Annotated in this window: 51 protein-coding genes (2 of these 51 running past the window's edge); 24 read left to right on the top strand and 27 right to left on the bottom strand. The window is 70.6% G+C overall.

The annotated features are described in order from the left end of the window. Nucleotides 1-1,121 carry the 5' portion of a glycine C-acetyltransferase gene (locus KNO15_RS10675; RefSeq protein WP_241703703.1) on the bottom strand. The gene continues 67 nt to the left of window position 1, outside the view, so only the first 1,121 of its 1,188 coding nucleotides appear in the window; its start codon is at nt 1,119-1,121; the stop codon falls past the left edge of the window. Further along, nucleotides 1,121-2,164, bottom strand: a complete 1,044-nt coding sequence (tdh, locus tag KNO15_RS10670; RefSeq protein WP_241703702.1) for an L-threonine 3-dehydrogenase — start codon at nt 2,162-2,164, stop codon at nt 1,121-1,123. The genes KNO15_RS10675 and tdh overlap by 1 nt, the downstream gene beginning before the upstream one ends. Before the next feature lie 111 nt (nt 2,165-2,275). On the opposite strand from tdh, the gene KNO15_RS10665 reads away from it, so the two are divergent. The 4 genes from KNO15_RS10665 to KNO15_RS10650 all read left to right on the top strand — a co-directional run bounded on the left by KNO15_RS10665 (nt 2,276) and on the right by KNO15_RS10650 (nt 8,338). Continuing rightward, nucleotides 2,276-2,947: a GAP family protein gene (locus KNO15_RS10665; RefSeq protein ID WP_241703701.1), complete on the top strand. Its 672-nt coding sequence runs from the start codon at nt 2,276-2,278 to the stop codon at nt 2,945-2,947. 174 nt (nt 2,948-3,121) lie between these two features. Further along, a complete protein-coding gene (locus KNO15_RS10660) occupies nt 3,122-4,810 on the top strand; it encodes a hypothetical protein (RefSeq protein ID WP_241703700.1) in 1,689 nt (562 codons plus the stop codon). Between the two features lie 109 nt (nt 4,811-4,919). Continuing rightward, entirely contained in the window at nt 4,920-5,660 is a 741-nt protein-coding gene (locus tag KNO15_RS10655) for a cysteine hydrolase family protein (protein WP_241703699.1), read from the top strand. A 188-nt stretch (nt 5,661-5,848) separates the two neighbouring features. After that, nucleotides 5,849-8,338 carry a LuxR C-terminal-related transcriptional regulator gene (locus tag KNO15_RS10650; protein ID WP_241703698.1) on the top strand — a complete coding sequence of 830 codons (2,490 nt, stop codon included), beginning with the start codon at nt 5,849-5,851 and terminating at the stop codon, nt 8,336-8,338. A 268-nt stretch (nt 8,339-8,606) separates the two neighbouring features. On the opposite strand, the gene KNO15_RS10645 is transcribed toward KNO15_RS10650, so the two are convergent. From KNO15_RS10645 to KNO15_RS10625, 5 genes are all read right to left on the bottom strand, one after another. Continuing rightward, nucleotides 8,607-9,020, bottom strand: a complete 414-nt coding sequence (locus KNO15_RS10645; protein WP_241703697.1) for a heat shock protein transcriptional repressor HspR — start codon at nt 9,018-9,020, stop codon at nt 8,607-8,609. A gap of 2 nt (nt 9,021-9,022) precedes the next feature. Next, on the bottom strand, nt 9,023-10,018 hold the full coding sequence (locus KNO15_RS10640; protein ID WP_241703696.1) for a DnaJ C-terminal domain-containing protein: 996 nt from the start codon (nt 10,016-10,018) through the stop codon (nt 9,023-9,025). A gap of 136 nt (nt 10,019-10,154) precedes the next feature. Continuing rightward, nucleotides 10,155-10,799, bottom strand: a complete 645-nt coding sequence (locus KNO15_RS10635) for a nucleotide exchange factor GrpE (RefSeq protein WP_241703695.1) — start codon at nt 10,797-10,799, stop codon at nt 10,155-10,157. A 2-nt stretch (nt 10,800-10,801) separates the two neighbouring features. After that, nucleotides 10,802-12,670 (bottom strand): molecular chaperone DnaK, encoded by a 1,869-nt coding sequence (dnaK, locus tag KNO15_RS10630; protein ID WP_241703694.1) that lies wholly within the window; start codon nt 12,668-12,670, stop codon nt 10,802-10,804. A 186-nt stretch (nt 12,671-12,856) separates the two neighbouring features. Beyond that, on the bottom strand, nt 12,857-14,437 hold the full coding sequence (locus KNO15_RS10625; protein WP_241703693.1) for an MFS transporter: 1,581 nt from the start codon (nt 14,435-14,437) through the stop codon (nt 12,857-12,859). Between the two features lie 84 nt (nt 14,438-14,521). On the opposite strand from KNO15_RS10625, the gene KNO15_RS10620 reads away from it, so the two are divergent. Together KNO15_RS10620 and KNO15_RS10615 are read left to right on the top strand one after the other, a co-directional pair. Continuing rightward, nucleotides 14,522-15,247 carry a GTP pyrophosphokinase gene (locus KNO15_RS10620; RefSeq protein ID WP_241703692.1) on the top strand — a complete coding sequence of 242 codons (726 nt, stop codon included), beginning with the start codon at nt 14,522-14,524 and terminating at the stop codon, nt 15,245-15,247. A gap of 64 nt (nt 15,248-15,311) precedes the next feature. Continuing rightward, nucleotides 15,312-15,884 (top strand): signal peptidase II, encoded by a 573-nt coding sequence (locus tag KNO15_RS10615; protein WP_241703691.1) that lies wholly within the window; start codon nt 15,312-15,314, stop codon nt 15,882-15,884. A gap of 84 nt (nt 15,885-15,968) precedes the next feature. Here KNO15_RS10615 and KNO15_RS10610 read toward each other — a convergent pair whose 3' ends face one another. Further along, nucleotides 15,969-16,733 (bottom strand): SDR family oxidoreductase, encoded by a 765-nt coding sequence (locus KNO15_RS10610; protein ID WP_241703690.1) that lies wholly within the window; start codon nt 16,731-16,733, stop codon nt 15,969-15,971. Further along, entirely contained in the window at nt 16,730-17,143 is a 414-nt protein-coding gene (locus tag KNO15_RS10605; protein WP_241703689.1) for a hypothetical protein, read from the bottom strand. Before KNO15_RS10605 ends, KNO15_RS10610 begins: the two co-directional genes overlap by 4 nt. 75 nt (nt 17,144-17,218) lie before the next feature. Here KNO15_RS10605 and sigJ point away from each other — a divergent pair, with 75 nt between their 5' ends. The 3 genes from sigJ to KNO15_RS10590 are packed head-to-tail and all read left to right on the top strand — an operon-like array spanning nt 17,219 to nt 20,301. After that, a complete protein-coding gene (gene sigJ / locus KNO15_RS10600) occupies nt 17,219-18,118 on the top strand; it encodes an RNA polymerase sigma factor SigJ (protein ID WP_241703688.1) in 900 nt (299 codons plus the stop codon). A gap of 34 nt (nt 18,119-18,152) precedes the next feature. Continuing rightward, nucleotides 18,153-18,785, top strand: a complete 633-nt coding sequence (locus KNO15_RS10595; RefSeq protein ID WP_241703687.1) for a DUF2461 domain-containing protein — start codon at nt 18,153-18,155, stop codon at nt 18,783-18,785. A 49-nt stretch (nt 18,786-18,834) separates the two neighbouring features. Further along, nucleotides 18,835-20,301 (top strand): MFS transporter, encoded by a 1,467-nt coding sequence (locus KNO15_RS10590; RefSeq protein ID WP_241703686.1) that lies wholly within the window; start codon nt 18,835-18,837, stop codon nt 20,299-20,301. 13 nt (nt 20,302-20,314) lie between these two features. On the opposite strand, the gene KNO15_RS10585 is transcribed toward KNO15_RS10590, so the two are convergent. Then, on the bottom strand, nt 20,315-21,100 hold the full coding sequence (locus KNO15_RS10585) for a MarR family transcriptional regulator (RefSeq protein ID WP_241703685.1): 786 nt from the start codon (nt 21,098-21,100) through the stop codon (nt 20,315-20,317). Nucleotides 21,101-21,155: 55 nt separating this feature from the next. Between KNO15_RS10585 and KNO15_RS10580 the strand changes: the two genes are divergently transcribed. Next, nucleotides 21,156-22,352: a hypothetical protein gene (locus KNO15_RS10580; RefSeq protein WP_241703684.1), complete on the top strand. Its 1,197-nt coding sequence runs from the start codon at nt 21,156-21,158 to the stop codon at nt 22,350-22,352. Between the two features lie 123 nt (nt 22,353-22,475). Then, the gene (gene idi / locus KNO15_RS10575) at nt 22,476-23,027 is read left to right on the top strand and encodes an isopentenyl-diphosphate Delta-isomerase (protein WP_241703683.1); all 552 of its coding nucleotides are present in this window, start codon (nt 22,476-22,478) and stop codon (nt 23,025-23,027) included. Between the two features lie 149 nt (nt 23,028-23,176). On the opposite strand, the gene KNO15_RS10570 is transcribed toward idi, so the two are convergent. Further along, nucleotides 23,177-23,704, bottom strand: a complete 528-nt coding sequence (locus tag KNO15_RS10570) for a hypothetical protein (protein ID WP_241703682.1) — start codon at nt 23,702-23,704, stop codon at nt 23,177-23,179. 22 nt (nt 23,705-23,726) lie between these two features. Continuing rightward, nucleotides 23,727-24,332, bottom strand: coding sequence for a dCTP deaminase (gene dcd / locus KNO15_RS10565; RefSeq protein WP_241703681.1), 606 nt, complete (start codon nt 24,330-24,332; stop codon nt 23,727-23,729). A gap of 77 nt (nt 24,333-24,409) precedes the next feature. Here dcd and KNO15_RS10560 point away from each other — a divergent pair, with 77 nt between their 5' ends. After that, on the top strand, nt 24,410-24,940 hold the full coding sequence (locus KNO15_RS10560; RefSeq protein ID WP_241703680.1) for a GNAT family N-acetyltransferase: 531 nt from the start codon (nt 24,410-24,412) through the stop codon (nt 24,938-24,940). 20 nt (nt 24,941-24,960) lie between these two features. Here the strand turns inward: KNO15_RS10560 and KNO15_RS10555 are convergent, their stop codons facing one another. After that, nucleotides 24,961-25,386 (bottom strand): hypothetical protein, encoded by a 426-nt coding sequence (locus KNO15_RS10555; RefSeq protein WP_241703679.1) that lies wholly within the window; start codon nt 25,384-25,386, stop codon nt 24,961-24,963. A gap of 388 nt (nt 25,387-25,774) precedes the next feature. Here KNO15_RS10555 and KNO15_RS22860 point away from each other — a divergent pair, with 388 nt between their 5' ends. From KNO15_RS22860 to KNO15_RS10535, 5 genes are all read left to right on the top strand, one after another. Next, the gene (locus tag KNO15_RS22860) at nt 25,775-26,269 is read left to right on the top strand and encodes a TetR/AcrR family transcriptional regulator (protein WP_308220437.1); all 495 of its coding nucleotides are present in this window, start codon (nt 25,775-25,777) and stop codon (nt 26,267-26,269) included. 110 nt (nt 26,270-26,379) lie between these two features. Next, complete coding sequence (locus KNO15_RS10545; RefSeq protein WP_241703677.1) at nt 26,380-26,727, top strand: hypothetical protein; 348 nt, start codon at nt 26,380-26,382, stop codon at nt 26,725-26,727. A 131-nt stretch (nt 26,728-26,858) separates the two neighbouring features. After that, nucleotides 26,859-26,981, top strand: a complete 123-nt coding sequence (locus tag KNO15_RS23125) for a hypothetical protein (protein ID WP_278046499.1) — start codon at nt 26,859-26,861, stop codon at nt 26,979-26,981. A gap of 98 nt (nt 26,982-27,079) precedes the next feature. Next, a complete protein-coding gene (locus tag KNO15_RS10540) occupies nt 27,080-27,952 on the top strand; it encodes a TolB family protein (protein WP_241703676.1) in 873 nt (290 codons plus the stop codon). A gap of 56 nt (nt 27,953-28,008) precedes the next feature. Beyond that, nucleotides 28,009-29,490: an outer membrane protein assembly factor BamB family protein gene (locus tag KNO15_RS10535; protein ID WP_241703675.1), complete on the top strand. Its 1,482-nt coding sequence runs from the start codon at nt 28,009-28,011 to the stop codon at nt 29,488-29,490. A gap of 9 nt (nt 29,491-29,499) precedes the next feature. Here the strand turns inward: KNO15_RS10535 and KNO15_RS10530 are convergent, their stop codons facing one another. The 6 genes from KNO15_RS10530 to KNO15_RS10505 form a co-directional block, all read right to left on the bottom strand. Further along, on the bottom strand, nt 29,500-31,212 hold the full coding sequence (locus KNO15_RS10530; protein WP_241703674.1) for a serine hydrolase domain-containing protein: 1,713 nt from the start codon (nt 31,210-31,212) through the stop codon (nt 29,500-29,502). Continuing rightward, complete coding sequence (gene lysA / locus KNO15_RS10525; protein WP_241703673.1) at nt 31,209-32,492, bottom strand: diaminopimelate decarboxylase; 1,284 nt, start codon at nt 32,490-32,492, stop codon at nt 31,209-31,211. Before lysA ends, KNO15_RS10530 begins: the two co-directional genes overlap by 4 nt. Nucleotides 32,493-32,510: 18 nt before the next feature. Continuing rightward, a complete protein-coding gene (locus KNO15_RS10520) occupies nt 32,511-33,974 on the bottom strand; it encodes a xylulokinase (protein ID WP_241703672.1) in 1,464 nt (487 codons plus the stop codon). 37 nt (nt 33,975-34,011) lie between these two features. Next, nucleotides 34,012-35,358 (bottom strand): aspartate aminotransferase family protein, encoded by a 1,347-nt coding sequence (locus tag KNO15_RS10515; RefSeq protein ID WP_241703671.1) that lies wholly within the window; start codon nt 35,356-35,358, stop codon nt 34,012-34,014. An 84-nt stretch (nt 35,359-35,442) separates the two neighbouring features. Beyond that, on the bottom strand, nt 35,443-36,930 hold the full coding sequence (locus tag KNO15_RS10510; RefSeq protein ID WP_241703670.1) for a leucyl aminopeptidase family protein: 1,488 nt from the start codon (nt 36,928-36,930) through the stop codon (nt 35,443-35,445). Beyond that, a complete protein-coding gene (locus KNO15_RS10505) occupies nt 36,930-38,573 on the bottom strand; it encodes an ABC transporter substrate-binding protein (RefSeq protein ID WP_241703669.1) in 1,644 nt (547 codons plus the stop codon). Before KNO15_RS10505 ends, KNO15_RS10510 begins: the two co-directional genes overlap by 1 nt. A 114-nt stretch (nt 38,574-38,687) precedes the next feature. Between KNO15_RS10505 and KNO15_RS10500 the strand changes: the two genes are divergently transcribed. The 3 genes from KNO15_RS10500 to KNO15_RS10490 are packed head-to-tail and all read left to right on the top strand — an operon-like array spanning nt 38,688 to nt 42,390. Then, nucleotides 38,688-39,644, top strand: coding sequence for an ABC transporter permease (locus KNO15_RS10500; protein ID WP_241703668.1), 957 nt, complete (start codon nt 38,688-38,690; stop codon nt 39,642-39,644). Nucleotides 39,645-39,658: 14 nt separating this feature from the next. Continuing rightward, complete coding sequence (locus KNO15_RS10495) at nt 39,659-40,618, top strand: ABC transporter permease (protein WP_241703667.1); 960 nt, start codon at nt 39,659-39,661, stop codon at nt 40,616-40,618. Beyond that, nucleotides 40,615-42,390 (top strand): dipeptide ABC transporter ATP-binding protein, encoded by a 1,776-nt coding sequence (locus tag KNO15_RS10490; RefSeq protein WP_241703666.1) that lies wholly within the window; start codon nt 40,615-40,617, stop codon nt 42,388-42,390. Before KNO15_RS10495 ends, KNO15_RS10490 begins: the two co-directional genes overlap by 4 nt. A gap of 13 nt (nt 42,391-42,403) precedes the next feature. Here the strand turns inward: KNO15_RS10490 and KNO15_RS23335 are convergent, their stop codons facing one another. Beyond that, a complete protein-coding gene (locus KNO15_RS23335) occupies nt 42,404-43,204 on the bottom strand; it encodes a GntR family transcriptional regulator (RefSeq protein ID WP_241703665.1) in 801 nt (266 codons plus the stop codon). Between the two features lie 113 nt (nt 43,205-43,317). On the opposite strand from KNO15_RS23335, the gene KNO15_RS10480 reads away from it, so the two are divergent. Beyond that, nucleotides 43,318-44,061: a glucosamine-6-phosphate deaminase gene (locus KNO15_RS10480; protein ID WP_241703664.1), complete on the top strand. Its 744-nt coding sequence runs from the start codon at nt 43,318-43,320 to the stop codon at nt 44,059-44,061. Nucleotides 44,062-44,065: 4 nt separating this feature from the next. On the opposite strand, the gene KNO15_RS10475 is transcribed toward KNO15_RS10480, so the two are convergent. Together KNO15_RS10475 and KNO15_RS10470 are read right to left on the bottom strand one after the other, a co-directional pair. Continuing rightward, complete coding sequence (locus KNO15_RS10475) at nt 44,066-44,659, bottom strand: cadmium resistance transporter (RefSeq protein ID WP_241703663.1); 594 nt, start codon at nt 44,657-44,659, stop codon at nt 44,066-44,068. Nucleotides 44,660-44,707: 48 nt separating this feature from the next. Next, a complete protein-coding gene (locus KNO15_RS10470; RefSeq protein WP_241703662.1) occupies nt 44,708-45,376 on the bottom strand; it encodes a cation diffusion facilitator family transporter in 669 nt (222 codons plus the stop codon). Nucleotides 45,377-45,486: 110 nt separating this feature from the next. Here KNO15_RS10470 and KNO15_RS10465 point away from each other — a divergent pair, with 110 nt between their 5' ends. The 3 genes from KNO15_RS10465 (at nt 45,487) to KNO15_RS10455 (ending at nt 47,946) form a co-directional block, all read left to right on the top strand. After that, the gene (locus tag KNO15_RS10465) at nt 45,487-45,864 is read left to right on the top strand and encodes a VOC family protein (protein WP_241703661.1); all 378 of its coding nucleotides are present in this window, start codon (nt 45,487-45,489) and stop codon (nt 45,862-45,864) included. A gap of 602 nt (nt 45,865-46,466) precedes the next feature. After that, nucleotides 46,467-46,673: a cold-shock protein gene (locus KNO15_RS10460; protein WP_055922908.1), complete on the top strand. Its 207-nt coding sequence runs from the start codon at nt 46,467-46,469 to the stop codon at nt 46,671-46,673. Nucleotides 46,674-46,851: 178 nt separating this feature from the next. After that, a complete protein-coding gene (locus KNO15_RS10455) occupies nt 46,852-47,946 on the top strand; it encodes a fatty acid desaturase family protein (protein ID WP_241703660.1) in 1,095 nt (364 codons plus the stop codon). Nucleotides 47,947-48,051: 105 nt separating this feature from the next. Here KNO15_RS10455 and KNO15_RS10450 read toward each other — a convergent pair whose 3' ends face one another. The 5 genes from KNO15_RS10450 to kdpB form a co-directional block, all read right to left on the bottom strand. Then, nucleotides 48,052-51,366: a lamin tail domain-containing protein gene (locus KNO15_RS10450; protein WP_241703659.1), complete on the bottom strand. Its 3,315-nt coding sequence runs from the start codon at nt 51,364-51,366 to the stop codon at nt 48,052-48,054. Nucleotides 51,367-51,461: 95 nt separating this feature from the next. Further along, nucleotides 51,462-52,184: a response regulator gene (locus KNO15_RS10445; protein ID WP_241703658.1), complete on the bottom strand. Its 723-nt coding sequence runs from the start codon at nt 52,182-52,184 to the stop codon at nt 51,462-51,464. Continuing rightward, nucleotides 52,181-54,742, bottom strand: a complete 2,562-nt coding sequence (locus KNO15_RS10440) for an ATP-binding protein (RefSeq protein ID WP_241703657.1) — start codon at nt 54,740-54,742, stop codon at nt 52,181-52,183. Before KNO15_RS10440 ends, KNO15_RS10445 begins: the two co-directional genes overlap by 4 nt. Before the next feature lie 12 nt (nt 54,743-54,754). Further along, entirely contained in the window at nt 54,755-55,378 is a 624-nt protein-coding gene (gene kdpC, locus KNO15_RS10435) for a potassium-transporting ATPase subunit KdpC (RefSeq protein ID WP_241703656.1), read from the bottom strand. A 21-nt stretch (nt 55,379-55,399) separates the two neighbouring features. Further along, nucleotides 55,400-57,076 carry the 3' portion of a potassium-transporting ATPase subunit KdpB gene (gene kdpB / locus KNO15_RS10430; protein WP_241703655.1) on the bottom strand. The gene runs 483 nt beyond the window's last position, so 1,677 of the gene's 2,160 nt are visible here — the last part of the coding sequence; its start codon lies off the right edge, out of view; its stop codon occupies nt 55,400-55,402.

The following is a 57,076-nucleotide window of genomic DNA, read 5'->3' as shown; positions in this document are numbered from 1 at the left end:
TGCGCCGCCGACAATTGCACCCGGATGCGCGCCTTGCCGCGCGGCACCACGGGGAACGAGAACGCGGTGACGTACACGCCGTGCTTCTGCATCTCGTCCGCGATGCGGGCGGTGAGCGCGGCGTCGCCGAACATCACCGGCACGATCGGGTGCTCGCCCGGCAGGAGGTCGAATCCGGCCTCCGTCATCAGCTCGCGGAACAGCACCGCGTTGCCCAGGAGTTGCGCGCGCAGTCCGTCGGACTGCTCCAGCAGGTCGAGCGCGGCCAGCGTGCCCGCGACGATCGACGGCGCGAGCGTGTTCGAGAACAGGTACGGCCGGGCGCGCTGACGCAGCAGGTCGACGATCTCCTGCCGCGACGACACGTAGCCGCCGGACGCGCCGCCGAGCGCCTTGCCGAAGGTGCCCGTGTAGATGTCGACGCGGTCGGCGACGCCGCAGAACTCCGGGGTTCCGCGACCGTGCTCGCCGACGAAGCCGACGGCGTGCGAGTCGTCCACGAAGACCAGGGCGCCGAACTCGTCCGCGAGGTCGCAGATCTCGCGGAGCGGCGCGATGTAACCGTCCATCGAGAACACACCGTCGGTCACGATCACCGTGTACCGGGCTCCCGCATCGCGCGCCGCCGTCAACTGGGCGCGCAGGTCCGCCACGTCGCGGTTCCTGTAGCGGTAGCGCTGCGCCTTCGACAACCGGATGCCGTCGATGATCGACGCGTGGTTGAGCTCGTCGGAGACGATCGCGTCCTCCGCAGAGAACAGGGTCTCGAAAACGCCGCCGTTGGCGTCGAAGCACGACGAGAACAGGATCGTCGCCTCGGTGCCGAGGAACGCGGACACCCGCCGCTCCAGCTCCAGGTGCTGTTCCTGCGTCCCGCAGATGAAGCGCACGCTCGCCATCCCGTAGCCCCACTCGTCGAGCGCGGACTTCGCCGCGTCGCGGAGGACGGGATGGTCGGCGAGGCCCAGGTAGTTGTTGGCGCAGAAGTTCAGCACTTCCGTACCGTCGGCGGTGATCAGCGCCGCCTGGGGACCGTGGATGCTGCGCTCGCGCTTGGTGAGCCCGGCCTCCTCGATCTCTGCCAGCTGCCCCGCCACGTGCTCGCGAAACGTCCCGTACATCAGAGCTCCGTCCAGTCGAGGATGACCTTGCCGCCGCCGGCCGCCGCGGCCGCTGCGAACCCCTTCTCCCAGTCTCGCGCGGGGAAGCGGTCGGACACGATAGAGGCGATGGAGTCGTGCAGGGGCTTGGAGGTCTGCAGCATCGCGCCCATCGCGTTCCAGGTCTCGAACATCTCACGGCCGTAGATGCCCTTGAGCGTGAGCATGTGCGTGACGACGATGCCCCAGTCGACCGAGATCTTCTCGGACGGCAGCCCGAGCATCGCGATGCGGCCGCCGTGGTTCATGTTCTCGATCATCGAGGGCAGCGCCGTCGGGGCGCCGCTCATCTCGAAGCCGACGTCGAAGCCCTCGCGCATTCCGAGCGCCCGCTGGGCCTCGCGGATGTCGTGCTTCGAGACGTCGACGGTGAAATCGGCCCCCATGCCCTTCGCCAGCTCGAGACGCCGCTCACTGACGTCGGTGCCGACGATGAAGCGTGCGCCGACGTGGCGGGCGACGGCGATCGCCATCAGGCCGATCGGGCCGCAGCCGGTGACGAGCACGTCCTCCCCGACCACCGGGAACGCCAACGCCGTGTGCACGGCGTTGCCGAGCGGGTCGAACAGTGCGCCGACCTCCGGCTCGATGCCGATGTGGTGCACCCACACGTTCGTCGCCGGGAGCACGAGGTACTCGGCGAAAGCCCCGTCGCGCTGCACGCCGACGCCCTTCGTGCGAATGCACATCTGGCGGCGGCCCGCCCGGCAGTTGCGGCAGGTGCCGCAGACGATGTGGCCCTCACCGGAGACCCTGTCGCCGACCTCGACGTCGTGCACCAGGTCGCCGACCTCCACGACCTCCCCGTAGAACTCGTGCCCGGGGACCAGCGGCGCGGCGACGGCGGAGGCCGCCCAGTCGTCCCAGCGCAGGATGTGCAGATCGGTTCCGCAGATGCCGGTGCGGAGCACCCGGATCTTCACGTCCTCCGGGCCGATCTGCGGCTCGGGAACGTCGACGAGGGCCAGCCCTGGGCCGGCCTCGCTCTTGTACAGGGCTCTCATGTTCGCCATCCTCGTGGGGTCGTGCGGTGCGCGTCGTCGCGTGGCATCCGTCGCCTTGTGGGCAGGAGGCCGCGCACCAGCCTACTTCCCGTCCGCGCTACATTTCATGTCGTGTGGTCGCAGCTGGGACAGGTCGTCGCGGAGTTCTTCCCGCTGGCGGTCGGGGTCGCGCTCAGCCCCCTTCCGCTCATCGCTGCGGTCATCATCTCGCTGGGATCCGGAGGCGGCGGACGGGCGGTCGCCCTGGTCGCCGGGCGGTTCCTCGGGGTCGTCGTCGTGGTGGGCGTGTTCGCCGCGCTGTCTGAGCTGTTCGCGGACGCGGGAGGGTCCGCGATCGTCCTGTCGGCGCTGAACGTGCTGCTCGGGCTGGCGATGATGGTGTTCGGCGTGCTCACCTGGGCGCGACGACCGCGCGGCGACGAGGCGGACAGCCCGCCGAAGTGGATGGCCTCGCTCACAGGCGTCTCGGGGCCGAGTGCTTTCGGGCTGGGCTTCACCCTCTCTGCGGCCAATGTGAAGGAGCTCGCCTTCGGCGCGGGTGCCGGCATCCTCATCGGCGGCACGCTGACCGAGGCGCCGCCGACCATCGCCGCCGTGGCGATCTTCGCGGCGATCGGCACCGTGACCGCCGCCGCCCCCGTTCTGGCTGTGCTCATCGGCGGCGAGCGCATCCGGCCGGCCCTCGACCGGCTGCACGCCGCCTTGATCCGGTCGAGCCGGACGATCACGGCCGTCGTGCTCGTCCTCTTCGGGGCGGTGCTGCTGAGCAGTTCGTTCGGGTGAGGTCCGTGACGGGCGGTGGCGGCCAGCCCAGCGGGTGAAGGCAGCGGCGAAATCCACCCCGCACTGGCGCGGAAACGCAAGCATTTCAGCTGCGCGGGTCCTACGCTGCGGCTGGGGATCCCGGCCCCGCCACCTCCAGAGCTGACCCGACCGCTGATGAAAGGCATCGACGCGATGGCCGACGAAACCCGATCCGACGAGAAGTTCACGAAGCGCGGACTCTCGAGACGCACGATCGTCGGTGCGACCGCGTGGGCGGTCCCCGCCATCGCGGCGGTCGTCGCCTCACCGGCGGCCGCAGTCTCTGTGCTGCCAGGAGGCCCTGTCTACATCCCGCCGGTCTTGACGGGCGTCGTCGGCGGCGGGTGGTCGATCGCCACCAAGTTCGACGCCGGCAAAGGACTGCCCAGCGGAACCCTGCGCTCCGCGACCGCGACCGCGACGGCCGTTCCGATCACCGTCTCGCCCGCGAAGGCCACCAACGTCACGATGACCATCTCCGGAACAGGCTTCTCGTTCTTCCGGGTGGGAGACAACGTCGGGTTCTCGGCCATCCAGAGCATGACGGTGACGACGGCGGCGAACGGCGTCGGCGTGGTCTACGTCGCGATCCCTCCCGCAGGGGTGGGGGCGTCCTCCGCCGTCATCACCGCAGTGGCGAACGGCTCGACCGCGACGGCGACGCTCGCCGCACGAACCGGCTACGCCTACACCGTCGGTGGTCGCAGCGCGCAGGGTCAGACCGCCAACGGCGCATCGCTGGGCAGCGTCTCGTACCCGACGCCGTGGGCACTCGACGAGCCGCTCGCCCAGATCGGGGTGGGGCGAAGCGTGGTCTTCGGCATCTCCGGCTCCGGCGTTCTGCGCGGCTCGGGCGTCAACACCTACGGCGAGATCGGGACCGGAGGCAACATCGCCTCCACACTGGCGCTGCAGGATTCCACGAAGGACGACGGTTCGCCCTTCACCGACGCCGCCCGGTTCGTCGCCTCGCAGAGCGGCGCCGACCAGGGACTCGTCATCGTGCAGGACACGGCGGGCGACTGGTGGGCGACCGGCCAGCAGGTGTCGAACTACCTCGCCATACCGGGTCACGTCACGACGAGCACTGTCATCAAGCGGTTCACGAGGATCGGCGGCGACCTTCCCGGCAAGCCGGTGTGGGTCTCGCTCAACCGCAACGACGCCGTGCTCATCTGGACCCTCGACGACGGCACCGTCTGGCTCACCGGCGACGCGACGAAGTTCGCCAAGTTCGCCAAGGGCCTGCCGGTCACCCGAGGTGAAGGCGTCGTCCAGCAACTGCTCTTCAAGGACGGCTCTCCGGTCACCGGGATCGCGAAAGCCGTCCAGGCCGATGACTGGACGCTCATGATGCTCGCCCACGACGGGCGGGTGCTCTTCTCAGGCTCGGCGACCGCGTCCTACACTCCGGGCGGCTACGTCGACGACGGCTACGTGCACGAGATCCAGCCCCCGCCCGGCACACCCGTGGAGATCTGGGCGCATCAGCCGAACAGCGCGTACGCCACGAGCTTCTACATCAAGAACACGGCCAACGAACTCTGGGCCGTCGGCGGCAACAACGACGGGACGCTCGGGAACGGGACGACCGTGGCGACCCAGAGCTGGACGCGCGTCCTCGTCGACGACGTCAAAGACATGGCCACCGGCGCCCAGCACCTCGTCGTGCTCGACAACTCCGGCGATGTCTGGTTCGCGGGGACGAACTTCGAGAACGCCTGGGGAATGGGCTCAGGCGGCCCGACCAAGGTCACCACGCCGGTCAAGATCACGACCCTCCCCCCGAACGCGAAGGCCATCGCGAGCACCTGGATGGACGCGACGATCGTCCGCTATTGAGCGGCGGCTGTGAGGGAACCGCGGTCGCAGGCTCCCTCGGCGACGGGGTCGTGGAACCGCTTCGTGCCGTCCTGATGCCCGACCGGGCGTGCAGCGCTAGAGTGCGGTCATGAAGCGCGCTCTCATCGTGATCGACGTGCAGAACGAGTACGTCACCGGCAACCTGAAGATCTGCCACCCCGACCTGATGACATCGATACCGAACATCGAAGTCGCGATGGACGCCGCGGCCGACAACGACGTGAAGCTGGTGATCGTGCAGCACATCGAGGATGAAGGCTCGCCGGTGTTCGCACGTGGCTCCGAAGGGGCCGCCCTCCACCCGTCGGTGGCCGATCGCACGCCCGACCTGCTGCTGACGAAGCAGGGCGTCTCGTCGTTCGCGGGCACCGAGCTGGAGCACTGGCTGCGCTCGGAGGGGATCGACACGGTCGCCATCGCCGGGTACATGACCCAGCACTGCTGCGCGGGCACGGCACGTGACGCGGCGGCCCTCGGCTTCACAGTCGAGTTCCTCTCCGACGCGACGGGAACCCTCGACCTCGTCAACGAGGCGGGATCGATCTCGGCGGACGCCCTGCACATCAGCGTGCTCGTCACGATGGACTCGGAGTTCGCGGCGGTCGCGACCACCGAGGAGTGGACGCTCGCGGTGGAGGCCGGCGACACCCTCCCGGTGTCCAACCTCTGGGACAGCACGGGTCACGCCCGCGTACCGGGCAAGCACGAGGAACTGCACAAGCTGATGCGCGACGTGCGCGCCGGCATCGACCGCGACATCGCAGCCAGCGAGGCGAGCCAGTTCGCGAACACGCTGTACGTGGGGCAGGGGGCCTCGAGCTCGCTCTGAGGTGCTGCCGTCTGCCGACCTCCGGCCCCGGGGCACCCGGCGGGGCGAGGTGAAGATCGTGGCGAACTCTCCGTCCACGCGACACCTCAACGACGGTTTTCAGGATTGTGCACTCCAGGCGCCTGGTATTACAGACGCATCGCACCGCGGCAAAGTCCGCCGCGGGGACGAGGAGCGAGGGGCTGAACGTGTTCGCATTCGGGGCCGAACTGGATCGCGCCGTGGCAGCGGCACGCACGCGACGGACCGTCAGCATCGTCGGCGTGCACGGCAGCGGACGCTCGGAGCTGCTCCAGAAGACCATCCGCATCCTCGAGGAGACGGGCACTCCCGTGGTCACCGTGGAGGCCGACCGCGCGTCGACGCAACCAGGTGCGGCCTTCCTCCGCTTCGCGCGCCAGCTCGGGGTGCGCCCGACGGGAGAGGTCGACCCGCTCGACCAGGTGGCACCCGCCCTCCGCCCCTCGACCGTCATCGCCATCGACGACACCCACCTCGTCGACCAACGATCGCTGCGGCTGCTGGCGGCACTCCGCAAACGCACCGGCGCCGCGTTCCTGCTGGCCGAGCTCCCCGGGATGGGCATGCACCATCCCGAGCGCACCATCGCGCCGGTCTGGCCGGAGACGGTGATCACGATGCGCGGCATCGGCATCGGGGCGACCAGCGAGCTGGTGACGGAAGAGCTGGGCGGCGAGACGGATCCCGCAGTGGTGTCGCGCATCTACGCCAAGACCGGTGGGCTTCCGCTGCTCAGTAAGGCCGTCGTGACGAGTGCGCGCGATCACGGCAGGATCGTCCAGCACAACGGCGTGTGGCGCCAGGCCACGGCCTCGTTCTGGAACGACGACTTGATCCCCCTGATCGATGGGATCCTGACGGACTACGAGCCGGAGGTCTGCGCCCTCGTGCGGTCCGTGGCTGAGCTCGGCGAGGTCGCGCTCGACATCGCGACGGAACGGTTCGACGCCCGGCTGACCCAGCTGGCCTGCGACTACGGGCTGATCCGCCTCACCCAGACCGGTCTCGGCGGCGCGCTTCAGGTGTGGCCGCGCATGTTCAGCGACCGCTATCAGCGCAGCACCATCCCGCTCTCCACCATCTGGAAACACGAGTCCGCTCTGGTGCCGACGGACCTGTCGCCGGAGGTCGAGGGGGCGTCGCTCGCCTCGCTCTCGCAGCTGTTCAGGGAACACGAGCGACGAACGGTCACCGCCACGTTCGCCGCCTGGGAAGCGGCGCCGAACCCGACGACCGCCGGCGCATACATCGTCGAGGCGCTCGGCGTCCCTCAGGAGCGCGAACGGATCGTGCGCGTGTTCGCAGAGACCGCGGTGGAGCTCGAGGACGCGTCGAGCACGTCGTTCGAGTTCGTGGTGCAGCAGGCGAACTGGCTGGCCTTCGAGGAGCAGCGGGAGACGGACTGCCGCGACCTCCTCGAGTCGTACGGCACGCTGCACCCCGAGTGGCGCGCCGCGGCGGGCGCGGCCGGCCGGGCGATCTCGCTCATGGTGGGCTCGGGCGTCGAGATCCCGAAGACCGAGCAAGACGACGAGCCGACGGGGTTCGTCCGGCTGGAACGCGCGGTCCGTGCACTCATCAGCGGCGATACCGAAGCAGCACGGGAGTTCGCCGACTGGACTCCCACCAAGCAGGTGTCGAAGGCGACATCGACGACGGTCACGGCGATGGCCGACCTCATCGACGGGCGGCTCGACGCCGCACTGGGCGCGGCCGAGCGGCTGATGAACCAGGGCGAGTACCACAAGCTCCGCGGCGCCTACATCTCCGGGTGCTACGTGGCCGCCCTGGCGAACTACGACCTCGGTCGGCGCACCGCCTACCAGGGCGTCCTCAACTCCGTGCTGCTGGTGGGGCGACCGCAGTACCTCTTCCAGGCCTTCTACGCGGCGCTCCTCCAACTCCACGCGCTCGATCAGGGTCGCGGCGGCTCGTCCTCGCTGCGCGGCGCCCTCCTACGCGAGTCGGAACGGCTGCAGTCGCGGCCGGGGCCATGCTTCGGGATGGGCGTCGACTTCGCGACGACCGTCGCCGTGGAGCGTCAGGCGCCCCTCCTGTTCGATCAGCACATCGCCGCCTCGGTCCGGCGGCGGCGCGAGCTCGGCTACCTCGTCGGCGCGGCCCAACAGGCGCTCTACGGGCTGCAGTATCATCTCGGCGCGAACACCGCGCACGAGTTCCAACGGGTCGTTCGCAGGCTCAAGACCCCCGGATTCGACCACGCGAGCGCCCTGATCGAGCTCCTGCAGAGCGACACGGTCGACGGTCTCACCCGCTGGGCCGACGGCGTCCGCAAGGCACCCTACAACGCGTCGACAGTGCGGCTGGTGCTCTCCGCCGCACGCTCGGAGACGGACGAGCACCGGCGGGAGACCCTCGAGAGGATCGGCCGCTCGCTGGGCAGCGACCGGGTCGTCGCGGAATGGCCGAACCACGCCGGGCTCGAGCCGGAGGGCGAGGCGCCCGGCCCGCTGCTGACGAACCGGGAGCACCAGATCGCGCTGCTGGCCGGGCGGCTGAGCAACACGGACATCGCCGAACGGCTCTCGCTGAGCCCGCGAACCGTCGAGAACCATCTCGCGCGCGCGATGCGCAAGGCCGGGGTGACCAACCGCCACGCGCTGTTCGAGGCCGCTGCCCACTCGTCCGGGCGCTGAACCCCGTCCGGTCCGCCGCACGCGTCTCCTGGGCCGCTACTCAGCTCCGGCTCGCATTCCCCCGGTCCCGCGGCGACTCGGCACCAAAGAAGGGGTGGCCACCACCAGATCCGCCGACAGCCGACCCCTACGACAGCAGGTGCATCGGAGACTACACATGTGGTGATCATCGCGTCGCCGACTGATCGCCGCACGTCGCGAGGGGCCCGTCACGATCGTCCTCCTCGGGGGTGGGACGACACGACGAGCCCCTCGCTCCTTTCGCGCCCTACTTCTCGAGCGGCCTCCAGACGACGATCTGGTTGCTGCGACGCACGCGGGTGCCGGCGCGCATCGGGACCACTTCGCCCGCCGAGCCGGCAGCGAAGACCCGGCGGCCGGGGCGGTTGAGCAGCTCGTCGGCGAGCGCCGACTCCAACTCGCGCACCCGATCGCTCAGCGCGTTGACGTGGTCTTCGAGCTCCAGGATGCGGCGGATGCCCTCCAGGCTCACGCCCTCGGAGCCGAGGCGCGCGATCTCCTGGAGCTTCTGCACGTCGCGCATCGAGTAGCGCCGCGACTTGCCCGCCGTGCGGCCGGGGCTCACAAGCCCTAAGCGGTCGTACTGGCGGAGGGTCTGCGGGTGCATCCCGGCCAGCTCGGCCGCGATCGAGATCACGAAGACCTGCGTGTTCTCGTCCATCGCTAGCCTCGGGCCTTGGCCAGGAGGTCCTCTCGCGGGTTCTCGTCCGGGAGCTTCTCGGCGAACGCCTCCAAGGCCTCCTTGGCCTCGGCGGAGAGGTGCGACGGCACCGCGACCTGCACGACGGCCAACAGGTCGCCGGTGCCCTTCGCGGTCTGCACTCCCCGGCCCTTCACCCGCAGCACGCGCCCGCTGGGAGTGCCGGGTGCGACGCGGAGCTTGACCGGTTCGCCGCCCAGCGTCGGGACTTCGATGGTCGCGCCCAGCGCGGCCTCGGCGAACGTGACCGGCACGGTGACGCGGAGGTTGAGGCCGTCGCGCTCGAACACCGGGTGCTTGCGCACCGTCACGGTGAGGACGATGTCGCCGGGCTCCCCGCCGTCCGGGCTGGGCTGGCCCTTGCCGCGCAGCTTGATCTTCTGGCCGTCGGCCACTCCCGCGGGGATCTTGACCTTGAACGGCTTGCCGTCCCCGGCCTGGAGGCTGATCGTCTCGCCCTTGGTGGCCGTGACGAAGTCGATGGTGGTGTGCGCGGTCACGTCGTTGCCGCGCGTCGGGCCGCCGTAGCCGCGGAAGCCGCCGCTGGTCGAACCGAACCGGCCGTTGCCGAACAGGCCGCCGAAGACGTCGTCGAAGCCGCCCTGGCCGCCGCCCTGCTGGAAGGTGTAGCGCTGGCCGCCTTGGGCGCCGCTGAACATCCCGCCGAACACGTCGTCGAAACCGCCCTGGCCGCCGGAGCCCGGAGCGGTGAACCGAGCACCGGAACCCATGGCGCGCACCTGGTCGTACTCTTTGCGCTGCTCGGGATCGCTCAGCACCGAGTGGGCCTCGCTGATCTCCTTGAACTTCGCCTCGGCGGCCGGGTCGCCCGGGTTCGAGTCGGGGTGGTACTTGCGGGCGAGCTTGCGGTAGGTCTTCTTGAGCTCCGCCTCGCTGACGTCCTTGGAGACGCCTAGGACCTTGTAGAAGTCCTTGTCGAACCAGTCCTGGCTTGCCACGGCGCCTCCTCTCCTGGCTGTGCTGTCGTGGGTCGTGCCGTCGTGGGCACTGCTGTCTGTGAAGTCTGCATCTTCTGTCGAGGCAGGAGCGGCGGGACACGCATCCCGCCGCTCCTGGCGCTCATCGTCCGGCCAGTCAGGCCGGGGTGGCGACGACCACCTTCGCGACACGCACCACGGTGGAGCCCAGCCGGTAGCCGGTCTCGACCACCTCGGCGACGGTGTCGGCCGTCACGCCGGGGGTGGGCTGCTGGAAGATCGCCTCGTGGATCTGCGGGTCGAAGGGGTCGCCCTTCTCGCCGTACTGGGTGAGGCCGAGCCGTTCGACCGACGAGCGCAGCTTGGTCGCGATGGTCGCGAACGCACTGCCCTCCGTCAGGTCGCCGTGCTTGTCCGCACGCTCCAGGTCGTCGAGCACCGGGATGAGGCCCTTGACGGCCTCTCCGATCGCGCGCTCGCGCTCGACCTCCCGGTTGGCCTCTGTGCGCTTGCGGTAGTTCGCGTACTCCGCGGTCACCCGCTGGAGGTCGGCGAGCCGCTCCGCCGCGAGCTGGTCGGCCGTGGTCTGGCCGGAGAGGATGTCGAGGTCGTCGTCGGACAGGACGCTCTGCTCCTCGCCGGGACCCACGTCGACCAGCTCCTCGTGCGCGAGGTCGTGCTCTTCGCCCTGCGGCTCGCGAACCTTGCCGGTCTCGGGGTCGATCCTGCGCTTGTCGCGGATGATCGGCTCCTCGCGCTCCGGTTCCTCCGAACCGTGCCCGTCGCGGTTCTGCTCGCCCATGGTTACTTCTTCTCCTCGTCCTCGACGACCTCGGCGTCGATGACGTCCTCATCGTCGGAGGAGGTTCCCTCACCCTGAGCGCCCGCCTCGCCGGCGTCGCCGGCCGGGGCCTCTGCCGCCTGCGCGGCCGAGTAGATGGCCTGGCCGATCTTCTGCTGGCTCTCGTTCAGCTTGTCGTACGCGGTCTTCACGGCCTCGTCGTCGTCGCCGGCGAGCGCGGTCTTCAGTGCGTCGATGTCGCCCTGGACCTCGTTCTTGACGTCCTCGGGGAGCTTGTCCTCGTTGTCCTTGATCAGCTTCTCGTTCGAGTAGACGAGCTGCTCGGCCTGGTTGCGGGTCTCGGCGGACTCGCGGCGCTTCTTGTCCTCCGCGGCGTGCTCCTCGGCCTCGCGCACCATGCGCTCGATGTCGTCCTTCGGCAGGCTGGAACCGCCGGTGATCGTCATCGACTGCTCCTTGCCGGTGCCCTTGTCCTTGGCGGACACGTGCACGATGCCGTTGGCGTCGATGTCGAAGGTGACCTCGATCTGCGGGATGCCGCGGGGGGCCGGGGCGATGCCGGTCAGTTCGAAGGTTCCGAGCGGCTTGTTGTCGCGGGTGAACTCGCGCTCGCCCTGGAAGACCTGGATCGCGACGGACGGCTGGTTGTCGTCGGCCGTGGTGAAGGTCTCGCTGCGCTTGGTGGGGATGGCCGTGTTGCGCTCGATGAGCTTGGTCATGATCCCGCCCTTGGTCTCGATGCCGAGGGACAGCGGGGTGACGTCGATCAGGAGGACGTCCTTGCGCTCGCCCTTGAGGACACCGGCCTGCAGGGCGGCGCCGACGGCGACGACCTCGTCCGGGTTCACGCCCTTGTTGGGCTCCTTGCCGCCGGTCTCCTGCTTCACGAGCTCGCTCACGGCGGGCATGCGGGTGGAACCACCCACGAGCACGACGTGCGCGATGTCGCCGACCTTGATGCCGGCCTCGCGGATGACGTCCTGGAACGGCTTCTTGGTGCGGTCGAGGAGGTCGCTGGTCATCTGCTCGAACTGCGCGCGGGTGAGCGTCTCGTCGAGGTTGGCCGGCCCGTTCTCGGTCAGCGACAGGTAGGGCAGCTGGATGCTGGTGCTCATCGAGGAGCTCAGCTCCTTCTTGGCCTGCTCCGCCGCCTCCTTGAGTCGCTGAAGGGCGATCTTGTCCTTGGACACGTCGACACCCGTCGAGTCCTTGAAACGCTTGATCAGCCAGTCGACGACGCGCTGGTCCCAGTCGTCTCCGCCGAGGCGGTTGTCGCCGGCGGTCGCGCGCACCTGGATGGTCGAGAAGTCGTCGTCCTTGCCCACCTCGAGGAGGGAGACGTCGAAGGTGCCGCCACCGAGGTCGAAGACGAGGATGAGCTCGTCCTCCTTGCCCTTGTCGAGGCCGTACGCGAGCGCGGCCGCGGTCGGCTCGTTGATGATGCGGAGCACATTGAGGCCCGCGATCTCGCCGGCCTCCTTGGTGGCCTGGCGCTCGGCGTCGTTGAAGTACGCCGGCACGGTGATGACGGCGTCGGTGACGGTGTCGCCGAGGTACTGCTCGGCGTCGCGCTTCAGCTTCTGGAGGATGCGGGCCGAGATCTCCTGGGCGGTGTACTTCTTGCCGTCGATCTCGGTGGTCCAGTCGGTGCCCATGTGGCGCTTGACGGACGAGATGGTGCGGTCGACGTTCGTGACCGCCTGGCGCTTCGCGGTCTCGCCGACGAGCACCTCGCCGTCCTTGGTGAACGCGACGACGGACGGGGTGGTGCGGAAGCCCTCCGCGTTCGCGATGACCGTCGGCTCGCCGCCCTCGAGCACCGAGACGACGGAGTTGGTGGTTCCGAGGTCGATTCCTACTGCACGTGACATGTGTGCTTTCTCTCCTTTGTTGCTGGCTTCGTTGGCCGTATTAAGTCTGGGGTCAAGAGTTGAGCCTTGACGGCTCAAGCTTGTCACCCCGGTGGGGAGACTGTCAAGCCGCAGATCTCAAAACTTGAGTACAGTTGACTCAACTTTGAGCGCGATGGGGATATTCCCTGATCAGGGCCGATCCGCTCACCCCAGCACCGGTGCATCGCTGTCGGAGGGGGCGGGGTCGGGGAGGCGACGCATCCGGAGGGCGTTGCCGGCGCCGAGCAGCGCGGAGATCAACGGCACGAGCAGGGCGACCTGCAGGGCGATCGGCCGGGCGTCCGTGTTGATGCGGACGACCTCGGCGCGCACCTCGGGCGTCTCGGTGGCGAGCTGCTTCTGCAGCTGAGAGTTCGACATCACCTGCGCGTCCTCCTCGAGCGCCGCTGCGACCTGCTGCTTGTCGGCCGCGGGAAGCACGGTGCTGGCGTTCGTCATCGAGGTGAACGTGAACGCCAGGGTGGCCAGCATGATCGCGCCGGCGAACGCGAGCCCGAAGGAGAGCCCGAACGATCCGGCCGCGGAGTTGACGCCGGCGGCCTCGCTCACCCGCTCGTCGCTGATCGGCGACAGCGTGTAGTTGTTCAGCTGCGAGACCAGCAGACCGAGCCCGGCCCCGGAGATGACCAACGGCACGGTGAGATACCAGCCGTTCGTCGCGATCGGCACGATCGGCAGCAGGATGACGATGCCGGCCGCGGCGAGCAGGAAGCCCCACAGGATGAGATTCGCAGGACGACCCTTCGCCCTCCGGCCCGCCAACAGGGCGATGACGAACATGCTCAGGGACAGCGGCGCGATCGACAGGCCGGCCTGCAGCGCGTTGTACTCCAGCACCATCTGCAGATAGATCGGGAGCACGATCATCGTGCCGCCCAGCGAGACCTGTTGCAGGAGCTGCCCGCTCACGCCGGTGCGGAAGAGCCTCGACGAGAACAACGCGGGGTCGAGGAGGGTCGGCTTGCCGCGCCGACTTCGCGCCCGCAACCAGAACACCAGCCCGGTGAGCGCGGCGACGCCGACGACGATGAGGAGCAGGACGTACTGTCCGCCCTCCTGCCAGACCAGGATGCCGGTGACGATGCCGCCCATCCCGACCACCGACAGCAGCGCGCCGAACAGATCGATCGCGCGGTCGCCCGTGTACGGGACGTCCTTGACCAGCCCGATGCCCGCCAGCACGACGGCGATGATCAGCGCCTCGAGCAGGAAGCCGACGCGCCACGACAGGAACGTCGTGATGAAGCCGCCGAGCAGGGGGCCGACCGCGGCGGCGATGGCGGCCGATGCGCCGACGAGGGCGTAGACGCGCTTCTGCTGGTCGCCTTCGAAATTGCCGTGGATGAGCGACTGCATCGCGGGCAGCAGCAGGGAGGCGCCGATCCCGCCGACGAGCGCCCAGAAGATGATGACGGCCGAGAGGTTCTGGGCGAGCGTCATGGCGACGGCACCGACGGCGTAACCGAGCAGGCCGAGGACGTACGCGAGCTTGCGGCCGATCAGGTCGCCCGTCTTTCCGCCGATCAGGATGAACGCGGCCGAGACCAGCGCCTCCAGCGCGATCGCCCCCTGCACGCCGCTCACGGTGGTGTGCAGGTCGTGGACGACCGCCGAGATCGACACGTTCATCAGCGATGTGTCGACGACGAGGACGAACATCGCCATCGCGAGCAGGATCGCGAGACGTGAGTTGAAAGGCGCGGTCGCGCCCTCTGCGCCGCTCATGCGCTCACGGTTGCACACGACCCGGGGGTTTGGCGACGGCGGATTCACACCGTCCGCACAACCCGTCTCGCTAGCGTCGATGGCATGGATCCGGACCCCGCCCCGCTTCTCTCCACCCGCGCGATCGAGGCGCTGCAGAGCATCGATCCTGCGACGCTGAGCGAGGTGCAGGCGTTCCGCGAGGACTTCGCGCGGTTCATCATGCCGTACAAGTTCGGCATCGACGAGATCTCCACCAAGGTGTCCATCCTCCGCGAGGAGTTCGCCGAGCTGCACGAGTACAACCCGATCGAGCACATCTCCAGCCGCCTCAAGTCGGCCGAGAGCATCGAGCAAAAGGTGATCCGCAAGAACTGCGAGCCGTCGTTCGACGCGATCCGGGAGGCCATCACCGACATCGCCGGCGTGCGGATCGTCTGCTCCTTCGTCTCCGATGTCTACCGCGTTTTCGAACTGTTGACAGCGCAGGAGGACGTGCGGGTGCTGCGCGTCAAGGACTACATCGCGCACCCCAAGCCGAACGGCTACAAGAGCCTCCACGTCATCATCGAGGTGCCGGTGTTCCTCAGCGGCGGCCCGGTCGCGGTGCCGGTCGAGATCCAGCTGCGCACGGTCGCGATGGACTTCTGGGCGAGCCTCGAGCACAAGATCTACTACAAGTACGACGGGGAGGTGCCCGACGCGCTGCTGCGCGATCTCACCGCCGCAGCGGGAACCGCCGGCCAACTCGACATCACCATGGAGGACATCCACCGCCAGGTGCGCGGTGACGGCGGCGGCGTGCACTACGCGTTGCCGATCTCGGTGTAGTCCGGTCGCGTCGCCGCCTCGCATCCGGCGCCGCCTCCCGCGCCGCGCATGGAAGGATGGCGGGGTGAGCGACAGCGACGAACCTCTGAGTGAGCCGACGGCCGCGGAGTCCGAGACCCGGCAGGACGACACCGCCGAGGCGTTCCGCACCCGCCGTTCGCGCGCGCTCGTGATCATCCTGGTCATCGCGCTTCTCGTCGTGCTCGCCGACCAGCTCACCAAGCTCTGGGCGACCTCGGCGTTGACGGAAGGCGAGTACCACTCGCTGATCGGCACGCTCCTCGGGCTGCAGCTGACGTACAACTCGGGCGCCGCATTCTCGTTCCTGGTCGACGCGACGTGGGTGTTCACGATCGTCGCCGCGCTCGCCGTGGTCGCGCTGCTCTGGTTCTCGCGACTGGTCGGCGCGCGGTCCTGGGCGATCGCGTTCGGGCTGCTGCTCGGAGGCGCGATCACGCACCTCGGCGACCGGCTGTTCCGTGCACCCTCCTTCGGGCAGGGGCACGTCGTCGACTTCATCGCCTATGCGAACTGGTTCATCGGCAACGTCGCCGACATCGCCATCTTCTTCGGCGCCCTCCTCGCGCTCGTGCTCGCGGTCGCGGGGGTGCCGCTGCGCGGCGGCCCGCGCCGCTGACGCGCGCCCCGCCATCGCTTCCTCACTTCTTCACGCGACACGCCGGTCGCGACCGGGAGAAAGTGAGGAAGCGATGGCTGCGCGTCAGGGGTGGGCGGCGGTTGCGAGCCACTCGTCGAAGGTGGCGGTTCCGAGCTGAGCATCGGGACCGGGCAGGAGGGTGCCGTCGCGCAGGGCGCGGCCCCAGCGGCCGGGCAGCGGCAGGGCGAGCACTCGGGCGGCACGGCCGGTCGCGGCCAGGTAGCGGCGCACCAGCGTCGGCATGTCCTCCACCCGCGGGCCGGCGAGGTCGCGGCTCACTCCGGAGGGATCCGCGGTCGCGAGCTCGGCCAGGCGCACACCGACCTCCGCGGCGGCGACCGGCTGCGACCGCATCGCGGGCACGAGGTGGATGCCACCGCCGCGGGCGGCGAGCTGCGCGGCGAACTCGTGGAACTGGGTGGCCCGCAGGAGCGTCCACCCGGTGCCGCTCGCCATCACGGCCCGCTCCTGCGCGGCCTTGCCGGCGTAGTAGGCCGCGGGTGCGGCCTCCGCACCGATGATCGACAACGCGACGTGGTGCGGAACACCGGCGGCGCGCTCCGCCGTGAGCAACGCCCGGGTGACGGTCTCGAAGAACGCGGTCGACTTCGCCGCGCTCGTCGTCATGACCGAGGTGACGTCGACGACCGCCGCACAGCCGTCGAGCGTCCGCGCAAGGCGTTCCGCCTCGCGGTCGTCCGTGCCTGCGGCCAGCAGATCGACGCCCGCCGACCTGCTCAGCACGACGGGTTCGTGGCCGGACGCCCTGACGGCGTCCACGGTCTTCACACCGACCACGCCGGTACCTCCGGCCACCGCGACCCTCATCGTGCCGCCTCCGCCGAGAGTGCCGTGCGCGGGTCGGGACGCCGGGACGGCAGCACGAGCAGCACCCCCAGCAGCGCACTCGAGCCCAGCGACAGCAGCGTTCCGACACGGTCGACGACCGACCCTTCGAGGTGCGGTGCGTGGAAGCCGCGCGGTGGAGCTTGGGGCAGCGCGAAGCGGTGCGTGACCCCTGCGCCGAGGGAGCCTGCGACCGCGGTCACCACGATCATCAAGGCGCCGACATCGCGGATCAGATGCTCGTCGTAGGCGCCGGCGGTGTCGATCCAGTGCAGACCGAGACCGGGGAAGGACCGAGAGAACGAGTCGGGGGCTGCGTACGCCCAGAGACCGACGTAGAGGCCCAGCGCGGCCGCGAGGCCGAGCAGGGTGCGACGGAGTGGTGTGTTCATACCCTCAGGACGACGCAGCCGCCCGAAGTGTGAGGCCGACTGCCAGGATGGATGGGAGACCGGCGAGGAGGGTGCATGGGCGACGAGCACGACGACGCGGCGATCGCCGAGCGCCCGCACCTGCTGGCGCTGGGCTACCGGATGCTCGGCACCGTCGCCGACGCCGAGGACGCGGTGCAGGAGACCTACACCCGGTGGTTCGGAATGCCGGAAGCCGAGCGCGCCGAGATCGTCTCACCGCGCGGCTGGCTCACCCGCACCGCCGGCAGGGTCTGCCTCGACATGCTCGGCTCGGCGCGCGCGCGACGCGAGCGCTACGTGGGCGAGTGGCTGCCCGAGCCGGTGCCGGCCTACGCGTTCCCCCGGGCGTCCGCCCTGGCCGACACGGCCTCCGACCCGCTCGACCACGCCACGCTCGACGACTCGATCAGCACCGCCCTGCTGCTCGTCCTCGAGACGATGACTCCGGCCGAGCGCGTGGTGTTCGTGCTCCACGACGTCTTCGGCATGTCCTTCCCCGAGGTGGCCGACACCGTGGGGCGGAGCCCGGCGGCCTGCCGTCAGCTCGCCTCCTCCGCGCGCCGCCGCGTCGAGGAGGAGCGCGGCCGGGCAGCCCCGCCCGCGGAGCACGACAGCGTGGTGCGCGCATTCGCCTCGGCCGCAGCGGGCGGCGACCTCGGCGCGCTCGTGGCGCTGCTCGACCCCGAGGTCGTGCTGGTCTCCGACGGCGGAGGACGCGTCAGCGCCGCGCGCCGGCCGGTCGTCGGCGCCGACAACGTCGCGCGATTCCTGCTCGGGCTCGCGGCCAAGTTCCCGGAGTCGACCGCCGAGCTCGCGCCGACCGGCGACGGGCTCGCCGTGCTCGTGCGACTCGGCGACCGACTCGACAGCGTCGCGACGGTCGCCGTGGGCGACGGCGTGATCACCGGCATCCGGATGGTGCGGAACCCGGACAAGCTCACGCTGTGGTCGTGATGCCGGCACCCGCCGGGCGACGTACGATCAGCCCATGGCTTTCACCGGGTTCGACGAGGACGCCATCGCGTTCTACCGCGAGCTGACCCTGAACAACGAACGCGGGTTCTGGCTCGCGAACCGCGACCGCTACGAGACCAGGGTCGCCGGTCCGATGCACGAGCTGGCCGAAGAACTCGAGCCGCGCTTCGGGCCGGCCCGGCTGTTCCGCCCCTACCGCGACGTGCGATTCTCGCCGGACAAGTCGCCGTACAAGCTGCACGCGGCGCTGACCTTCGAACGCGGGGGCTACGTGCAGGTCTCGGCCGAAGGCGTTGCCGGCGGCGCGGGCGCCTACCACCTCGACAAGGAGCAGCTCGACAGGTACCGACGGGCCGTCGACGCACCACGCACCGGCGCCGAGCTCGAGGCGGCGCTCGCCGCCCTGCGCGCGAAGGATGTCGGTATCGAGATCCCGGAGGCGCTGAAGACCTCCCCGCGCGGCTTCGACGCCGGACATCCGCGCGCCGAACTGCTGCGCTACAAGGGAATCATCACCTGGGCGGACTGGGGCGTCCCCGACTGGTTCGCGACCCCCGAGGCCGCCGAGCGGATCGCCGCATTCCTCGACGACAGCGCGCCGCTGACCGCCTGGCTGCGCGCGAATGTGACCGGCGCGCCGGAGTGACGCCACGGGCGTTCACCGGGAGTTCCCCGCCACGCCCTACGCTGTCCCCATGACCAGCGACAGACCGACCGATGCCGGATCGGGCGGCGACGGCGACGCCCTCGCGACGGCGGCGGCGCCGCTCTTCGCCGACAGCTCGACCGACCGGCGTATCCCGCGCAGCTGGGTGACCGCGTGGGCGCTGTGGGATGCCGGCGGCGCCGCCTTCAACGCGGTCATCACGACCTTCGTCTTCACCGTCTATCTGACGACCGACTACTTCGTCTCGCCCGCCCTTCTCGCCGCGCAGGACGCGGAGAAGGACACCTCAGGGCCGGCGCACGACGCGGTGGCCGGCGCGATCGCCGACCTCTCCAGCGGACTCGCGTGGGGCATCGGGATCGCCGGCATCGTCGTGGCCGTGCTCGCACCGGTACTCGGGCGACGCACCGACGGGTCCGGCCGCCGCAAGCTGTGGCTCGGGATCAACAGCGGGGTGGTGGTGGTCGTCACCGCCCTGATGTTCTTCGTCGTCGGAGCGCCGTCGTTCTTCCTCTTCGGTGTCGTGCTCGTCGGCGTCGGGACGGTCTTCTACGAGATCGCGGTCGTGAGCTACAACGCCATGCTCGTGCAGGTCTCGACTCCCAAGACCGTCGGTCGGGTCAGCGGACTCGGCTGGGCCAGCGGGTACTTCGGAGGCATCCTGCTGCTGGTCATCGTGCTGTTCCTGCTGGCCAAGCTGAACGGCGACGGCACGGGCGGCCTGCTGCGTGTGACGACCGAGCAGGGTCTCAACTATCGGCTGGTGGCCGTCATCGCGGCGATCTGGATGCTCGCCCTGTCGATCCCGGTGCTCGTGCGCGTCCCCGAGGCGCCGGCGAACCGGCGGCTCCCGCGCGTCGGCTTCATCGCCTCCTACCGGCTGTTGTTCGGCGATATCGCCGGGCTGTGGCGGGACAGCCGCAACACCGTCCTGTTCCTCATCTCGTCCGCGCTGTTCCGCGACGGCCTGATCGGAGTGTTCACGTTCGGCGGGATCCTCGCCAAGGGGACGTTCGGCTTCTCGCAGGAGGATGTGATCTACTTCGCGATCGCGGCCAACGTGGTCGCGGGCATCAGCACGATCCTGTCCGGAAGATTCGACGACCGGTTCGGCGCCAAGCCGGTGATCGTCACCGCGCTGGTCGGGCTCGTCATCGCCGGACTCGCCGTGTTCTTCCTGCACGACGCCGGCGCGATCGCCTTCTGGGTGTTCGGCCTCATCCTCTGCCTGTTCGTCGGCCCTGCCCAGTCGGCGAGCCGCACGTTCCTCGCCCGGGTCACTCCCGCCGGGCGCGAAGGCGAGGTGTTCGGCCTCTACGCGACCTGCGGACGAGCGGTGTCGTTCGTCGCTCCGCTGCTGTTCGCCACGTTCGTCGCCGTCGGCGGAGCGCAGTACTGGGGCATCCTCGGGATCGTGCTGGTGCTGCTGGTCGGCCTGTTGCTCCTGATTCCGGTGCGTGCGCCGCGGGAGGCACGGGAGGCGGCGGCGAAGTAGCGTCCCAGAGAGGTCAGCGCGGCCAGGCGCGTACGAACCGGTCGAAGAGCTCGGCGAAGGTGCGTGCCTCCTCCGGGGTGAAGGAGGCCAGCGCGGCCTCGACGGCCGACCGGCGGTGATCCTGCACCTCGCCGAGCTGGGACCGGCCGGCCGCCGTGAGCTGGAGGAGCGCGCGCCGGGCGTCAGCGGGATCGGGAACGCGGCGCACGAGGCCGCGCTCGACACCCTCCTGCACCAGCCGGCTCGCGCGCGGCTGATCGACACCGATGGCTGACGCGAGCGAGCTGACGGAGAGCTGACGGTCCTCCGCCTCGGCGGCAGCCAGCGCCTCCAGCATGCGGAAGCGCGCGATGCGGCCGAGGGATCCGTCGCGCCCGCGCCGACCCGGTCCCGGCCGGGCCGAGTCGCCGACGGGGCCGGGGAAGCCGCCCCACGGGCCGCGCGGTCCCCAGCCGTGGGTGCTGTCGTGGCCGTTCTCGCCGTGAGGGTGATCGCCACGGGTGCTCTCTCCTCGGCTGCTCTCGCCGTGGGCGTGATCGCCGTGCGAACGGTCGCCGTGGTTGTGGTCACCGTGGTTCTGGTCACCGTGGTTGTGGTCGCTGGGGCCGCGATCGCCGTGATGCCCGGGATAGGCGCCCTGTCCCCACGGGCCTTGGGCGCCCCAGGGACCTTGTCCGCCCGGAAAGCCCTGCGGTCTGCGGCGCGACTGGTCGCGGCGCACCGCCACCAGGGAGCGCTCGATCAGCGCCACGATGTCCGCTTGCGGCGAACCGCTCAGCTCTTGACGATCCTCACCCATGCATGTAACTATACATTTACTTGTAAGAGTACATAGAAAATGAAGGGGGTCTCCGATGACGAACATCGACGACTCGAACACCACGCCGCCGGGCTACTGGTTCGGCGAGCTGAACGGGCGCCTCCGCGACCAGATGCGCGACGAACTCCACGACCTCGACCTCGGGCGCCGCGGGTGGCGTATCCTGCACACGCTGGCCGACGGTCCCGCCACCGCGGAGGAACTGGCCACCGCACTGCCCCGCCACGGCCGACGCGGCCACACGGGCCGGCCCGACCGTGATGGACGGCGCGACGGGCCCGGCGCCGACCGGCGGGGCGCGGAGCGCGACGGGACCCGCGGCGCCGACTCGGACGCTGCGTCCGCGCGGCGCGAATGGCGCGGGCGCCCGGACTGGATGCGCCGCGAATGGGAGCGCCGCCAAGAGATGTACCGCGCGTGGATGGAGCACGACAGGGAGCACCCGCATCCCGACCCGCACGAGCATGAGCACGTGCATGAGCACGAGCACGAGCACGACGAGCAGGAGCACGAGCACCACCAGGACGAGCACGTGCATGAGCACCACCAGGACGAGCACGTGCGCGAGCACCACGAGCACGACCACGGCGCGGAGCACGACGGACACCACGACCACGACCACGGACACCACGACCACGACCACCACGACCACGGCCCGCACTCCGGCGGCCACGGCGCGCAGCAGGCGTTCGAGCGCGGCTTCGAGCGCGGCTTCGTCCGCGGTTTCGACCGCGGGACGCCGTTCGGCCCCGGACCGTTCCGACCGGGCGGGTTCGGACCGGGCGGATTCGGGCCGGGGTTCGGCCGGTTCGGGCACGGTCCGTTCGGCCAGGCGCACGGCTACAGTGACGGCTTCGCCTCCGCCCACCGCCACGGACACCCGCCCTTCGGGCGCCGCGGCGGTTGCGGCGACCACGTCCGCGCCGGCGTCGACCGCGTCCTCGCCGACTTCGTCGAGCGCGGCTGGGTCTGGTTCGACGGAGACGCGGCGACGCTGACCGATGAGGGACGCGCCGCCCACGACGCAGCCTTCGAACGGATTCGCGCGCTCCGCGCCTCCGTCTCCGAGGGCATCGACCCGGCCGACCTGGCCACGACCCTGGCCACTCTCGAGGCCATGGCCCGCAATCTCGGCTGGACGCCGCCCACCGAGGAGGCCGCGGATGACGACACGGGGAGCGGCGAAGGCTCGAGCGCCGAGACCCGGAGCGACGACCCGGCCACCGACTGAACACGTGGGGCGGCACCGCACCGGCGCCGCCCCGCGGTTCCCCCTGCGCGTCGTCGGTCCACCTGTCCCCGCATGGACTCGCGCACCGGCCAGCGGTAGGACAGCCGAGCCTAGGATGGTCACATGACGCCACCCCGCGAAGAGGTCGTGCTGCTCGCCGACGACGGCACCCCGGTCGGGACCGCGGACAAGGCGACCGTGCACACGGCGCACACGCCCCTCCACCTGGCGTTCTCGTGCCACCTCTTCGACGGGGAGGGCCGCGTCCTGGTGACGAGGCGAGCGCTCGGCAAGGCGACCTGGCCCGGCGTCTGGACGAACTCGTTCTGCGGGCACCCCGCCCCCGGCGAGACGATGGAGGACGCGATCGCCCGGCGCGCGGCCGACGAGCTCGGGACGAGCGTCGAGAACCTCGTCGTCGCGCTCCCCGACTTCCGGTATCGCGCGACCGACGCCGCGGGCATCGTCGAGTACGAGGTCTGCCCGGTCTACACGGCGACGATCGCCGGCGCGCTCGACCCGGTCGCTTCCGAGGTCGCCGAGTGGGAGTGGGTGGATCCGCGGGTGCTGCTGGCGGCGGTCGACGCAACGCCCTGGGCGTTCAGCCCCTGGCTGACACTGCAGCTTCCCGCTCTCTACGCGGACGACGCATCCGAAGCTTCAGGCCAGCTGTGAGTCGCGCTCATTATTTTCCACCTGTGTAATCAACTGTGGATAACTGGCACCGACGTATGCCGCGAACCGAATCCGTTCGCGCCCGAAGCAGCTAACCGGGGTAGCAGTTGCGCACCCGCACCCGCACCCGCAGATCCCGCCGAAGGGCGTCAGCCGGTGCGCGTCGCGTGGATGTGCTGCTCGAGCCACCAGGTGCGGCCCTCGTCGTTCGAGACCCAGCCGTCCCAGTCGAACGTGTCGTCGGTGATGTTCGAGAAGTTCCACCGGATCGGGCGACCATCGGTCTGCGTGCCGTCCTGGCGGATCCCATCACGTCGGTGCGGTGTCGCGACGAGAGTGCAGAAGTCACCGGCCGCCGCTCCGAACCAGCTCACCCGCCACGCGCCGAGCGTCGGGTCGTAGACGCGGACCGTCGAACCGCGCCCGTCGACGAGGCTCGGGTCTCCGGCGTCGCGAGCGACGAGCACGTCCTGCACCGCGCGACCGCCGAGCGTGTACGCGAACACCCATTCCGCGACGGACTCCCGCCACTCCCCCGTCGCCTCGTCGAGGAAGCGCCCGTCGGTGCGCCAGCTGCCGACCAGCCGGCCGAAGAGCTGCATCCGCTGCGGCCGCTCCGGCGTCGGTCCGGGCGAGATCAGGGCACGCGCGAAGAGAGAATCGGTCGACTCGCTCATGGGCAGCCCTCGGCTCTCGGGATCAGCTGGTCGGCCGACCGGCGTCGTTCGCCGAGACGTCGGTGCGGTGGAAGTTGAGGTAGGAGCGCGATGCCGTCGGCCCGCGCTGCCCCTGGTAGCGGGAGCTGTACTCGGCCGACCCGTACGGGCGCTCGGCCGGTGACGTCAGCCGGAAGAAGCACATCTGCCCGATCTTCATGCCCGGCCACAGCTTGATCGGCAGCGTCGCGACGTTGCTCAGTTCGAGAGTGACGTGGCCGGAGAAGCCGGGATCGATGAAGCCGGCCGTGGAGTGCGTGAGCAGCCCGAGCCTGCCGAGGGAGCTCTTGCCCTCGAGTCGCGCGGCGACGTCGTCCGGAAGGCTGACCAGCTCGAACGTCGACCCCAGGACGAACTCGCCCGGGTGCAGGATGAACGGCTGGTCGGGGTCGACCTCGACGAACCGGGTCAGCTCGGGCTGGTCCTCCGACGGGTCGATGAACGGGTACTTGTGGTTGTCGAACAGGCGGAAGAAGCGGTCCAACCGCACATCGATGCTCGACGGCTGCACCATCGCCGGCTCGTACGGCTCCAGCGCGATGCGCCCGGCACCCAGCTCGGCCTTGATATCACGATCGGAGAGAAGCACGCGCCCAGCCTATCGGGTGCGAAGCCGTGGCCGGCCGCGCCGCCGCAGCCGTCGGAGGCGTGACATAGCCTGGGGGAATGAGCACCACCGTCCGGGCGTCCACCGTCCGCATCCGACCGGCCGCCGACAGCGAGTACGCCGCGATCGGCGAGCTCACGTACGCGGCGTACTCGAACGACTACACCGACCTCTCCGACAACTACCGGCACCAGTTGCGGCACCCGGAGGCTCTCCTCGGCGCGTACGACTTCTTCGTGGCGGAGGACGAGGCGACGGGCGGGCTCGTCGGCACCATCGCCGTGCTGCGCGCCGGGCACGACCAGCAGGGGCGTATCGCGCCGCACGAGCTGTACTTCCGCCTCCTGGCCACGCACCCGTCAGCACGCGGGCGCGGCATCGGCGCCGACCTGACCCGGTTCGCGATGGCGGAGGCGCGCCGCCGCGGGCAGCGCGCCGTCGTGCTGAACAGCGGGCCCGAGATGCTGGGAGCACACGCCCTCTACCGCAAGCTGGGTTTCAGCAGGCGATCGGATCGGGAGGACGTGATCGTGCTCCCCGACGGCCGCGAGCTGGAGCTGCTGACGTTCGTGCTCGATCTGGAGGAGTGAGGGCGCGTCCGCCCGCGAGCTCAGTCGGCGACCGCCGAGCGCTGCCGCACCAGGGCACCCGCCCCGATGGCGATGTACAGCGCCGCGGACGCGACGAACCCGACCGACATGAGGAAGGACAGCCACCCGCTGCCCGTGAACATCGTCCCGACCCCCACCAGGAAGGTGGCGATGATCGCGATGAACGCCCAGAGCGCCGCGCGCTGCGACGCCTCCGCTCTCCGCGCGGTCGTCCAGACCCGCACGGCCACGATGATGAGCCCGATCCCGACGAGCCCGTGGAGTCCCAGGAGGATCCCCGCGACGACCCGAGCGGCACCTTCGTTCTCCTCCGGGCTGCCGACGAGGTTCGCCCCCATCCCGAGGAGGAACTGCACGGCGAGCGCGCTGAGGGCCTCCCTGGAACGGCGGACCAGGTCGGCGGACGAGTTCGCGAGCGTGGACATCGACGTCCCCTTTCAGTCGGCGGCGCGTTCCCGGGTCGGTCGCGCCGCATAGCCCCATTGTGTTCGCGTGCGGACGCTGTGTCATGCGGTGGGTGGAGTAGATCCGCGTACTCTCCCCGGAGTAGACGCTGCGCCGGCTGAGCGCCGGCCCGGACCTCGCCCGCGGCCGCAGCACGGGTGAAGACGGCGTTGATCGGCTTGGCGATCCGGGCGAAGAGCAGCAGCCAGACGAGCAGGAGCAGGAATGCCGTGGCCGGCGGCAGCCCCGCGAGCGGAGGGCCGCCGAGGAACGCCAGCACGACGGTCGCCGCCGTGAGGATCGTCCCGGCGATGCCGATGACCGAGAACCTCCGGTCCCCGTAGTAGTGGCCGCGGCCGACGATCCGAGATCGCGGAGAGCGAGGGGTGGCCGGCCGTGACCGTGCGCCGGCTCGCCGACGCCATCGGCGTCAGCCAGCCGATCCTCTACCGGCACTTCCCGGGAGGCCGCGACGACATCGTCGGCCGCGTCGTCGTCGACGGCTATGCAGAACTGGCCGAGGCGATGGCGGCCTCCGACGACGGCCTCGCCACACTGCCGGGGCTGATCGGCGCCTACCTCGACTTCGCGCGGACGCATCCCGCCGTGTACGAGGCGATGGCCTCGGCCCGTAGCAGCATCGTGTTCGCGTCCGCGGAGACTCCGGCCATCCTCCGCCGGGGCTTCGCGCTGCTGGAGCAGGTCGTCGGCGGATCGGACGCGCGCGAGCGCGCGGTGCGCGCGGAACTCCTCTGGAGCACCTTGCACGGCATCAGCCAGCTCGACGCTCACGGCCGCCTCGACGCCGTCCTCGACGGCCTGCGGGAGGAGGCGGTCGCGGCGCTGTTCGCTCGGGACGCGTGAGGAATCCCTCGCTCCGCGCCTCCTGCGAATCCGGTCAACCCCTTGCGCTCACGCACGGACAGGCATTGCATCCCCAACAGGAACGTCGAGGCGACAAGGAAGGCAGGGACATGACCGTCAAGCTCAACCGGAAGGCCCTCGAGCACGCCCGCACCCTCGTGGAGAAGGGCACCGTCGTCCACGACGCGCGCGACGACTGGAGCGAGGACGCGCCGAGCGCGGACGACGAGAACGCCTTCATCGAGAAGCACGGCTGGGACGCGTACGCGCTCTGGCATCTCGGCGAGGACGCGGAGGCGAGCGAGGAGACGAAGGGGAGGTTCAGCTTCCCCTACGGCGATTTCGCCACGGTCCACCGCTGCGCCGTCATCTCGCTCGAGAGCCGCGCGGCCCAGAACGACCACGACGACATCGCGAAGGCGAGCAAGAAGCTCCTCGAGCAGATCGACGCGGGCTGACCCCGTCCGCCGTCCGGGCCGCGGGTGAGGCCGGGCGCACCGGTACGCGCATCCCTGGCCGTGTCAACGGGTGTGAGGATCGCGGCGGCTGCGGTTCAGTGGCGCACGAGACCACGAGCGAAGGACGGATCATGACCGGACGCGACAGCCACCACCCCGACCCCGACGACCTGCCCGACGGGACCGGCACCCACTCCGAGGAGCCCGACGACGGCGCGGACACCGCCTCGGGCGGCGGTGCGGACGACCGCTGAGGGCGCCACCGCGAAAGCGGACTCCGACGCACACCTGCGAGCTGCCCGAGACGCAGGTTCCGGTTCGGGGCCGCGACCGATGGGGAAGAATCCTGGTCATGCCGTATCGCACCCTGGCGCCCGGGCAGACCGCGCGCATCCACGTCCACGACGTCGAGACCGGCGAGGATGTCGTCGTCCACGAGGACGCGAAGACACTCTTCGAGGCCCCCAACTGGTCCATCGACGGGCGATCCCTGCTCGTCAACGGTGACGGAGAACTCTGGTCGCTGCCACCGGAGCAGGGATGGGCGCCCGAGCGCGTCCGCTTCCGCGGGCTGCCCGCCATCAACAACGATCACGTGCTCGACCCTGCCGGCAGTCAGGTCTTCCTGTCCGCCGACGACGGTCACATCTATCGCGGACCCCTCTCCGGTGGCGAGGCCTCGCGGGTCACGACCGAGGACGGCGTCTGGCACTTCCTCCACGGGATCTCCCCGGACGGCCTGACCCTCGCGTATGTTCACCTGCGCTCGTTCGACGAGCCGGGCCTCCTCGGCGTCGTGGGGAGCGATGGAACCGGCACGACGATCGTCGACACCGGACCGGGCCACATCGACGGTCCCGAGTGGTCGCCCGACGGCCGGTGGATCTACTTCAACACGGAGCGATGGGCGGACCGCCCGGGTCACGCCCAGCTCGCCCGCATCCCCAGTGGTGGCGGGGAGACGGAGCGTCTCCTCGAATCCGGGACGGTGGACTGGTTCCCGCACCTCTCGCCGGACGGCCGCCGCGCGGTGTACCTGGAGTTCCCCGCCGGGACAGTCGGGCATCCCGCCGACCTCCCTGTCACGATGGTCGTCGTCGACGTGGCGGACTGGAGCAGCCCGCTCGAACGCATCGCCGTGCCCGGCGGGCAGGGGACGATCAACGTCAACAGCTGGGCTCCCGACTCGCGCCGGTTCGCGTACGTGTCGTACCCCATCGGCTGAGCCTCTCGCCGCGCATCGCTGTCGTCTCGGTCACCGGTCCGGCATACGCTGTCGCCATGCACCGCGCGAGGCGGGGATCCGACGACCGCGGGCGTGCTCGCCTGGGAGCGATCGCGCTCGGCGGCCTCTTGCTGCTCGCGGGATGCACGGTGTCAGCGCCCGCCGAGCACGCCAGCTCGGCGACGACGTCCCGGCCGTCGCCGACCCGCCCGTCGCCGACGGGCTCCGGAACCCCCGTCACCGTTCCGATCCCGGGCATCACAGCCTGGTCGTCGTACCACGCCGACGCGTCGCGGACCGGTGCCGTGGGAGCAGGAGCCTCCCTGGCGTCGCTCACCCGAGCCTGGTCCGCCGACCTCGGCGGCGCGGTGTTCGGTCAGCCCGTCGTCGCCGACGGTCGCGTGATCGCCGCCACCGAGACGAACCGGGTGGTCGCGCTCGATCCGGCGACCGGGAACGTCGTGTGGTCGGTGTCCCTGGGCGATCCGCTGACGGATGTCGGCGCGGTCGCGGGCTGCGGGGACATCGACCCGCTGGGTGTCACCAGCACGCCGGCCGTCGACGCCGCCAGCGGGACGGTGTTCGTGGTCGGCGAGGTGAGCACAGGCGCAGGCGCGGTGCACCACCAGCTGGAGGGCGTCAGTGTCAGCACGGGCAGGGTCGTGCTCTCGGAGCCGGTCGATCCACCGCTTCCCGTGGGCGAGAACCCCGTCCACCTGCTGCAACGCGCGTCGCTCGCCGTGGCCGACGGACGGGTCTACATCTCCTACGGAGGCAACTACGGCGACTGCGGCGACTACCACGGCTGGGTCGTCGGGGTGAACGAGACAGGCGCGCCGGACCTCGTCGCCTTCGAGTCGGCGCCGGACGGCCACGGTGGCGCGATCTGGCAGGGCGGCGGTGCGCCCGCGATCGACTCGGCGGGCGATCTCTACGTGTCGACCGGCAACTCCAACCCGGACCCGCCGGCGGGCGGCCCCGACCCGGTCCGGTACGCGGAGAGCGTGGTCAAGCTGTCGAGCGACTTGAAGCCGCTCGCCGTCTTCACCGACCGATCGGCGGGAGGCGACGACGACCTCGGTACGGGCAACCCGGTGCTGCTGGCCGGCGGACTGCTGTTCGTCGCGGGGAAGACCGACGTCGGCTTCATCCTCCGCCAATCCGATCTGTCGCAGGTCGCCGGCATCGACGGGCTCTGCGGCAGCGATCCCGACGGCGGCGCGGCGTACGACCGCGCTGCGAACCGCCTGTTCGTCCCCTGCAGCGACGGCGGGATCCAGGCCGTCGACCTCGGCGGTGACCGGCGTGGCCCACTGCTCTCGGGCGCGAACGGCGCTCCGATCGTCGTCGGTGGAACGGTCTGGGCGGTGCAGTACCCGGACGGCACGGTCACCCAGTTCGACGCCTCCACCGGAGCCCGGCTGCAGCGACAGACCGTCGGCGTTGCCGTCCCGCATTTCGCGAGTCCGAGCAGGGCGCTCGGGCTGTTGCTCATCGGCACGGACACGGGGGTCGTGGCGTTCCGCGGCGGCGGGTGACGGGAGGGCTCAGGGCGTGAACGACCGCGAGTAGCGGCAGCCATCACGGTCGATCCACACGCAGCCGCCGTCGACGACAGGCCCCAGGCGCAGGGTCTCGGGTACTGCGGGGTCGGCGCCGATGCGGAACACACCGTCGCCGAGCGGGATGAGCGGCTGGTCGTCGGCCGGTGCCTCCACCCCGCGCGCGGCGATCAGCACGAGCCGGGAGCCGCGGCGGACGATCCGCAGGTGCGGAAACCACGGCGTGTACGAGCGATAGTGACCGGGGGCCGCCGCGAGCGCGGGATCGGAAGGCTCGAGCGCGTGCGCACGGGAAGGGGCTCCTCCTGCGGCCCGCTCGGGTGGGAACTCCTCCGGCCCCCAGCTCCAGCCCGTCCCGTCGAACACCAGCGCGAACCGCCGCAGAGCCGGCAGCGTCGTGACGCAGCGGTCGCTCCAGGTCCAGCGCAGCGGGGCCGCCGACCCGTCGACCACGACCTCGTGACCCTCGCCGGCGGCGCGCACCTCGAGCCGCCGGCCGTCGGCTCCGACGAACACGCCGTGCGCCTCCGGCGGCAGGGCGGGCGGCCGCACGCTCAGGTGGTCACCGACGGCCAGCGACGTCTCGGGCCGCGCCCACCGCGAGCCCGACAGTCCGGGGTCGTCGGGCACAGCGCCGCCGCCGGCGAACACCACGTCCACCGATCGCGCGATCGCCTCCGCGATCGGGCTGTCGCCGTCCGCGTTGGTCAGCACGACCACGGCGCGGCCCGCGGCGGGGTCTGCGAGGAGGAACGACGCGTAGCCGACCATGCCGCCGCCGTGGCTGAGCGCACGGCCCCGGCGCGACTGCTCGACGTTGATGCCGAGCCCGTACCGGCTCCATTCGGGCGCGGACTGCCCGGGGACCACGAGCACGTCCTCCCCGCTCGGGGCGAGCGTGCCCGTCATCGCCTCGAACGACCCCGGGGCGAGCACGACACCGGCGTCGCCGCGCCCGCCACGCAACAGCACCCGCGCGAACGCCGCGAGGTCCGCCGCCGTGGCTGCGATGCTACCGTCGCTGCCCGACGTCTCGACCAGCGGCGAGGCCACCAGGGGGTCGCCGGGACGCCAGGGGAGGTCCTCGGCCAGCGGCTGGTGCCCGACGGCGAGCCGGCCGGCGTCGGCGGCGGTGATGACCGGGATCGCGTCCCGCATCCCGGCCGGGCCGAAGACCCGCTCGCGGACGAGGTCGGGCAGGGGGCGTCCCGCGACGGCGCCGGCGGCGAGACCCAGGAGGAGGAACCCGACGTTGGAGTAGTGGAACCGCGCGCCCGGCGCCGACCCCGTCGCGCCGCCGGCGTAGCCCGCGACCTGCGCGCGCTCGTCGGGCAGGGCGTCGACGCTGCCCACGAGCCCGGCCGTGTGGGTGAGGAGCGTCCGCAGCGTGATGGCCGGGTCGAGCAGCGGCGCGGGCACCCACGGCAGTACGTCGCCGATCGGCTGGTCGAGGCCGAGGCGGCCTGCGGCGACCTCCTGCAGCACGACCATGGCGGTCGCCGCCTTGCTGATCGAGCCGATCTCGAGCAGGTGGTCGTGGCGCAACGGGATGCCGCGCGCGAGGTCGGCGTGCCCGGTGACGTGCCGCCAGACGACGCCGTCGCGATCGGTGACGGCGACCGCGACGCCGGGCACCGCCCACTCCGCCGCGATCCGCTCCACGACGGCGGCTGCGGCTGCGGCTGCCGACCCGCTCACCCGCGGTCCCCCAGCAGCTGCTCGCGGCGCAGGAGGTCGTCGAACGTCTCGCGGCGTACCGCCAGGCGCGACCTCCCCTCGTCGCAGAACACGACGGGCGGACGCAGGGCGGTGTTGTAGTTGTTGGACATCGTGTAGCAGTACGCACCGGTGACCGGGACCGTGACGAGATCGCCGACCCGCGGGCTCACCACGCGCACGTCGTTGGCCAGATAGTCGCCCGACTCGCAGTGCCGTCCGACGACGTCCACGGTCTCCGCCGGTCCGGAGCGGTCGATGACGGACGGCGTGAAGGCCTGCCCGTACAGCGAGACCTCGAGGTTGTCGCCCATGCCGCCGTCGACCGCGGCGTGCACGCGGCCGCCGCGCTTGACGGTGACGACCCGGTACACGGTGACGCCGTTGCGCGCGACCATCGAGCGGCCCGGCTCCACCAGCAGCTCGACGTCGCGGCCGAGGTGCTTGTGCACGGCCGCGACCACGCGCTCGGCGTACTCGTCCACCGAGGGGGCGACGTCGCCCGGCACGTAGCGCACACCGAGGCCGCCACCGAGGTCGTAGACCCCGAACCGCTCGAACGCGGCGAGCGCCTCCACCTCGGCCTCGAACTGATCGAGACCGAGCAGCTGGGATCCCACGTGGGCGTGCAGACCGCGCAGGTCGAGCATCGGCTCGCGGCGGATGGCGGCGATGGTATCGGCGACCTGCGCCGGCGGGATGCCGAACTTGGAGGTGTCGTGCCCGGTCATCATCGCGGCGTGGGTGTGCGCGTCCAGCGACGGGCTGACCCGCAGCAGCACGGGGACCGGCTCGGTCGCGATGCGCGCGATCCGCTCCACGTCGTCGAGGTTGTCGATCACGATGTAGCGCACGCGTGCCTCGACGGCCGTACGGATGTCGTCGTCGGTCTTGGCGTTGCCGTGGAAGACAGCGGCGCCGGGATCGGCGCCGGCGGCGATCGCCAGCCGCAGCTCCCCGGCCGCCGCCGTGTCGACGCCGCAGCCCTCCTCGGCGACGACCCCGATGACCGAGGCGGAGGGGAAGCTCTTGGAGGCGAACAGCACGAGCGAGTCGGGGTGCCGCTCGCGGAACGCGCGCACGTACTCCCTGGCCCTCCGGCGCAGCGCGCCTTCGTCGATCAGGTAGGCGGGGGTGCCGTACTGTTCGGCGAGGTCGGCGACGGCGCAGCCGCCGATCAGCAGGCGGCCGTCGTCGTCCAGCCGGGTGCCCTCCGGGTAGAGGGAGAGGTCGATGTCGGCCGGCGTGAGGGTGTCGCTCATGGTCTCCTCCGTGGCGGGTCAGGTCAGGCGGGCGCGCTGGGCGAGGCGGGCACGCTCGTGGCGGTCGTAGCGGTCGGCCCAGGCGGCCGCGGCTGACGGGTCGGGGCGCACGGCGACGAAGGCGTCGCGGTGCGCCGCCGGGTCGTCGGGCCAGCCGAGCGCAGTACGCCCGGCGAGCAGGGCGGCCCCGAGAGCGGAGTGGTCCTGCTCGCCGGGATCGTGCAGCACGGTGCGACCGCTCGCGTCGGCCAGCGCTTGCCTGAACGCCCGGGAGGCGCCCCCGCGCCCGCTGACGACGACCGGCCCCGCGCCGGCGCCCTCGGTCTCGGCCAGGGCGGCGAGGCAGCGGCGGGACTCGGCGACGATTCCGGCGACCAGACCGCGGGCCAGGTCGGCGCGGCTGGTGCGCAGGGTGATGCCCTCCACCGCGCCGAGCAGCTGGGGGTCCCAGAGGGCGCCCTGCTCGCCGGGCGAGAAGTACGGGAGGACGAGCGGCGCGTCGAGCAGCGAGCCCTCATCGGCGAGCGCCATCGCCCCGGCGGCCCCGCCCTCGATGCCGAGGAGCCCGGCCAGCCAGGCCAGCGCAGAACCGGTCGCCATCAGGTCCATCTCGAGCCCGTAGCCGTCGTCGGCCATCGGGGTGACGAGGTACCGGCCAGACGGGTCGGGATCGGCGGAGGCCGACCAGCCCAGGATCACCGTGCTCGTCCCGGCGACGTAGGCGACGGATCCCGGCGAGCGGACGCCGAGGCCGTACGCCCCGAGAACCGAGTCGGCCCCGCCGAGCACGACCGGGAGGCCGGGCCGGCAGCGCCACAGGGCGGCGGCCTCCTGGCGCAGCGGCGCGGCGCTCGTCGACGGCGCGACCTCCGGCAGGCGGTCGGCAGAGACCCCGGCCGCGGCGAGGATCGCCTCGTTCCAGCCGCCGCGGAGCGCGTACGCGCCGTAGCCGGCCGCGGTGCTCGGGTCGGTGCGCAGGCTCCCGGTCAGGGACGCGAACAGGAGGTCCTTCGCACCCGCGATCGTGGTGTCGTCGCGCGCGCCCGATCGGGCCAGGCGGGCGTGCATCGGCAGGAGATAGCGGCCGTCGAGTCGCTGTCCGGTCGTCCGGTAGACGAGCGCCTCCCCCGCGCTCTCGGCGATCCGGCGGCCGTCCGCGTCGGCCCGGCCGTCCTCCCACGTGATCGCGGGCGCGAGCGGCCGCCCCGCCGGATCGAGCTCGACCAGGGTGGGGAGCATCGCCGAGAGGGCGATCGCTCCCCACCGACCGGGATCGGTCTGCGCGGCGAGGTCGGCCAGCACACGGTCGCGGGCGCGGATCCAGTCGCCCGGGTCCTGCTCGGCCGCGTCGGGCTCCGGTCGCCGCGTCTCGTAGGGCGCGGTCGCGCGGGCGACCACCCCTCCGTCGCGGGCCACGGCCAGCGCCTTGGCGCCGCTCGTGCCGAAGTCGAGTCCGATGGCCAGCTCGCCCTGGTCTGTCACTCGCGTCCCTTCGCGGTCGTGTGCGCTTGCGCCCACTCTAGAACTCGCGCGCGACCACGCTCAGGGCGTCCTCGGCGGCGTTCAGCGTGGCGTCGATGTCCTCGTCCGTGTGCACCAGCGAGACGAACAGGTTCTCGAACTGGAGCGGGTGGAAGAGCACGCCGCGCACGATCATCTCCTCGTACCAGCGGGTGAAGATGTCCTCGCGGGCGTGGGCCGCGGCATCCCGCCAGTTGCGGATGGGACGGTCGGCGAACCACAGCTGGAACACCGTGCCGATGCCCTCGACGTAGGCGTCGATGCCCTTGGCCGTGGCGATGCCCTCCAGCCCGCGGGCCAGCCGGTTGCCCAGCGCGCGCTGCCGCTCGTACAGGCCCGGCTCGGCCAGCACGTCCATCGTCGCGGAGACCGCTGCGCACTGGACGACGTTGGCGTTGTACGTGCCGGAGTGGGAGTAGGTGCCGTCGGCGATGAGGCGCATCGCCTCGTTGGTGCCGCCGATCGCCGCGACCGGGAAGCCTCCGCCGATGCCCTTGGCGTAGGTGACCAGGTCGGCAGTGACGCCGAACCACTCCTGGGCGCCGCCGCGGGCGAACCGGAACCCGGTGATGACCTCGTCGAAGATCAGCAGGGCGCCGTGCTTCCTGGTCTGCTCGCGCAGCAGTTCGAGGTAGCCGGGCTCCGGGAGGATGCAGCCGGTGTTGAAGACGGCAGGCTCGGTGAGCACCGCGGCGACCTCATGGCCGCGGGTCTCCATGAGCGCGATGAAGCTCTCCGGGTCGTTCCAGTTGAGCACGACGAGCGTGTCCTGCAGCTCGGCGGGCACGCCACCGCCCATCGCGACCGGGCGCGGGTGGTCGATGGGGCCGGCCAGCTCGGGGTCGACGTGGTTCGACCAGTACACGGTGTCCTGCCAGCCGTGGTAGTGCCCCTCGAACCGGACGATCAGACGCCGGCCGGTGGTGGCACGCGCCAACCGCACGGCGGTGCCGACCGCCTCCGAGCCGGAGTTGGTGAACCGCACCTGGTCGATGCCGGGAACCGCGGCGACGACCTTCTCGGCGGCCTCGATCTCGAGCTCGTAGGGGAGGCCGAAGCAGGTGCCGAGCTCGGCGACGGCGTCGGTGACCGCCTGCGTGACCTGCGGGTGGCGGTGGCCGAGGATCATCGGACCGAGCCCGAGCAGATAGTCGATGTACTCGTTGCCGTCGACGTCGCGCAGGCGCGACCCCTGCCCCTCCGCCATGAACAGCGGGTACGGCTTCCAGCCGTTGCGGGGGAGGCGTGCGGTGCTGCCCGCCCCTCCCGGGATGGTGACCTTGGCGCGCTCGAAGAGAGCCTTGGTCGCGACGGTGCGCTCGGCGAATGCGGTGGTGAACGTCATCTCCGCCCTTCCTGTGAAGACTACTTGTTATACAGAGTATATAGACATATTCGCAGGAACGTCATCCCCGAATCGCCGTCACCCTCAGGAGGGACTGAGGAACTCGATCAGCGCGCGCACCGGCGCCGCGGTCGGGCCGGCCGGCCAGGGCGCTGCGTCGCGCTCGAGCCACGCGGAGGAGCCGTTGTCGATGTGCACCCAGGGCACGTCACCGGTGAACGTCCGCAGATAGGTGGCGGCCAGCTGGCCGGTGTCCGGCGCATCCACCGAGCAGTTGGCGATGTCGGCGACCCGAGACTCCAGCAGCTCCGAGTACGAGGCGTGCAGCGGCAGCCGCCAGCCGGGATCCGCTGCGGCCCTCCCCGCGGCGAGCAGCTCCTCCGCGACACCGCCGGAGGTTCCCCAGCACCCCCAGAAGGCGGTGCCGACCGCTCCGGAATCGGTCAGCGTGCCGACGTCGACCAGTCGCGCAGGGCGCCCCCGCGCGAGCCAGGCCAGGGCGTCCGCGAGCACCAGCCGACCCTCGGAGTCGGTGTCGATCACCTCGGTGGTGCGGCCATCGGGATGCCGGACGACATCGCCCGGACGCTGCGCCCCGCCTCCCGGCATGTTCTCGGCAACCGGCAGCACAGCGTGCAGCGGCCCGGAGCCGCCGAGCGCCGCCGCCGCGACGACCGCAGCGGCGACCGAGGCGGCCGCGGCCATATCGGTCTTCATCCAGGAGATCTCCCCGGGGTCGCGCTTGAGGTTCAGGCCGCCCGAGTCGAAGGTGATGCCCTTGCCCGCCAGCGCCGTGACGAGGCCGGGGCCGGCGCCCTCGGTGCGCAGTTCGATCGCGAGCGGAGGCCGCGCACTTCCGCGCCCGACGCCGAGGGTGCCGCCGAAGCCGCGCTCGGCGAGTGCCTCGGCATCCCAGATCGCGACCGAGACGGCGTCGCCGGCCAGCTCGGCGGCGAAGGCGGTGACCGCCTCGGCGAACTCCCCCGGCCCCAGAAGGTTGGGCGGCGTCTCCACCACGGTACGCACCCAGGCGACCGCGTCCGAGACGATCCGAGCGCGTTCGAGGTCGCGCTCGGCATCGGCGGCACCGCGGGCCACGACGACGATCTCACTCGCCGGCCGAGCCTCTGCGCGATAGCGCCAGCCGCCCGCGGCGTGCCCCTCGGCGACGAGCCGCAGGCCGGCCGCATCGGACGCTTCGAGCCCGAGCAGCGAGACGACCGGCCCCTCAGCCGCACGGGAGGCGGCGAGCGCCGCCCCGAACAGGGTCTCGGCGGCTGGCGCCACCCCCGCCGCGAGCTCGCCGAGGTCGGCGATGACGACCCGGCGGACCCCGTCCGCCGACGGCACCGCGGCGGCCCCCGTCGCGAACGCGGCGTGCCCGCTCGGGAGCACCGCCGCGGCGAGGGCGGTCGCGTCGATGCCGAGCACGCCCTCCGCCGCTTGCGCTCCCGCGCCAGGCGCGAGCCCGCCCTCCTCCCGCCGCACTCCGACGACGAGGGTCGCGCCGGGCCGCGCGGCGAGCGCCGCCGCGATGCCGTCGACGGCGACGGCGACGATCGCCGCCCCCATCACTTGACCCGGTGGACGCCGAGCAGCGTCTGCGTCGACAGGTTGTTGACCGAGCCGACCAGCGGCGAGAGCTCGAAGCCCGTCCACTTCGGCGAGTGCGCCTCGACGACGTACTGGTTCACCAGCGCGATGTACGGACGGTCGTCGAACGCGAGCTTCTGCATCTGGTCGATGATCGCCTGGCGGGCCTCCCGGTTCGGGGCGACGGCCTGCTGAGCGTAGAGGGCGTCGTACGCGGGGTTGCAGTACCCGCTGTCGTTGTTGTTGCCCCACTGCGCACAGGTCAGCACGCTCAGCTGGAAGTCGGGGTCGACCGGCGGGATCCAGTCCCACATCGCGAGATCGAACTGGTCGTACTTGTTGTCAGGCCCGTTGATCGCCGTGGTGGCGGCGTCGGTGTCCATCTTGCGCATGGTCAGCTTCACCCCGGCCTGCTTGAGGCCGTTCTGGATGATCTGGAACATGCGGTCGCCCGCGCCGTTGATCTCGGTCGGGAAGATGACGTCGTAGGCCATCGGATGGCCGTCCGCCACGCGGATCCCATCGGATCCCTTCGCGTAGCCGAGCGAGTCGAGGATCGCGTTGGCCTTGGCGATGTCGAACGGCAGCCCCTGGATGGAGTCGTCGTGCCAGCCACTGGCCGGCGACACGATCGTCGAGCCGGGAGTGGCCAGGCCGAGCCAGGCCGTCTTGACCATGGACTGGCGGTCCATCGCGTACTCGAACGCCTCGCGCACCTTCGGGTCGAGCAGCTCGGGGTGGCTCTTCTTCTTCGGGTTGGTGTTGATGATGAAGTCGTAGAACCCGACCGATGGCGCGGTTCCGACCTCCAGGCCGGCCTTCTTGAGCGACGCGACCGCGGTGGCGGGAGTCGACTCGCCGATCATGTCGACCTGGCCGGTCTTGAGCGCCGTGACCATCGCGTCGTCGTTGGCGAAGAACTGCAGGCCGAATCCCGTGATGGTGGGCTTGGTCTTTCCCCACCAGTTCGGGTTGGTCTGGAACAGCGCGAGCTGGTCCTTCTTGTACTGGGTCAGCTCGAACGGGCCTCCCGAGACCATCGGCGTGCCGTTCTGGAAGGAGGTGATCTCCTTGCCCGCACCGGTGGCCAGCGGCTTCCAGACGTGCTCGGGGAGGATCGGGAGCTGCTGGAGCTGGGCGAGCACGTTCGCGACGGGCTGGTCGTAGGTGACCGTGAGCGTGTGGTCGTCGCTGGCGACCGCGGAGGACATGTGGCTGACGAACCCGGCGAGCTGGCCGGTCGGCCCCTCTTTGTACTTCAGGATCATCGACATCGTGAAGGCGGCGTCCTCGGCGGTCAGCGGCTTGCCGTCCGACCACTTCGCGCCCGTGACGGTGTCGAACGTCCAGGTCTTGCCGTCCTCCGACGTCTTCCACGAGCTGGCGAACGACGGCACCAGCGAGAGGTCTTTGGTGTCGTACTCGGTGAGGTGCGGGTAGACGTACTCGTAGACGACGCTGCTGTAGTCGGAGCTCGACACGAACGGGTTCAGCGAGTCGATCGTGGCGCTGGCGCCGATGCGCAGCACCGTGTCGCTCGATCCGCTGGATGAACAGGCCGTCAGCAGTCCGGCGGTCACCGCGACTGCGGCGGCCGCGGCCAGGGCTCGTATTACCTTCATGTAAACCTTCCCTCGTGGCGTCGCTTTTTCGATTCCGGTGCTCGGTTTCACACTCTTGTTGCGCTTAGTATGATGACCACCACCGCGAGAGGTCAAGCTTCGGAAGGAGACCGGATGCGAGGGTACGTCTGGAAACGCTCCCTGTTCGCCGTCGTGACGATCTTCGTCGCGCTGACGATCAACTTCGTCCTGTTCCGTGTGTTACCGGGTGATGCCGTCACCCGCATCTCACGCGTGCCCAACGCCTCACCGGCGCTCAAGCACGCGCTCGAGGTGGAGTTCGGGCTGGACCAGCCGATCTGGCGCCAGTATCTGCTCTACCTGCAGCAGCTGTTCCAAGGGAACCTCGGCGTCTCCTTCGCCAACCGCCAGCCGGTGGCCGAGAACCTCTGGCAGGCCTTCGCGAACACGCTGCCGATGGTCACCGCCGGCACGGTCATCGCGATCGTCCTCGGCATCGGCGTCGGGGTGTTCTCGGCCGTGCGGCGCGGCACGATCGGCGACCACCTCTCGACCAACCTCGCGGTCGTCTTCTACGCGTTCCCCACCCAGTTCCTCGGCATGATGATCCTCATCCTGTTCGCCGGCGTGCTGCCGTCGGTCGGGATGAACGACCCGTTCGCGATCGGGATGTCGCCGTGGGATCAGTTCGTCGACACGGTGCGGCACATGATCCTGCCGGTGCTCACCCTGGTGCTCAGCCTCTACGCCGAGAACGCACTCATCGTCCGCTCCGCGATGCTCGAGACGCTGGGCGCCGACTACGTGCTGACCGCCCGGGCGAAGGGGCTCCCGCGGCGGCGGATCATCTCGTCGTACGCGTTCCGCAACGCTGCACTGCCGACCATCACCCAGATCGCGCTCTCACTCGGCGCGATCGTGAGCGGCTCCATCCTCGTCGAGGTCATCTTCTCCTGGCCGGGGATCGGCCGAGCGCTCTACAACGCCGTCCTGCAGCGCGACTACCCGATGCTGCAGGGCGGCTTCCTCTTCATCACGGTCGTGGTGGTGCTGCTGAACTACCTCGCCGACCTCGTGTACTTCCGCCTCGACCCCCGGGTGTCCCGATGACCAAGGAGACGACGATGGGAACTCCGACCGGCACGACAGCGCCGAAGGCCAAGACGCGCTCGCACTCGCGCGGCGGCGTCTGGGCCGAGATGGCGCGCTCCCTGACCACGGCGCCGGCGATCGTGGGCATCGTGATCATCGCGTTCTTCGTCGTGCTCTCGGTCGCGGCCGACGTGCTCGCCCCCTACAGCACCACGGAGCCGAGCTGCGCCGTCTTCGCACCGCCGTCGCCCCAGCACTGGCTCGGCTGCGACGACGGCGGGATCGACGTGCTCAGCCTGGTGCTCCTGGGCGGCCGCGTCTCGATGATCGTGGGATTCACGGCCGCGGTGATCGCGATCGTGATCGGCGCCCTGTTCGGCATCCTGTCGGGCTACTTCGGCGGCGGGACCGACGTGGTCCTCATGCGCATCACCGACTACTTCATCGTCATCCCGCAGATCGTGCTCATGATCGTGGTCGCCACGGTCTGGGGGCCGAGCCTCTCGCACGTCGTGCTGGTCATCGGCTTCCTGATGTGGACGAGCACCGCGCGCATCGTGCGCGCTCAAGTCAAGACGCTGCGGGAGCGCGTCTCGATCCGGCGCGCCGAATCGATCGGCGCGGGCAGCACCCGGGTGATCGTGCGGCACATCCTGCCGCAGCTCGGCCCACTGCTCATCGCGAACGCCGTGCTGGCCGTGACGCTGGCGATCTTCAACGAGACGGCGCTCGCCTTCCTCGGGCTCTCCGACCCCACCGCGGTCACCTGGGGCACGATCATGGAGCACGCCTTCGAGCGCGACGCGATCAGCACCGGCGCGTGGTGGGCGATCGTGCCGGCCGGCATCGCCGTGGCCCTGCTGATCATGGGCTGCTACCTGCTGGGCAGCGCCATCGAGGACGCCCTCAACCCGCGACTGCGGGCCTCGTACCTCTCGGTCAGGACTTGGCGGATGCGACCGCTCGTCGGTCGAGGGAAGGACGCGCTATGACGGGCAACGCCCTCGAGATCCGGGATCTCAACGTCTGGTTCGACCCGCGCGACGGGCGCGGCGGCGAGCCGGTGCACACGCTCCGCGGGATCGACCTCTCGCTGGCACCGGGCGAGCGCGTCGGGCTCGTCGGCGAGTCGGGCTGCGGCAAGACGACGACGATCCTGGCCGCGATGGGCCTGCTGCCCGCGACCGCGACGGTGTCCGGTTCGGTGCTGGTCGGCGGGGAGGACGTGATCGCCCGCGGCGAGGCCGGCATCCGCTCGCACAGGTGGACGGACATCGCGATGGTGTTCCAGGGTGCGATGAGCGCGTTCAACCCGGTGCGGACGGTCGGCTGGCAGATCCGCGAGGCGCTGGAAGTGCACAAGGTCGCGACCGGCAAGGCGGCCGTGGCGCGCACCCGCGAACTGCTGCGCCAGGTCGGCCTCCCCGACGGCACCGACGCCCGCTACCCTCACCAGCTCTCCGGCGGCATGAAGCAGCGCGCCGTCATCGCGATGGCGCTGTCGTGCGAGCCGCGGGTGCTGCTGGCCGACGAGCCGACGACCGCGCTCGACGTCGTGGTGCAGGACCAGATCCTCCAGCTCCTCGTTCGACTCTCCCGCGATCTGAACCTCGCCCTCGTGCTGGTCACCCACGACCTCGGCGTGGTCGCGCAGGCGTGCACCAGAGCGGCGGTGATGCGCGAGGGCGAGATCGTCGAGGAGGGGGACGTCGACGACCTCTACCGCCGGCCGAAGCACCCGTACACCCGCGAGCTGTTCGAGGCGACGCCCAACCTCTACGACGTACCGGAGGTCGACCGCACCGCCGACGGAGCCGACCTGCTGCAGGTGCGCGACCTCCGCGTGGTCTACGGGCAGAAGGCACGGCGCGCGCGGCGCGGTGCGGTGCCCGGCGCGATCGACTTCACCGATCCGGCTCCGACGCCGATCGCGACGCCGACGGAGGGCATCGCGACCGGGCGGCTCCGGTCCGACGATGAGACGGTGATCGCCCTCACCGACGCCGACGAGGACTCCACCACGGCCCCCGCCGCGGCCGTCGCCGGCATCGACCTGGTCGTCCGCGAGGGCGAACTGGTCGCCCTGGTCGGGCAGTCGGGCTGCGGCAAGACCACGACCCTGCAGGCGGTGGTGGGGATGCAGCCGGCGACCTCCGGCTCCATCCGCATCGACGGCACGGAGGTCACCGGCCTGTCGCCGCGCCAGTGGCGGCCGCTGCGCCGGGACGTGCAGCTGATCTATCAGGACCCGTACGAGGCTCTCGACGGGCACCTCCGCATCCAGGACCTCGTCATGGAACCACTGCAGGTGCACCGCATCGGCTCGTCGAACGCCGAGCGCCGGGCGTTGATCGCGGAGGCGCTGCTCGACGTCGGGCTCGACCCGGAGGTGTACGCGACCCGGTTCCCGCACGAGCTGTCCGGAGGCCAGCGGCAGCGCGTGGCGATCGCGGCCAGCCTCGTGCTGCGCCCGCGCCTCCTGCTCGCGGACGAGCCGGTGTCGATGCTCGACGTCTCGGTGCGCACGGGGGTGCTGCAGCTTCTCGACCGGCTGCGCCGCGAACACCGCATGGGCATCCTGATGATCACGCACGACCTGTCGACGGCGGCCGCCTACGCCGACCGCATCGTCGTGATGCGCGCGGGGCGGATCGTCGAGCAGGGCGACCCGTGGCAGATCGTGAACGATCCGCGCCAGGAGTACACGCGGAGGCTGCTGGAGAGCGTGCCGAGCCCCGACCCGCTGCGCCGCGATGCCTCGTGAGCGCAGCCGCGGCTCAGTCCGAGGGGTCGGCCGACCGCGGAGCGCCCAAGGGCCGCACGGCCCAGCTCCCGTCGCGGTGCGGCTCGACCAGCCGCTGCCGCGACGTGCCGGAGACGTAGAAGACGAAGTCGTGCGCCGGGTAGGTCTGCTGGAAGCTGTCGAACGCGACCCCGTCATCGCCGAGGCTGACCCCGCGGATGCGCACGACGTTGTCCTTGGCCGACAGGAGCAGGTGCTGACGCTCCCACGCCGTCGGCTCGTCCACCTCGATCGCCTGCTCGACGAAGTCGTCGGTGTAGCCGTACCGGTCGGCCAGCAGCTCGTACAGCGAGCCGCCGGCGGCCAGGTGCCCCTCGTCCAGCGACGGCACGAGCGACAGCGGCAGCACCGCGGTCTCGAGCACCTTGGGGGTGCGGCCGAGGCGGCGCAGCCGGGTGACCTCCCAGACCGGCGAGCCCGGCTCGATCCCGAGAGCCGTGGCGTGCTGGTCGCTCGGGATGCCGACCACCATGCTCACCAGCTCCGTCTCCAGCTGCACGTCGTCGCCCGAGGGGCCGCGCAGCGTCTGCAGCAGGGCGCCGGGACGGGAGGGCTCGCTGACGATGCGCCGGGGTGCGACGAACGTGCCGACGCCCTGGTGCCGCACGATCTTGCCGCGGTGGGTGAGCTCATCGAGGGCGCGGCGCACCGAGATGACACTCACGCCGGCCATCTCCGCGAGCTCCGCCGTGCTGGGGAGCTGGTCCCCGGGCCGGAGGTTCTGCTCCTGGATGAGGTTCACGACCAGGTCGTACACGTGCTGGTACCTGAGCACCCGCTTCTGTCCCCCCGGACCGGATCCGTCATCGTTCGTCTGCGCCGTAGGTGGCACTGCTTCCTCCGGTTCTCAACGTGTCAGGGCACACATCATACAAGGAATGAGGACATATGGAACTGATCGTCGTAACCGACCCCGACACGCTCGCCGAGGCGGTCGCCGACCGCATCGCGCGTGCCATCACCGCGCGCCCGCAGACGGTGCTCGGGGTGGCGACCGGCTCGAGCCCGCTGGGCATCTACCGCGCCCTCGCCGCCCGCGTCGCAGCCGGCCTCGACGTCTCCCGGGTGCAGGCGTTCGCGCTCGACGAGTACGTGGGACTGGGGCCGGACGACCCGCAGAGCTACGCCGCAACGCTCCAGGACGCGTTCGCCCGTCCTCTCGGTCTCCGCACGTCTGCACTGCACGTCCCGGATGGTACTCGCCCCGATCTCGACCAGGCCTGCCGGGACTACGAACGCGCGATCCTCGACGCGGGCGGAGTCGACGTCCAGCTGGCCGGGTTCGGAGCGAACGGGCACCTGGCCTTCAACGAGCCGGGATCGCCCGCCGACTCGACGACCCGCGTCGTCGAGCTCGCCGAGCGCACCCGCGCGGACAACGCGCGATTCTTCGACCGCCCCGAGCAGGTGCCTCACCGCGCGATCACCCAGGGCATCGGCACCATCCTGCGCGCCCGGTCGATCATCGCGGTCGCCACCGGGGCGGCCAAGGCCGAGGCCGTGGCGGCGGCGGTGTCCGGACCGATCGACACCGCATGCCCGGCGTCGTTCCTGCGGCTGCACCCCGACGCGGTGGTCTACGCGGACCCGGCGGCGGCCTCCCGGCTGGAGAGCCTCGACGTCGTGGGGTAGTCCGTCAGCCCGCGAGCAGTCCCGAACGGAGGACGATCCCGGCACCGATGACGACGAAGACGATCGGGACGGCCCAGTGCCCGAAGCGCTGGACTCCCGCGATCACGGCGCGATGGGCGCCGAGCAGCCGCGCGGCGAGAAGCCAGACCGCGACGCAGACCAGGAACACCAGCACGGTGGCGACGATCGCCGGCACGTCGATGGTCCGGAACAACGCCGTGTAGACGCTGACGTTGTCGCCGCCGTTGGCGACCGTGACCCCGACGACCGACAGGACACCGGTGGCCGCCCGCAGCCGCGGTTCGCCGTCCCGTCTGCCGCGCGTGCGGATCGCGATCACCAACCCACGGACGCCCAGGCCGATCGGGACCAGACCGAGCACCCCGATCCACCGGTCCGGGATCACCGCGAGGCCCATCGCGAGCACGACGGAGGCGGCGATGAGGAGGCCGATCCCGAGGTACTGGCCGACCCAGATCGTGGTCATCCTCGGCCGGCCCGTCGCACGCGAGGACAGGACGAGCACGGTCAGCACCAGGAGGTCGTCGAGGTTCGTTCCGGCGAAGAGCGCGACCGCGGTGACGATCGTCTCGAGCACAGCCCTCCTCCGTTCGGTCCGATCGGACCCGCCCAGCGACGGGTCGGGTCAATCGTCGCCGAAGTCGACCGACTTGCCCCGCAACGCGGCGATGGACTTCACGATCAGGCGTATCGCGGCGACCGCGATCACCAGCGACACCCCGAGCGCGAGGACGGGGTCGAGCCAGTAGGCGCCGCCGGTGAGCAGGATGATGACCCCGGCGATCACGATCGCGGCCGCGACGGCGGCGTCCGCCAGCGCGTCCAGGAGCACCGACCGCATATGGAGGTCCTCGTCGCCCGCGGAGAAGCCGAGGACGAACGCGCCGGCGAGCATCACGATCATGGTCACCAGGCTGACGATCACGACGGGAAGGCCCTCGACGGGCGGCGAACCCTCCCGCAGGCGGGTGACCGCCTCCACCACCACGGACACCGTGACGGCCAGCAGCAACGAGCCGTTGACGAGGGCCGCGACAGCGATGGGACGGTTCGCCCGAGGATGGTCGGGATCCCGATCGCGCAGGGCGATCGCGATCAGGCCGAGGGCGAGAGCGAGGCAGTCCGCGACCGTGTCACCCGCAGCGGCCAGGACGCTCACGGAGCCGGCGAGCACGCCGACCACGACCAGGCCCACGATCAGGGCGGCGTTGAGCCCGAGGACGATGGAGACCCTGCGCGCCTGACTCCACCGCGGGGCGCCGCCGGCGGGGGCGGTCTCGGACGGGGAGCTCACCACCGAATCCTGTCACAGCGCACCGGCGGGACGGGCCCCGGTAGGCGCCGCGCGGTCTGCGCGGCGTCGCGGGACTGGCGCGCGCGAGCCGTGCCCCGGATACTGTCCCCGTGGAGATTCTGCAGGTCGCACAGCACGCCGACGATCTCGATCGCGCCGCCGCGTTCTACGAGAACCTGCTCGGAGAGGCGCCCGCTGCGCGATTCGAGCCGCCCGGCCTGCTGTTCTTCAACATCGGCATCGGCCGACTGCTGCTGGAGAAGGCCGCCCCGTCGGCACTCGTCTACCTCCAGGTGGACGACGTGGCCGCGCTGGTGGAGCGGTTGCGCCGGGACGGCGTGACGGTGATCACCGAGCCGCACGTCATCTTCAGCCACGCCGACGACGCCATCGGCCCCGCAGGGAACGACGAGTGGATGGCGTTCGTCGAAGACAGCGAGGGCAACACGCTGGGGCTCGTGAGCTACGAGCCGCGGCACGATCCGTGAGCCGCGCGCGTCCTCGATTACGCCTCCGCGATAGCGCTCTCGGGTTCGACGTGTATGGTGGGGACGTCCGATGCAGCGGTTTTCGTCGCCCGTCGGACGTGATCACGCGTTTCTGATCGTGTGACCCAGACGGTCCCGCATCAGAAACCGGTCCTTCCCATTCCGGGTGTCGCGTGCGGGGCCGCCTTTCCGACTTTCACCAGGCGCGCAGAATCCACCGACCACCGACACCGATCTTCCCGTCCGCAGCAGCGTCGCCCGCGGCCATCGACCCCGCCTCCTCAGAGGCGAAAGGACTCACTATCATCAGCACCCCGCGGCCCCCGGCCGCACTCACCTGGCGCCGAGCCGACGACACCGTCTGGGTCGCCACGGCACTCGACGAGTACGCCGGCATCGCCGAACTGCACGACGGAGGGTTCCGGGTGCTCGACGCCCGTTCCCGCGCCGTCGGCACCGCGCCCACCCTCGCCGGGGCGGAGACACTCCTCCGGCGCACGTCACCGCACCGCGTCCCCCGCGGCGCCCACCACCGTCCGCGCCGATTCGGGCGCGGCGACCGGAGCCGTCCTCACGGCTCCCGAAGAATGAAGGAAGAAAAGATGCCCACTGGCACCGTCAAATGGTTCAACTCGGAAAAGGGCTACGGCTTCATCGCCCCGGATGACGGCAGCGCCGACGTCTTCGCCCACTACAGCGAGATCGCCGCCACCGGCGGCTACCGCAACCTCGACGAGAACCAGAAGGTCGAATACGACCTCGCACAGGGACCGAAGGGTCCCCAGGCCGCGAACATCCGCCAGGCCTGACGGTTGCGGCGCCCGGTCGCACGACCGGGCGCCTGCTCCGCGCCGTCTGAGCGACGGCACCCACAGCGGCGGCACAGCGCACCGACGAACACACAGAAAACGCGCCTACGCTTGCCGCATCTCGGGCATTCGCCCACACCCTCGGCTGGGAAGTCGTCACGACACAGCGGAGGAAAGCATGACCGCATCCACTTTGGGGCCTGTCCTCCGGACCCGGCCACGCTCGGAGACCCGCACTCCGGTCACCAGCACCTACAACGAACTGCTCACGCAGGTGCGCGGCGAAGGCCTCCTCGAACGCCGCCGGGGCTTCTACATCGCGATGTTCGCCGCGCTCACGGTCGGCCTGCTCGGGGCGGTGACGGGATTCGTGCTGCTCGGGGACTCGTGGTTCCAGCTCCTCATCGCCGCCGCACTCGGGCTGATCTTCACCCAGTTCGCATTCCTGGGTCATGAGGCCTCGCACCGCCAGGTGTTCGCCTCCGGCCCCACCAACGACCGCGCCGGACGTCTCATCGCGACCTGGGTGGTCGGCATGAGCTACCAGTGGTGGATGACGAAGCACACGCGCCACCACGCCAACCCGAACACCGAGGGCAAAGATCCCGACATCGCCTTCGACACGATCTCCTTCACGGTGGAGGATGCCGCACGGCAGCGGGGCCTGCTCGCCGCGATCACGCGCCGGCAGGGCTACCTGTTCTTCCCGCTGCTCCTCCTGGAGGGCGTCAACCTCCACGTCACCTCGATCCGCTCGCTGCTCGCGCGCGGGCCGGTCGAACGCCGCCGCACCGAGCTGATCGCGATCGGGCTGCGCCTCTCGATCTTCGTCACGATCGTGTTCCTGATGCTCCCGGTCGGGATGGCGTTCGCGTTCCTCGGCGTGCAGCTCGCCGTGTTCGGCGTCTACATGGGCGCATCCTTCGCCCCCAACCACAAGGGCATGCCGCTGCTGCCCGCCGGCTCCCGCGTCGACTTCCTGAACAAGCAGGTGCTGACCTCGCGCAACATCCGCGGAGGCTGGACCATGAGCGTCCTGATGGGCGGCCTCAACCACCAGATCGAGCACCACCTCTTCCCCAGCATGCCGCGACCCCACCTGCGCCGGGCCCGCGAACTCGTCAGGGCGCACTGCGCCGCCCACGACATCCCGTACACGGAGACGGGTCTCGTGAACTCGTACCGCATCGTCATCCGCTACCTGAACCGGGTCGGGCTCGCCGCCCGCGACCCCTTCGACTGCCCGGCCGCCGCACGCTATCGGCGCGCCTGAGGGTCCGCGGGCCTGAAACGACCCGATCGCCGGTCGCCTCACGCACAGCAGAGGGGGCGGCACGCGCGCAGCGTGCCGCCCCCTCTGCTCAGTTCGCCTGACGGTTCAGTTCGCCTGACGCTTCGTCAGGCGGCGCGCGACCAGGGCGATCGCCCCGAGGAGCAGCAGTGTCAGACCGCTGAGCATCAGCGGCACCGTCTCCATGCCGGTGCTCGCGAGCTGGGTACCCGAGCCGCTCGTCTGTGCCGGCGCGATCGTGCCGCCGTTGCCGGCCGGGTCGGTGCCTCCGCCGGGTGCGGCCGCCGTGGTGATGCCGTAGGGGCTGAACGTCCGCCCAGTGAAAGTGACGGTGTTCCCGTCGAGCGTCGCGCTGACGGACTCCATGCTGCCGTCGCCCTTGAGGTGACTGATCCCGATCCCGGTCAGCCCCGCGAAGGACGGGCTGGTGATCGCGATCGTCACCGTCTCGCCCTCGCCGGGCTCCCAGCCGCGACCGGAGAGGGTGTCCGTGAACGAGATGTCGAACAGGGCCACGAGCCGCGCGTCGCCGAGCTTCGCCACGAAGGCCGCGTGGCTCTCGTCGGTGCCGGCGATCGGAGCAGCGGTCAGGCGGACGTACCAGGGGAGATTCGCACCCGTCGCGAGCGCGGAGTGAGCGCCGTCGCCGTGGTTGACGATGGCCGCCTGGCGCTGCCGCTCGGCGAGCGACGCCTTGGCCTCCGCGGACACCGCGGCCTGCTCCTCGCTCGTGAGCGCCTCGTACGCCGTGGTGACTTCGGCGACCTGGTCGGCGTCGGTCCGCGACTGAACGGGATTCGGCAGCGCCGCGACCAGAAGGTCGATCGGGTTGGCGGGCGGCTCCTGACGGATCGTGATGGCCGGGAGCGCGACCGGTGTCACCGTTCCGAGCGTGTCGGTGAGCGTCGCCACGGTCGTCGCGGCCTGCGTGGCCGTGACGCTGACCGCAGACGGGCAGGCCTGCAGGAACACCGCGGTGACCTGGGTGCAGGTGAACGTCGCCGTCACCGGGAGCGGGTACGCACCCGTCGCATCCTTCACCGCCTCGACGGTGGTGCCCTGGTAGACGTAGTCCGTCCGCACGGTGGTGCCGACCTGGCCGGCGATGGGCGCGGGGCAGGTCGCCTTGGCGGTGCTGATCGCGTACCCGTTGTCGCCGGTGTCGTTCGACCACCAGACCGAGCGCAGACCCGCATCGCAGCGGCTGATCGGCTGGAACGTGAAGCCCTCGTTGTTCACGTTCGGGCCCCCGGTGGGGCGGTTGTAGACCGTGATCACCTGGAAGTGCCCCTGGGCCGGGTCGCCGGGCGTGGTGTTGATCGTGGCGATCGACGTCTGCCCCTGGCAGGTGTCGTCGCAGTCGAGCCACAGCGCTTCCTGGGAGGGGTCCCAGGCCGCGTCCATCACCGAGTGGGTGGTGGCGGAGTTCTTCAGCCCGCTGGAGAAGGACGTCACGCGGGTGAACTTCCCCGTGCCGTTCTCGAGCACGTAGCCGTAGAGGTTGCCGTTCTTCTCGATCCCGGCGAAGAAGACGCCGCCGAAGTGGTCGCCGTACTGGGTGGGGTCGTAGAGCGTGCCGGCGTCGGTGCGGAAGCCGTTCGCGACCAGATAGCCGTCCGGGACGAAGGCGATCGCCTCCGCGCCCAGGTTGGCGTCGGCGGAGCCCAGGTTCGCGTCGGTGCCGGCGCCGAGGTCCGACTCGAGCTCCCACTGCTGGGCGGCGTTCGCCGAGTGGTTCGCCCCGTCGACCTGGGCGGGGTCGTACTGCAGGATCGACACCCTCGACACCTTGTTGTTGGAGTTGTCGCGCTCGGTCGAGACGAAGACCTTGCCGCCGACGGACGTGATGCCTTCGGCGTCGGGCTGGCCGGTGCCGTCGGAGTAGTGCAGCTGGACGCCGCGCTCCCAGCCGCTCGCCGGTCCCCACGTGCCGTCACCGTTCTGGCCGATCTTGAAGAAGCTCGACTGGTTGGTGTTCACGCTGCCGCCGGAGGACGAGCCGTTGGCGACGCCCCACATGAAGTCGTCGGCGGGAGTGGCGCCCGGGACGTAGAAGAGCCCGGACAGGTTCTGGCCGAAGACGCCGCCGCGGTCGACGTTCGTGACCGTCTGCGGGCCGGGCCACGCGCTGCCACCGGTGCCGACGCCGGTGCCGGGGTCGGTACCGCCGCCGGGGGTGCCGCCTCCGGTGCCCCGGACGTCGGCCGGCGTGTTGCCGCCGAGGGTGGAGGCGCCGGGCGACCCGATGGAGCCGGTCGTGCTGGCCCAGCTTCCTTCGCCGTCCGCCGACGTCGCGATGGTCCAGCCCGTGGTGCCCGCCTTCTGGCCGACGTGTGCGGCGTCCACCCAGGCGGCGACGCCCTTGCCGGACTGGAACCCGCTCGCGTAGGCGACGGAGTCGACGAGCGCGTTGCCGCTGTCGTAGAGGCGGATCGTCATCGGGCCTTTGTTGAGCGTGGTGCCGTTGTCGGGGATGACCTTGACCGAGTCGCGGAGGCCCCAGTCGGTCCGCAGCTCGGCAGGAGTGACGTCGGTGATGAGCGCCGACTCACCCGGCATCAGGAGCCCGAGCGAGGACAGGGAGAGGGCTCCAGGAGTGGTGACCGTCGCCGAGGTGTCGTACGACCAGCCCGTGAGGTCGGCGGCGGTGACACCGAGGTTGGTGATCTCGGTGTACTCCCCGTCGCCCTTCGCCGCGGCGATCTTGCCGCCGTAGGCGAACTCGGTGATCTTCACCTTCGGGGCGCCGGCGAACGCGGCGGACAGGGTGGAGATCCCCGGTGAGCCGATGGCGCCGGTCGCGCTGGCGTAGCTGTGTTCTGCATCGGCGCTGGTTGCCACGGTCCAGCCGCCGAGGGCGACGTCGCCCGTGGCGCCGACATGGGCCGCGTCGACCCAGGCGGCCTTGCCCTTGCCGGACAGGAAGCCGTTGTAGGTCAGGGCGTCGACCTCGGCCCCGCTCGCATCGAAGATGTGGATGCCGCTCGGCCCTTTGTTGAGCGTGTGCGTCTTGTTGTTGTCCAGGATCTTGGTCGACGCCGTCAGGTTCCACTCCGCGCGGAACTCCGCCACGGTCAGATCGGTGACGATGACGGACTGCCCGGGCTGCACGACACCGAGCGACGAGAGCGACAGAGCCCCGGCCGCCGTGGCGGTGGTCCCGGTCTCGAACCCCCACCCGGTCAGATCGAGGGCACTGGACCCGAGGTTCGTGAGCTCGGTGTACTCCCCGTCGCCGTGGGCCCCCGCGACGAGCCCTCCATAGGAGAACTCGGTGATGCGGAGACCCTCGGACGGCGCAGCGGAGGCCGGAGCGGCGACAGAGACGAGGCCGGCGAGCCCGAACGCCGCGACGGCGCCCACGACGACGGCGCGCCGGAGCGCGGAGATTCTTGGATGCATGGTCGCCACCCTGGCGGTCGCAGGGGTACACGATGTGAACTCTCTCAGGCGCAGAGGTGAACAAGCGCGGGTGCGCGCTTGCGTGGCACCCGGCCTCAGGCGTTCGGCGGCGGCGCGTCCTTCTCCTGAGCGGGATCGGGCTGGAAGCGGTAGCCCATCCCGGGCTCGGTGAGGATGAACCGCGGGCGAGCCGGGTCCGGTTCGAGCTTCTTGCGGAGCTGCGCGATGTACAGGCGCAGATAGCCCGAGTCGCTGATGTGCTGCGGGCCGCGGATCTCGGTCAGGATCGTGCGCTGGGTGACCAGCTTGCGCGGGTTCCGCAGCAACAGCTCGAGGACCTGCCACTCCGTGGGCGTCAGCCGCACCGGCCTGTCCCTGCCGCCCTGCTGGACGAGGACGATCTTGTTGCCGAGGTCGACGGACACGTTCGCGAACCGCACCACCGGGGTCTCGACCGCGCCGGTCACCCGGCGGGTGAGGGCGCGGATCCTGGCCAGCAGTTCGTCGGCGGAGAACGGCTTCGCCACGTAGTCGTCCGCGCCCGCGTCCAACGCGCCCACCTTGTCCGACGAGTCGGTGCGGCCGGAGACGACGAGGATGGGCACGGTGTTCCAGCCCCTGATCGCTCTGATCACCTCCACCCCGCTGAGCTGGGGCATGCCGAGGTCGAGGATCAGCAGGTCGGGGTGCTCGTTGACGACGAGGCTCAGCGCCTCCTTGCCGTTGCGCGCCAGAGCCACCTCGTAACCGTGAGCCCCCAGCATGATCCGGAGGGCTCCGAGCATCTGCGGGTCGTCGTCCGCCACGACGATCTTCATCGTCCGTCGTCCTTCACCGATCCGGCGGCCGAAACGTCATCGGCCGGGCTCTGCGAAGGCGGCTGCACCGCGTCCTCGCGGTCGACGGGAAGGGCGAGCACCATGGTGAGGCCGCCCGCCGGGGTGTCATCCGCGGCGAGTGTTCCGCCCATCCCTTCGACGAAGCCTTTCGTCAGCGCGAGGCCGAGGCCGATTCCGGCGCTGTTGTCCGTGTCCCCCGTCCGCTGGAAGGGGTGGAAGATCTCCTCCTTGCGGTCGTCCGGCACGCCGGGCCCGTGGTCGGCGACGCGGAGTTCGACCTGGCCGCCGAAGGTGCTGGCGCTGAGGCGCGGCGGCAGGCCGGCAGGAGAGTACCGCAGCGCATTGCTGAGCAGGTTGACGATGGCACGGCGGAGCAGCACGGGATCGGCCGTCACCGGCGGCAGGTCGTCCGGCACGTCGATCGTCACCTCGCCCGGCTTGATCGCGAGCTCATCGAGCACCGGCGGCAGGAGATCCTCGAGGTCGACCGGCTGCAACGAGACCGCGAGAACGCCGGCCTGCACCCTGCTGACATCGAGGAGGTTGGTCAGAAGGTCGGCGAGGTTGCGCAGGCTGACCTCCGCCGTGTCCAGCAGCTCGACCTTGTCGCGGCTGGACAGTCGGCTGCCCGCCGATCGCAGGCTCGTCACGGCGGCCGTCGCCGCGGCGAGCGGGCGGCGGAGGTCGTGGCCGACGGCGGCGAGCAGCGCGGTGCGGACGCGGTCGGTGGCCTCCAACGGCCCGACCTCCTGCGCCGCGGTGCTGAGGTCGGCGTGCTCCAGTGCCGCGTCGAGCTGAGTCACGATGACCGAGAGCAGACGCCGGTCGCCGGCCTGGAGGTCGTCGCCGTACAGCTCGAGCGTTCCGCGCTCCCCGACGGGGACGCGGGTCGGAACCGCGTCGGCGGGGATCTCTCCATCGACGTTCTGCACGGCGCCGTCGTCGGCGGAGAACCGTACCGCCGTGAGCCCGAATGCCTCGCGGGTGCGCGAGATCAAGGACTGCACGGCGTCTCCTCCACGGATGACGCTCCCCGCGATGGTGACCAGCAGCTCGGACTCGGCCGCGGCCCGGGCGGCGCTTCGCGTCCTGCGCGCGGACTGATCCACGACAACGCTCACCAGCACCGCGATGACCACGTAGAGCGCGAGAGCGATCAGATGAGTCGGCCGGCCGATCGTGAGTGTGTTGTAAGGGGTGACGAACACGAAGTCGAGCGTCAGTCCCGACAGCACCGCGGCGAACAGGGCGGGCCAGATCCCGCCGACGAGCGCGACGACCACCACCAGCAGCTGATAGCTCAGCGCCTCTGCGGTGAGCGAGTCGCTGCTGCGGATCTGCGTCAGAGCGACCGTGAGCAGCGGTCCCGCGATCAGGGCGAGTGCGAAACCGTAGACGCGCCGCCGGACGCTCAAAGCGCCGGTGCGCCGGAAACGGGGCAGGTTGCGGCCTCCCGCGGCGGCGTGCGAGACGATGTGCACGTCGATGTCGCCGGACTCGCGGATGACCGTCGCACCGACACCGGAGCCGGTGAGGAACGCCGTGAGCCGGTTGCGCCGCGACACACCGATCACCAGCTGCGTCGCGTTGCTCGCCTTCGCGAAGGCGACCAGCGCCTCCGGGATGTCGGTGCCGACGACCTGGTGATAGCTGCCGCCGAGCTCCTCGACGAGTTTGCGCTGGGCGGCCAGAGCGGCCGGGTCGGTCTCGCGGAGGCCGTCCTGGCTCGCGACGTGCACGGCGAGCAGCTCGCCGCTCCCCGATCGCGCGGCGACCCGGGCACCGCGGCGGAGGAGCGTCTCGCCCTCGGGGCCGCCCGTGAGCGCGACGACCACGCGCTCCCTGGCCTCCCACTTCTCCTGGATGCCGTGCTCCGCGCGGTAGCGCTGCAGAGAGTGGTCGACCTCGTCGGCCAGCCAGACCAGGGTCAGCTCGCGCAGGGCGGTGAGGTTGCCGAGCCGGAAGTAGTTGGAGAGCGCTGCGTCGATGCGGGCGGCCGGGTAGACCTGGCCGTCGGCGAGACGGTCGCGCAAGGACTGCGGGGTGAGGTCGACGACCTCGATCTGGTCAGCGCTCCGCACGATGGAGTCGGGGATCGTCTCGCGTTGCGGGACGCCGGTGATCTGCTCCACCACGTCGTTGAGGGATTCGATGTGCTGGACGTTGACCGTCGAGATCACGTCGATCCCGGCAGTGAGGATCTGCTCGACGTCCTGCCACCGTTTCGCGTTCGCGGATCCCGGGGCGTTGGTGTGCGCGAGTTCGTCGACCAGGGCGATCGCCGGCTTGCGCGCGATGACGGCGTCCAGATCCATCTCGGTCAGGGTGATCCCGCGATGCTCGACCGTCCGGCGCGGCACCAGCTCGAGACCGTCGAGCAGCGCGGCCGTCGCCTCACGTTCGTGGGTCTCCACGACGGCGACGACCACATCCTTGCCCAGGTCGTGCAGGCGATGCCCTTCCTCGAGCATCATGTAGGTCTTGCCGACCCCGGGTGCTGCGCCGAGCAGCACCCGGAGCCGGCCTCGAACCGCCATCCGACCGTTCTCCTACTTGTTGCCGCTGGGGTCCATCGCCGCCAGGGCGATGTTCAACTGCAGCACGTTGACGGTGGGCTCGCCCAGATAGCCGAGATCGCGCTGCTGGATGTGGCTGTCCACCAGCTTGCGAACCGAATCGGTGCTGATCCCGCGCGCCTTCGCCACCGCGTCCACCTGCAGCAGGGCGTAGGCGGGCGAGATGTGCGGGTCCAGACCTGACCCGGAGGCCGTGACCGCGTCGGCGGGGATCTGGCCGGCACTCACACCGTCGGTCTTCTCGATGGTCTGCTGGCGCTCCTTGACCGCCTTCAGCAGGTCGGGGTTGTTGGGGCCGTAGTTGCTGCCGCTGGACGACCCGCCGTCGTTGCCGTTACCGGCCGCGGACGGTCGGGACTGGAACCACTGCGGAAGCGGGTTGCCCTTCTTGTCGGTGAACGACTGCCCGATCAGGGCCGACCCGGTGACCTTGCCTCCGGAGCTGACAGTCGAGCCGTTGGACTGGTTCGGGAAGGCGAGCTGGCCGATCCCGGTGACCACCAGCGGGTAGGCGACCCCCAGCACCACGGTGAGGATGAGCAGTGCCCGCAGGCCGACCCAGTACTGGCGCCCGGTTCCACGTGCCGAAGCATTCATGATGAGTTCCGTTCTGGTTTCTTAGAATCCGGGGATCAGGCTGATCACGAGGTCGATCAACTTGATGCCGATGAAGGGGGCGATGATGCCGCCCAGGCCGTAGATCAGCAGGTTGCTGCGCAGCAGCGACGAAGCCGAGGTGGCGCGGTAGCGCACACCGCGCAGCGCGAGCGGGATCAGGATGACGATGATGATCGCGTTGAAGATCACCGCCGACAGGATCGCCGAGGACGGCGAGTGCAGCTGCATGATGTTGATCGCCTGCAGGCCGGGGAACACCCCGACGAACATCGCCGGGATGATCGCGAAGTACTTGGCCACGTCGTTGGCGATCGAGAACGTCGTCAGGGCGCCACGGGTGATCAGGAGCTGCTTGCCGATGCGCACGATGTCGATGAGCTTGGTCGGGTCGGAGTCGAGGTCGACCATGTTGCCGGCCTCCTTCGCCGCCGACGTGCCCGTGTTCATCGCGACCCCGACGTCCGCCTGCGCGAGCGCGGGCGCGTCGTTGGTGCCGTCGCCGGTCATCGCGACCAGGTTGCCGCCCTCCTGCTCCTTGCGGATCAGAGCGAGCTTGTCCTCCGGCGTCGCCTCGGCCAGGAAGTCGTCGACGCCCGCCTCTGCCGCGATCGCCTTGGCCGTGACCGGGTTGTCGCCGGTGATCATGACCGTGCGGATGCCCATCCGGCGCATGTCGGCGAAGCGCTCGGTCAGACCGGTCTTGACGATGTCCTTCAGGTAGATGACACCCAGGATCGTGGCCTCGCCCGACACCGACTTGGTCGCGACGGCGAGCGGCGTTCCACCGGCCTCGGAGATGTGCAGCACCTTCTCGTCCAGGTCGCTGAGGATCGAGGACGGCACCCGGGCCGACTCCTCCGCCCACGCCACCACCATCGACGCGGCGCCCTTACGGACCTGCGAGCCGTCGGCGAAGTCGACGCCGCTCATCCGGGTCTGCGCCGTGAACGGCACGACCTCACCGGCCAGCTCGCCCTCGTGGGTGTAGCCGAGCTGCGAGGCGAGGGCCACCACCGAGGAACCCTCGGGGGTGGGATCGCTCAGGGAGGCCAGCGCAGCGGCTTTGACCAGCTCGGCCTGCTCCACACCCTCGACCGCGGTGAACTCCGCGGCCTGTCGGTTGCCGTAGGTGATGGTGCCGGTCTTGTCGAGCAGCAGGGTCGTCACGTCGCCGGCGGCCTCGACCGCTCGGCCCGACATGGCGAGCACGTTGTGCTGCACCAGCCGGTCCATGCCGGCGATGCCGATCGCCGAGAGCAGCGCACCGATCGTGGTCGGGATGAGGCACACGAGAAGTGCGACGAGAACGGTCACGCTCGGAGCGGCATTCGCGAACCCCGCGGTGGGGCCGAGCACGAGCACGACGACGACGAAGATGATCGTCAGCGCGGCCAGGAGGATGTTCAGGGCGATCTCGTTGGGCGTCTTCTGTCGGGCGGCGCCCTCCACCAGCTTGATCATCCGGTCGACGAAGGTCTCACCCGGCTTGCTGGTGATACGCACGACGACGCGGTCGGAGAGCACGCGGGTTCCCCCGGTGACGGCGCTGCGGTCACCGCCGGACTCGCGGACCACCGGGGCGGACTCGCCGGTGATGGCCGACTCGTCGACCGAGGCGATGCCCCAGATGATGTCCCCGTCGCCGGGGATCAGCTCGCCGGCGGTCACCACGACCAC

It is taken from the genome of Leifsonia shinshuensis, from assembly GCF_022606355.1.
In the GTDB taxonomy this organism is placed as follows: Bacteria; Actinomycetota; Actinomycetes; order Actinomycetales; family Microbacteriaceae; genus Leifsonia; species Leifsonia shinshuensis_B.
Note: the sequence above shows the minus strand (reverse complement) of the source record. Positions and strands in the feature narration are given on the sequence as shown.

Coding starts and splice junctions, on each gene's coding strand:
- KNO15_RS10655 (WP_241703699.1), top strand. CDS start 4,920: ATGAAGCGCGCTCTCATCGTGATCGACGTGCAGAACGAGTACGTCACC.
- tdh (WP_241703702.1), bottom strand. CDS start 2,164: ATGAGAGCCCTGTACAAGAGCGAGGCCGGCCCAGGGCTGGCCCTCGTC.
- KNO15_RS10660 (WP_241703700.1), top strand. CDS start 3,122: ATGGCCGACGAAACCCGATCCGACGAGAAGTTCACGAAGCGCGGACTC.
- KNO15_RS10560 (WP_241703680.1), top strand. CDS start 24,410: ATGAGCACCACCGTCCGGGCGTCCACCGTCCGCATCCGACCGGCCGCC.
- idi (WP_241703683.1), top strand. CDS start 22,476: ATGACGCCACCCCGCGAAGAGGTCGTGCTGCTCGCCGACGACGGCACC.
- lysA (WP_241703673.1), bottom strand. CDS start 32,492: ATGAGCGACACCCTCACGCCGGCCGACATCGACCTCTCCCTCTACCCG.
- KNO15_RS23125 (WP_278046499.1), top strand. CDS start 26,859: ATGACCGGACGCGACAGCCACCACCCCGACCCCGACGACCTGCCCGAC.
- KNO15_RS10445 (WP_241703658.1), bottom strand. CDS start 52,184: ATGAAGATCGTCGTGGCGGACGACGACCCGCAGATGCTCGGAGCCCTC.
- KNO15_RS10580 (WP_241703684.1), top strand. CDS start 21,156: ATGACGAACATCGACGACTCGAACACCACGCCGCCGGGCTACTGGTTC.
- KNO15_RS10500 (WP_241703668.1), top strand. CDS start 38,688: ATGCGAGGGTACGTCTGGAAACGCTCCCTGTTCGCCGTCGTGACGATC.
- KNO15_RS10460 (WP_055922908.1), top strand. CDS start 46,467: ATGCCCACTGGCACCGTCAAATGGTTCAACTCGGAAAAGGGCTACGGC.
- KNO15_RS10595 (WP_241703687.1), top strand. CDS start 18,153: ATGGCTTTCACCGGGTTCGACGAGGACGCCATCGCGTTCTACCGCGAG.
- kdpC (WP_241703656.1), bottom strand. CDS start 55,378: ATGAATGCTTCGGCACGTGGAACCGGGCGCCAGTACTGGGTCGGCCTG.
- KNO15_RS10480 (WP_241703664.1), top strand. CDS start 43,318: ATGGAACTGATCGTCGTAACCGACCCCGACACGCTCGCCGAGGCGGTC.
- KNO15_RS10440 (WP_241703657.1), bottom strand. CDS start 54,742: ATGGCGGTTCGAGGCCGGCTCCGGGTGCTGCTCGGCGCAGCACCCGGG.
- sigJ (WP_241703688.1), top strand. CDS start 17,219: ATGGGCGACGAGCACGACGACGCGGCGATCGCCGAGCGCCCGCACCTG.
- KNO15_RS10450 (WP_241703659.1), bottom strand. CDS start 51,366: ATGCATCCAAGAATCTCCGCGCTCCGGCGCGCCGTCGTCGTGGGCGCC.
- KNO15_RS10455 (WP_241703660.1), top strand. CDS start 46,852: ATGACCGCATCCACTTTGGGGCCTGTCCTCCGGACCCGGCCACGCTCG.
- KNO15_RS10620 (WP_241703692.1), top strand. CDS start 14,522: ATGGATCCGGACCCCGCCCCGCTTCTCTCCACCCGCGCGATCGAGGCG.
- KNO15_RS10590 (WP_241703686.1), top strand. CDS start 18,835: ATGACCAGCGACAGACCGACCGATGCCGGATCGGGCGGCGACGGCGAC.
- KNO15_RS10555 (WP_241703679.1), bottom strand. CDS start 25,386: ATGTCCACGCTCGCGAACTCGTCCGCCGACCTGGTCCGCCGTTCCAGG.
- KNO15_RS10545 (WP_241703677.1), top strand. CDS start 26,380: ATGACCGTCAAGCTCAACCGGAAGGCCCTCGAGCACGCCCGCACCCTC.
- KNO15_RS10490 (WP_241703666.1), top strand. CDS start 40,615: ATGACGGGCAACGCCCTCGAGATCCGGGATCTCAACGTCTGGTTCGAC.
- KNO15_RS10610 (WP_241703690.1), bottom strand. CDS start 16,733: ATGAGGGTCGCGGTGGCCGGAGGTACCGGCGTGGTCGGTGTGAAGACC.
- KNO15_RS10570 (WP_241703682.1), bottom strand. CDS start 23,704: ATGAGCGAGTCGACCGATTCTCTCTTCGCGCGTGCCCTGATCTCGCCC.
- KNO15_RS10585 (WP_241703685.1), bottom strand. CDS start 21,100: ATGGGTGAGGATCGTCAAGAGCTGAGCGGTTCGCCGCAAGCGGACATC.
- KNO15_RS10635 (WP_241703695.1), bottom strand. CDS start 10,799: ATGGGCGAGCAGAACCGCGACGGGCACGGTTCGGAGGAACCGGAGCGC.
- KNO15_RS10535 (WP_241703675.1), top strand. CDS start 28,009: ATGCACCGCGCGAGGCGGGGATCCGACGACCGCGGGCGTGCTCGCCTG.
- dnaK (WP_241703694.1), bottom strand. CDS start 12,670: ATGTCACGTGCAGTAGGAATCGACCTCGGAACCACCAACTCCGTCGTC.
- KNO15_RS10605 (WP_241703689.1), bottom strand. CDS start 17,143: ATGAACACACCACTCCGTCGCACCCTGCTCGGCCTCGCGGCCGCGCTG.
- KNO15_RS10505 (WP_241703669.1), bottom strand. CDS start 38,573: ATGAAGGTAATACGAGCCCTGGCCGCGGCCGCCGCAGTCGCGGTGACC.
- KNO15_RS10515 (WP_241703671.1), bottom strand. CDS start 35,358: ATGACGTTCACCACCGCATTCGCCGAGCGCACCGTCGCGACCAAGGCT.
- KNO15_RS10495 (WP_241703667.1), top strand. CDS start 39,659: ATGGGAACTCCGACCGGCACGACAGCGCCGAAGGCCAAGACGCGCTCG.
- KNO15_RS10510 (WP_241703670.1), bottom strand. CDS start 36,930: ATGGGGGCGGCGATCGTCGCCGTCGCCGTCGACGGCATCGCGGCGGCG.
- KNO15_RS10625 (WP_241703693.1), bottom strand. CDS start 14,437: ATGAGCGGCGCAGAGGGCGCGACCGCGCCTTTCAACTCACGTCTCGCG.
- KNO15_RS10540 (WP_241703676.1), top strand. CDS start 27,080: ATGCCGTATCGCACCCTGGCGCCCGGGCAGACCGCGCGCATCCACGTC.
- KNO15_RS10645 (WP_241703697.1), bottom strand. CDS start 9,020: ATGGACGAGAACACGCAGGTCTTCGTGATCTCGATCGCGGCCGAGCTG.